Annotated in this window: 39 protein-coding genes, 1 other RNA gene and 2 pseudogenes; 21 read left to right on the top strand and 21 right to left on the bottom strand. The window is 63.0% G+C overall.

Going from position 1 to position 41271, the window contains the following annotated elements:
- The 3 genes and pseudogenes from B7Y43_RS18765 to B7Y43_RS18755 form a co-directional block, all read left to right on the top strand.
- A pseudogene (locus B7Y43_RS18765) lies at window positions 1-226 on the top strand (1-deoxy-D-xylulose-5-phosphate synthase); the annotation flags it as partial.
- Window positions 223-693 (top strand): DUF2141 domain-containing protein, encoded by a 471-nt coding sequence (locus B7Y43_RS18760; RefSeq protein ID WP_374133203.1) that lies wholly within the window; start codon window positions 223-225, stop codon window positions 691-693. The pseudogene B7Y43_RS18765 and the gene B7Y43_RS18760, both read left to right, overlap by 4 nt.
- Before the next feature lie 5 nt (window positions 694-698).
- Entirely contained in the window at window positions 699-3368 is a 2670-nt protein-coding gene (locus B7Y43_RS18755) for an MMPL family transporter (RefSeq protein ID WP_374133202.1), read from the top strand.
- Here the strand turns inward: B7Y43_RS18755 and B7Y43_RS18750 are convergent.
- On the bottom strand, window positions 3310-4293 hold the full coding sequence (locus B7Y43_RS18750; RefSeq protein WP_374133201.1) for a VacJ family lipoprotein: 984 nt from the start codon (window positions 4291-4293) through the stop codon (window positions 3310-3312). The genes B7Y43_RS18755 and B7Y43_RS18750 overlap by 59 nt on opposite strands.
- Before the next feature lie 47 nt (window positions 4294-4340).
- A complete protein-coding gene (locus tag B7Y43_RS18745) occupies window positions 4341-4946 on the bottom strand; it encodes an ABC transporter substrate-binding protein (RefSeq protein WP_374133200.1) in 606 nt (201 codons plus the stop codon).
- A 332-nt stretch (window positions 4947-5278) separates the two neighbouring features.
- Between B7Y43_RS18745 and ispH the strand changes: the two genes are divergently transcribed.
- The 3 genes and pseudogenes from ispH (at window position 5279) to B7Y43_RS18730 (ending at window position 7802) form a co-directional block, all read left to right on the top strand.
- Window positions 5279-6247 carry a 4-hydroxy-3-methylbut-2-enyl diphosphate reductase gene (ispH, locus tag B7Y43_RS18740; protein WP_374133199.1) on the top strand — a complete coding sequence of 323 codons (969 nt, stop codon included), beginning with the start codon at window positions 5279-5281 and terminating at the stop codon, window positions 6245-6247.
- Window positions 6248-6258: 11 nt separating this feature from the next.
- Window positions 6259-7366, top strand: a pseudogene (hpnH, locus tag B7Y43_RS18735) (adenosyl-hopene transferase HpnH).
- A 28-nt stretch (window positions 7367-7394) separates the two neighbouring features.
- On the top strand, window positions 7395-7802 hold the full coding sequence (locus B7Y43_RS18730; protein WP_374133198.1) for a DUF6640 family protein: 408 nt from the start codon (window positions 7395-7397) through the stop codon (window positions 7800-7802).
- A gap of 39 nt (window positions 7803-7841) precedes the next feature.
- Here the strand turns inward: B7Y43_RS18730 and B7Y43_RS18725 are convergent, their stop codons facing one another.
- From B7Y43_RS18725 to hpnA, 7 genes are all read right to left on the bottom strand, one after another.
- Entirely contained in the window at window positions 7842-8609 is a 768-nt protein-coding gene (locus B7Y43_RS18725) for a phosphorylase (protein WP_374133197.1), read from the bottom strand.
- 142 nt (window positions 8610-8751) lie between these two features.
- Complete coding sequence (gene shc / locus B7Y43_RS18720; RefSeq protein WP_374133196.1) at window positions 8752-10707, bottom strand: squalene--hopene cyclase; 1956 nt, start codon at window positions 10705-10707, stop codon at window positions 8752-8754.
- 67 nt (window positions 10708-10774) lie between these two features.
- Entirely contained in the window at window positions 10775-12010 is a 1236-nt protein-coding gene (gene hpnE, locus B7Y43_RS18715) for a hydroxysqualene dehydroxylase HpnE (protein WP_374133195.1), read from the bottom strand.
- Window positions 12011-12023: 13 nt separating this feature from the next.
- A complete protein-coding gene (gene hpnD / locus B7Y43_RS18710) occupies window positions 12024-12863 on the bottom strand; it encodes a presqualene diphosphate synthase HpnD (protein ID WP_374133194.1) in 840 nt (279 codons plus the stop codon).
- A complete protein-coding gene (hpnC, locus tag B7Y43_RS18705; RefSeq protein WP_374133193.1) occupies window positions 12860-13696 on the bottom strand; it encodes a squalene synthase HpnC in 837 nt (278 codons plus the stop codon). The genes hpnD and hpnC overlap by 4 nt, the downstream gene beginning before the upstream one ends.
- Entirely contained in the window at window positions 13693-14988 is a 1296-nt protein-coding gene (locus B7Y43_RS18700) for a glycosyltransferase (RefSeq protein WP_374133192.1), read from the bottom strand. The genes hpnC and B7Y43_RS18700 overlap by 4 nt, the downstream gene beginning before the upstream one ends.
- Entirely contained in the window at window positions 14985-15986 is a 1002-nt protein-coding gene (gene hpnA / locus B7Y43_RS18695; RefSeq protein ID WP_374133191.1) for a hopanoid-associated sugar epimerase, read from the bottom strand. Before hpnA ends, B7Y43_RS18700 begins: the two co-directional genes overlap by 4 nt.
- Window positions 15987-16068: 82 nt before the next feature.
- Here hpnA and hpnI point away from each other — a divergent pair, with 82 nt between their 5' ends.
- Genes hpnI through B7Y43_RS18680 form a run of 3 tightly spaced genes read left to right on the top strand, consistent with a single transcriptional unit; the run spans window position 16069 to window position 19681 of the window.
- The gene (hpnI, locus tag B7Y43_RS18690) at window positions 16069-17196 is read left to right on the top strand and encodes a bacteriohopanetetrol glucosamine biosynthesis glycosyltransferase HpnI (protein WP_374133190.1); all 1128 of its coding nucleotides are present in this window, start codon (window positions 16069-16071) and stop codon (window positions 17194-17196) included.
- Window positions 17197-17213: 17 nt separating this feature from the next.
- Window positions 17214-18641, top strand: coding sequence for a hopanoid biosynthesis associated radical SAM protein HpnJ (hpnJ, locus tag B7Y43_RS18685; protein WP_374133189.1), 1428 nt, complete (start codon window positions 17214-17216; stop codon window positions 18639-18641).
- A gap of 41 nt (window positions 18642-18682) precedes the next feature.
- Window positions 18683-19681 (top strand): lysylphosphatidylglycerol synthase domain-containing protein, encoded by a 999-nt coding sequence (locus B7Y43_RS18680; protein ID WP_374133188.1) that lies wholly within the window; start codon window positions 18683-18685, stop codon window positions 19679-19681.
- 6 nt (window positions 19682-19687) lie between these two features.
- Here B7Y43_RS18680 and B7Y43_RS18675 read toward each other — a convergent pair whose 3' ends face one another.
- Together B7Y43_RS18675 and B7Y43_RS18670 are read right to left on the bottom strand one after the other, a co-directional pair.
- On the bottom strand, window positions 19688-20068 hold the full coding sequence (locus B7Y43_RS18675; protein ID WP_374133187.1) for a GFA family protein: 381 nt from the start codon (window positions 20066-20068) through the stop codon (window positions 19688-19690).
- Entirely contained in the window at window positions 20061-20342 is a 282-nt protein-coding gene (locus B7Y43_RS18670) for a chorismate mutase (protein ID WP_374133186.1), read from the bottom strand. The genes B7Y43_RS18675 and B7Y43_RS18670 overlap by 8 nt, the downstream gene beginning before the upstream one ends.
- A 110-nt stretch (window positions 20343-20452) precedes the next feature.
- Between B7Y43_RS18670 and B7Y43_RS18665 the strand changes: the two genes are divergently transcribed.
- Genes B7Y43_RS18665 through B7Y43_RS18645 form a run of 5 tightly spaced genes read left to right on the top strand, consistent with a single transcriptional unit; the run spans window position 20453 to window position 25791 of the window.
- A complete protein-coding gene (locus tag B7Y43_RS18665) occupies window positions 20453-21466 on the top strand; it encodes a polyprenyl synthetase family protein (protein WP_374133185.1) in 1014 nt (337 codons plus the stop codon).
- Window positions 21467-21485: 19 nt separating this feature from the next.
- The gene (locus B7Y43_RS18660; RefSeq protein ID WP_374133184.1) at window positions 21486-22685 is read left to right on the top strand and encodes an NAD(P)/FAD-dependent oxidoreductase; all 1200 of its coding nucleotides are present in this window, start codon (window positions 21486-21488) and stop codon (window positions 22683-22685) included.
- Window positions 22682-25147 carry an ATP-dependent helicase HrpB gene (hrpB, locus tag B7Y43_RS18655; RefSeq protein WP_374133183.1) on the top strand — a complete coding sequence of 822 codons (2466 nt, stop codon included), beginning with the start codon at window positions 22682-22684 and terminating at the stop codon, window positions 25145-25147. Before B7Y43_RS18660 ends, hrpB begins: the two co-directional genes overlap by 4 nt.
- Before the next feature lie 9 nt (window positions 25148-25156).
- On the top strand, window positions 25157-25438 hold the full coding sequence (locus B7Y43_RS18650) for an ETC complex I subunit (RefSeq protein ID WP_374133182.1): 282 nt from the start codon (window positions 25157-25159) through the stop codon (window positions 25436-25438).
- Entirely contained in the window at window positions 25435-25791 is a 357-nt protein-coding gene (locus B7Y43_RS18645; RefSeq protein WP_374133181.1) for a nuclear transport factor 2 family protein, read from the top strand. The genes B7Y43_RS18650 and B7Y43_RS18645 overlap by 4 nt, the downstream gene beginning before the upstream one ends.
- On the opposite strand, the gene B7Y43_RS18640 is transcribed toward B7Y43_RS18645, so the two are convergent.
- The 4 genes from B7Y43_RS18640 to B7Y43_RS18625 form a co-directional block, all read right to left on the bottom strand.
- Window positions 25773-26282, bottom strand: a complete 510-nt coding sequence (locus B7Y43_RS18640) for an NUDIX hydrolase (protein ID WP_374133180.1) — start codon at window positions 26280-26282, stop codon at window positions 25773-25775. The two genes, B7Y43_RS18645 and B7Y43_RS18640, sit on opposite strands and share 19 nt — an antisense overlap.
- Window positions 26279-26950, bottom strand: a complete 672-nt coding sequence (locus tag B7Y43_RS18635; RefSeq protein ID WP_374133179.1) for a TPM domain-containing protein — start codon at window positions 26948-26950, stop codon at window positions 26279-26281. The genes B7Y43_RS18640 and B7Y43_RS18635 overlap by 4 nt, the downstream gene beginning before the upstream one ends.
- Window positions 26950-27699 (bottom strand): YgcG family protein, encoded by a 750-nt coding sequence (locus tag B7Y43_RS18630; protein ID WP_374133205.1) that lies wholly within the window; start codon window positions 27697-27699, stop codon window positions 26950-26952. The genes B7Y43_RS18635 and B7Y43_RS18630 overlap by 1 nt, the downstream gene beginning before the upstream one ends.
- 71 nt (window positions 27700-27770) lie before the next feature.
- Window positions 27771-28346 (bottom strand): LemA family protein, encoded by a 576-nt coding sequence (locus B7Y43_RS18625; RefSeq protein WP_374133178.1) that lies wholly within the window; start codon window positions 28344-28346, stop codon window positions 27771-27773.
- A gap of 119 nt (window positions 28347-28465) precedes the next feature.
- On the opposite strand from B7Y43_RS18625, the gene mscL reads away from it, so the two are divergent.
- Complete coding sequence (gene mscL / locus B7Y43_RS18620) at window positions 28466-28909, top strand: large-conductance mechanosensitive channel protein MscL (protein WP_374133177.1); 444 nt, start codon at window positions 28466-28468, stop codon at window positions 28907-28909.
- A 22-nt stretch (window positions 28910-28931) separates the two neighbouring features.
- Here the strand turns inward: mscL and B7Y43_RS18615 are convergent, their stop codons facing one another.
- A complete protein-coding gene (locus B7Y43_RS18615; protein WP_374133176.1) occupies window positions 28932-29363 on the bottom strand; it encodes an Rrf2 family transcriptional regulator in 432 nt (143 codons plus the stop codon).
- Between the two features lie 42 nt (window positions 29364-29405).
- Here B7Y43_RS18615 and ssrA point away from each other — a divergent pair.
- Window positions 29406-29651: a transfer-messenger RNA gene (gene ssrA, locus B7Y43_RS18610) on the top strand.
- A gap of 7 nt (window positions 29652-29658) precedes the next feature.
- Here ssrA and B7Y43_RS18605 read toward each other — a convergent pair.
- Window positions 29659-30819 carry a serine hydrolase domain-containing protein gene (locus tag B7Y43_RS18605; RefSeq protein WP_374133175.1) on the bottom strand — a complete coding sequence of 387 codons (1161 nt, stop codon included), beginning with the start codon at window positions 30817-30819 and terminating at the stop codon, window positions 29659-29661.
- A 189-nt stretch (window positions 30820-31008) separates the two neighbouring features.
- On the opposite strand from B7Y43_RS18605, the gene B7Y43_RS18600 reads away from it, so the two are divergent.
- From B7Y43_RS18600 to B7Y43_RS18590, 3 genes are all read left to right on the top strand, one after another.
- Complete coding sequence (locus tag B7Y43_RS18600) at window positions 31009-32730, top strand: DUF1800 family protein (RefSeq protein ID WP_374133174.1); 1722 nt, start codon at window positions 31009-31011, stop codon at window positions 32728-32730.
- 10 nt (window positions 32731-32740) lie between these two features.
- Window positions 32741-34120: a DUF1501 domain-containing protein gene (locus B7Y43_RS18595; protein ID WP_374133173.1), complete on the top strand. Its 1380-nt coding sequence runs from the start codon at window positions 32741-32743 to the stop codon at window positions 34118-34120.
- A 107-nt stretch (window positions 34121-34227) separates the two neighbouring features.
- Window positions 34228-35586, top strand: a complete 1359-nt coding sequence (locus B7Y43_RS18590) for an ABC1 kinase family protein (RefSeq protein WP_374133172.1) — start codon at window positions 34228-34230, stop codon at window positions 35584-35586.
- Between the two features lie 96 nt (window positions 35587-35682).
- On the opposite strand, the gene B7Y43_RS18585 is transcribed toward B7Y43_RS18590, so the two are convergent.
- From B7Y43_RS18585 to B7Y43_RS18575, 3 genes are read right to left on the bottom strand one after another with little or no spacing between them, the layout of a single operon-like run.
- Window positions 35683-36375: an ATP12 family chaperone protein gene (locus tag B7Y43_RS18585; RefSeq protein ID WP_374133204.1), complete on the bottom strand. Its 693-nt coding sequence runs from the start codon at window positions 36373-36375 to the stop codon at window positions 35683-35685.
- Window positions 36372-36593 (bottom strand): hypothetical protein, encoded by a 222-nt coding sequence (locus tag B7Y43_RS18580; RefSeq protein ID WP_374133171.1) that lies wholly within the window; start codon window positions 36591-36593, stop codon window positions 36372-36374. Before B7Y43_RS18580 ends, B7Y43_RS18585 begins: the two co-directional genes overlap by 4 nt.
- Window positions 36590-37249: an HAD-IA family hydrolase gene (locus B7Y43_RS18575; RefSeq protein ID WP_374133170.1), complete on the bottom strand. Its 660-nt coding sequence runs from the start codon at window positions 37247-37249 to the stop codon at window positions 36590-36592. Before B7Y43_RS18575 ends, B7Y43_RS18580 begins: the two co-directional genes overlap by 4 nt.
- Before the next feature lie 180 nt (window positions 37250-37429).
- Between B7Y43_RS18575 and B7Y43_RS18570 the strand changes: the two genes are divergently transcribed.
- Entirely contained in the window at window positions 37430-38320 is an 891-nt protein-coding gene (locus tag B7Y43_RS18570) for a FecR domain-containing protein (RefSeq protein WP_374133169.1), read from the top strand.
- Between the two features lie 120 nt (window positions 38321-38440).
- Window positions 38441-40057 (top strand): hypothetical protein, encoded by a 1617-nt coding sequence (locus B7Y43_RS18565; protein WP_374133168.1) that lies wholly within the window; start codon window positions 38441-38443, stop codon window positions 40055-40057.
- A 478-nt stretch (window positions 40058-40535) separates the two neighbouring features.
- Here the strand turns inward: B7Y43_RS18565 and B7Y43_RS18560 are convergent.
- Window positions 40536-41271 (bottom strand): TCP-1/cpn60 chaperonin family protein (locus tag B7Y43_RS18560; RefSeq protein ID WP_374133167.1); only part of this gene is annotated, 736 nt, incomplete at its 5' end.

The raw sequence follows: 41271 nt of genomic DNA, 5'->3' as shown, positions 1-41271 counted from the left end.
CGCGGTCGGGGGCCTCGGCGCCCACGTCCTGACTTATGCCAGCGACAGCGGGCTGATCGACGCCGGGCTGAAACTGCGCACCTTGCGCCTGCCCGACATCTTCCAGGACCACGACAAACCCGAACTCCAATACGCCGAGGCAAAACTCGACGCTGACGCCATCATCGACGCCGTGCTGAAAGCACTCCGCTGGAACGAAGAAGCCGTCGGAGAAGTGCGGGCGTGAAAATCACCGCTAATGTGTTGATCGGTGTTGCCATGGTCAGCCTCTCCCTCTGCCCCACGGCAGCGCGGAGTGGCGCGCGCGTTTTCGGCAGTGCGACTTTGCAGATCGAGGTTGCCGGCGTGCGCAATAGCAAGGGCGTGGTGCATGTCGACCTTTGCCGCGAAGCCGAATTTCTGAAGGATTGCCCGGTGCAGGCGAGCGCCCCTGCGCTGGCCGGTAAAACAATTGTAACGATCAGCAATGTCCAGCCCGGCACTTATGCAGTGCAGGCTTTTCATGATGAAAACCACAATGGCAAGGTTGATCGCGCCCTTTTCGGCATTCCCAAGGAAGGCGTTGGCTTTTCGAATGATGCCCCGATCCGGCTCGGGCCGCCCAAATGGAAAGATGCCCAGTTCCAACTGGGTGACGACAAGGGGATTACGTTCAAGCTGCGCTATTTCATCGGCGGTGGGGCGAAGAACTGATCGCCATGAAAAGCACTGGCAAGACAACGGGGCTGATCTTTCGCGCCGTGGCGTTCAGTGCGCGCCGGCCCTGGTTGTTGCTGGCCCTTTGTGCGGCGCTCACGCTGCTGGCGATCGGCTATGCGGCCACCCATTTTGCGATGACGACCAATACCGGTGCGTTGATTTCAGCCGATGTCGATTGGCGCAAGAATGAAACCGCGCTCAACACCACCTTTGCGCAGCTTACCGATACAACATTGGTGGTCATTGACGGGCAGACCCCAGAACTGGCCGAAGCGGGTGCGGCAGCACTTGCCGAGCGGCTGACCGCCGACACCGCGCATTTCAAGAATGTGCGCCGGCCCGATGGCGGCGATTATCTTGCCCGGCAGGGGGTGATGTTCGGCTCGCTTGAAGAGGTTCGCGCGACAACCCAGTCGTTGATCACTGCCCAGCCGTTGCTTGGGCCGTTGGCAAGAGATCCCAGCCTGCGCGGTGTTGCCGGCGCGTTGGGGACGATGCTGACCGGCGTAGAGCGCCGATCCGCCAAGCTCAGCGACATTGATCGCCCGATCCGCGCGCTCGATGATGCATTGGGCAAAGTGGTGCAGGGCCGCCCTGCCTATTTTTCTTGGCAAAACCTGTTTGCCGATGGTGGTGGGCCACAGCCGCCGCTGCGCCGCTTGCTCCTGACGCAGCCAAAGCTTGATTTCGGCGCGCTGAAGCCTGGCGAGAAAGCGGTCGACGCGATTGGCGCTGCGGCGGCCGATCTCAGGCTTGATGCCGCGCACGGCGTCCGCGTCCAGGTAACGGGCGAAGTGCCGCTGGCCGATGAGGAATTTTCAACGCTTGAGGAAAATATCGGCTTTGTCGGGTTGGTGATGGCGCTGGCGATGCTGGTGACATTGTGGTTCGCGACCCGTTCAGCCAAAATCGTGGCCGCGATTGTCGTGACGATTATCGCCGGGCTGGTGGTGACCACGGCGGTGGGGCTCGCGGCGGTCGGCACGCTCAATCTGATTTCTGTGGCGTTCATCCCGCTCTTTGTCGGGCTGGGGGTCGATTTCGGAATCCAGATCAGCGTGCGCTTCAATGCCGAGCGGCTGGAAGGGGCGGCCATTCCGCAAGCATTGGAGCGTGCCGCCGTGGCGCTGGGCGCGCCATTGGCGCTGGCGGCGGGCGCGATTTTTCTGGGGTTTGGCGCGTTTCTGCCGACGGACTATGTCGGTATTTCTGAGCTGGGGATTATCGCCGGGCTGGGGATGGTGATCGCGCTTGTTCTTTCGGTCACCCTGTTGCCCGCGCTGCTGGTGCTGCTCAAGCCCGGCAAGCCAACGGCAGAAGTGGGCTTCGCGGAAGCAGCGCCGGTTGACCGCTGGCTGCATGCGCACCGGCGTTTTGTGCTTTGGGCATTCGGCCTGTCTATGCTGGGCAGCATCGCGCTGTTGCCGCTTGTGCAGTTTGATTTCAATCCGCTCCACCTGCGTGATCCGCAAGGGGCGGCCTATCGATCGCTGACTGATCTGATGCGCGATCCGTTGCGCACGCCCAACACCATTTCGGTGCTGACCGCCGATCCGGATTCGGCGCAAGCGCTCGCTGATCGTGTCGCCACATTGCCCGAAGTGGCGCAGGCCATCGCGATCGACAGTTTCATTCCCGGCGATCAACCCGCCAAACTGGCCTTGCTTGGCGATGCTTCACTGCTGCTTGATTTGACCCTGAACCCTTTTGACACTGCGGCGCCGCCAAGCGATGCTGCGATCGTTACGGCGCTGCGCGCAACCCAGGCGCAGCTTGAGCGGGTCGCGGCTGGCGAACCGAGTGATGCCGCCGATCATGCCCGCGCCCTGGCCACGACGCTGGGGCAGATCGCAGCGGGGCCGCCGACGATGCGCGCGGCGGCAAGCGATGTGCTGGTACCGCCGCTGAACGTGATGCTCAATCAAGCGCGGGCGCTGCTACAGGCCGAAGCCGTGTCGCGCGATACGCTCCCCCCCGAAATCGCTGCGGACTGGGTTGCCAGCGACGGCCGTGCCCGGGTGCAGATCTTCCCCAAAGGCGACAGCAACGACAATGCCGTGCTCGCGCGCTTTACCAAAGCCGTGCGGGCGGTGGCGCCGGAGGCCACCGGCTTGCCGGTCGCCACCCAAGAAGCGGCCAAGACGGTCGCCTGGGCCTTTGTGCAGGCGGGTGTGCTGGCGTTGATCTTGGTCAGCCTGTTGTTGTTTGCGGTGCTACGCGATGTGCGCGAAGTGGCTTTTACCTTGGCACCCGTCGTGCTGTCCGGGTTTCTGACGCTCGCCAGTTGCGTGCTGATCGGCCAACCGATTAATTTCGCCAACATCATCGCCTTTCCGCTGCTGTTTGGCGTTGGTGTGGCCTTCCACATTTATTTCGTCATGGCGTGGCGATCGGGCGAAACCGATTTGCTGCAATCGAGCCTGGCGCGCGCGGTATTGTTCAGCGCGCTGGCGACGGGTAGCGCCTTTGGGGCGCTTTGGCTTTCCGCTCATCCTGGCACCGCGAGCATGGGCAAAATCTTGATGATTTCGCTCGCCTGGACGTTGGTTTGCGCGCTGATTTTTGAACCCGCGCTGCTCGGGCCGCCGCGCCCGGCGAAAAAGCCGTCGGCTAAAGGAAAGAAACCAGCTGCGGCTCCCCAGAAGTCGCGTCGACCAAAGCGGCGCTAGCGGGCGCTTCGGATTCGGGTTCTGGGTCAGGCGCTGGGCTTGGCGTGCCTTCGGTCGATGGGGGCTGATCGACCGTGGATGTTGCCGGATCGGCTTCAGGATCGACAAGCGGATCGTCGAGCCCGCTGGGATCGATCGTCTGGCCATTCATCTCGGCAATTTCTGCCGCGCGATTTTGCTGATAGACCGACCGCAGCGTTGCATAGGGATCGGCCGCGCCGTCGAGCAATGCCTTGAAATTGGCGTCTGATTCGTTGCGCAGATCAAGTCCGCTAATCAGGGCCTTTGAAATTTGATAATCATAGCGATTGAACGGGCGGCCAATGGCAACTGGATAGATCAACCCATCGACCTGAGCACCGAACAGATCGCGCAACCCGGTTGGCCCAACAAAGGGTAGGAACAGATAGGGACCTGGGCCGACACCGTAGCGGGCCAGCGTGTTGCCGAGGCCATTGTCACGGTGCGGCAGCTTGGCGGTTTTGGCGACATCAAGCAGCCCGCCGATGCCGGCCGTCGTGTTCACCAGAAAACGTGCCAGCGTCCGCACGGCGCGCTTTGGCTTTAACTGCAACAAATCGTTGAGAAAAACGATCGGTTCGCCAATATGGGACAGCAGATGGCGCAGCCCGGTGCGCAAGGGCTTGGGGACGATGGTGCCATAGCCGCGCGCCAATGGCCGAAAGACGGCGCGATCAATGTCCTGTTGGTGACGAAACATGGATCGGTTGAAACCCTCCCACGGATCGCCCTTTGCGTGTCGGCCTGGAACCGCCCCGGCGGCGGCTGTCGCTGGCATTGCCGATTGATCGGTTGCCATCGGCGGCGAAGCGGCGGCAGGCGCTGCCTCGGCTGACGGCGATGGTACAGCAGCCACATCCTGGCTTTGCGCCTGAACCTGGGGTGCCCCGGCAACCAGCAACACGGCCAGTGCCAGCGCTGTCGCCGTCCCGCGCGAAGCGATATCCTGTTTCAGCGGCTGACTTTCTCGGCGAGGGTGTTGACATGGCCGACCAGCGCCTTGACGCCGCCCTTTGTCAAAATGGCTTCGAAATCGGCGCGCCGCGTCGCCAGCTGGCTGATCGAATTCTGGTAATAGACATCGATGATCCGCCAATCGCCGCCGCTCTGGCGCAGCCGATAGCTGATATTGACGGGCGATTCCTTTGGCTGGGTCAGCATCGTCTTGACGACCCTGTCGGTTCCGCGCGCATCAATTTGTGGTTCGATCGCGAATGCCTGACCGGACCAGTTGTTGAAATTGCTGGCATATTGATTGATCGTCAGCTTGCGCATCGCGGCGACCAGGGCGCTCCGGTCATCGGCGGCAGCGGTCGTCCAGGCGGGGCCAACTGCCAGCCGGGTGAGCAGGGGGAGATCGAAGCTCTTGTCGACAATCGGCGCAATCTGCCCGGCGCGCGCGGCAAAGCCAGCCTTTTTGCCAGCCTTCATGATGGTGATCAGGCCATCGCTGAGTTGCTGAACAGGCGCACGCGCGGATTCTTGCGCGGTGGCGGCGGTGGGCAAGGCGACAAGGACCGCAGCAGCCAACAAGGGGGTTCGGGGGAAAGCCAACATCACTGAATACTCCCAGATGATTGCTGCGCCCGGATAAAGCGCGATACTATCCTCGTCCACCCCCAACACCGGCATGATGGCAGCGGTAAGGCAAGACGGGCCAGTTTAATTTGTGGCGGCTGGGCCACAGCGGGACAAGATAGACGCATTGCAACGCAGCGGAGCGCTTTAGGCACCGGATTTCCCACTTTTCTTATCGGGCGGCACGGGTAATATGTCAGATGATGTCCCCAGGCTGGAGAGGCGGGGCTTCAAGGAAGGTCGCAGACGCCGAAGAATCGGTATGCGTTTGATTCTGAAGGCTTTGTTTGAGGGACAGAAAGGACTATTCCTTGCAGGTAGTTTTGGCCAAGCCGCGCGGTTTCTGCGCGGGTGTTGTGCGCGCGATCGAGATCGTCGAACGGGCGATCGATCATTATGGCGCACCCGTTTATGTGCGTCATGAAATCGTCCATAATCGGCATGTCGTCAACAAGTTACGCAAAAAAGGCGCAATTTTCGTTGAGGAATTGTCAGAGATTCCCGATGGGGCGCGCACCGTGTTCAGCGCGCATGGCGTATCGCGCGACGTGGAAACCGAAGCAGCGGCGCGTGGCTTGCCGGTGCTTGATGCAACCTGCCCGCTCGTCACCAAGGTGCATATCCAGGGGCGTCGCTATGCGTCCCAGGGGCGCGCGATCGTCCTGATCGGGCATGAAGGCCATGCTGAAGTCGAAGGAACGATCGGCCAGGTCGATGCGCCGGTCTATCTCGTCTCGACAGAGGCTGATGTTGCCGCGCTTGATCTGCCCGATGATGCGCCGCTGGCCTATATCACCCAGACAACGCTCAGCGTTGATGATACGCGCGGAATCATCGCGGCGCTCGGCGCGCGGTTCAGCGATATTGTCGGGCCCGATGTGTCGGATATCTGCTATGCAACCCAAAACCGGCAGACCGCCGTTCGCGATCTTTGCCGCGTCGTCGACATGCTGCTGGTGGTGGGGGCGGAATATAGCTCCAATTCCAGCCGTCTGCGCGAAATTGGCGTTGATGCCGGGCTGCCCAGCTATCTTGTCGCGGACGGCGACGCCGTCGATCCGGCCTGGCTGGCTGGCGTGGAAACGATTGGGCTGACTGCCGGCGCCTCGGCGCCCGACGAATTGGTCGACAGTGTGATTGCCGCGCTGCGTAAGATTGGCCCCGTTACCGTCTCGCAACTTGACGGTATTGAGGAAACACTGGAATTTAGCCTGCCTTCCGAGCTAAGGAATGTGATCACGCCCGCCGCACAGGCATCTGTGCAGATTCCGGCCGAATAGGAACGACACGCATGACCCTTCCGATCAACCTGCTGGCGCGCATCGGCGGCTACACCGTCAAGAAGCATATCAGCGGCAAGAAATATCCGCTGGTGCTGATGCTTGAGCCGCTGCTGCGCTGCAATCTGGCGTGCCCAGGCTGCGGGAAGATCGATTATCCGGATGCGATTCTCAACCAGCGGTTGAGCTATGATCAGTGCATGGACGCGATCGACGAATGCGGCGCGCCCGCCGTTTCGATCGCGGGCGGCGAGCCGTTGCTCCACCGTGACATGCCCAAAATCGTCGAGGGCTATATCGCGAAGAAGAAGTTCGTGATTCTCTGCACCAACGCGCTGCTGCTGAAAAAGAAGATCGACGATTACAAGCCGTCGACCTTCTTCACCTGGTCGATTCATCTCGATGGCGATAAGGGCATGCACGACCACGCGGTCGATCAGGACGGCACCTATGAGGTCGCGATTGAAGCGATCGAGATGGCCAAGGCCAAGGGCTTCCGCGTCCAGGTGAACTGCACTGTGTTTGACGGCGCGGACCCGGAACGCCTCGCCAGTTTCTTCGACGAGATGGAAAAGCGCAATGTCGAGATCACGATCTCGCCCGGCTATTCGTACGAGCGCGCTGCGGATCAGGAGCATTTCCTGACGCGCGAACGCACCAAGAATTTCTTCCGCGACGTGTTCCGCCGCGGTGATGGCGGCCGCAAGTGGAAGTTCACCAACTCGCCACTGTTCCTTGATTTCCTGGCCGGCAACCAGACCTATGAATGCACGCCCTGGTCGATGCCGTTGCGCACGGTGTTCGGCTGGCAGAAGCCCTGCTATCTGGGAAGGCACCGACTGGGATCAGTACGGCGTCGGCAAGTATGAGAAATGCTCGAACTGCATGGTCCATTGCGGCTTCGAAGGCACCGCCGCCACCGACGCGATCCGCAATCCGCTGAAAATGTTCACCGTCGGCCGCAAGGGTGTGCGCACCGAGGGGCCGATGGCGCCCGACATCGACATCAGCAACGCGCGCAAGGCCGAGGACGTCCATTCGACGCATGTCGAGCGCGAGCTGGAGCGGATCAAGATGGCAGATCCGGAAGGCTATAAGCGGGTACAGCGCGCGGCCTGAGGCCGAGCCAACCTTTAGGGGCGTCGATATGTCGTTGGGCTATGTGCTGATGACGGTCGCGATCCTGCAATTCACGGTGATCCCGCTCTTTGCCGATCTCAATGCTAGCCATGCCGGTAATCCTGCGTGGCCCGGCCATGCACGGTTCCATGTCGTCACGCAGGTGCTGACCACGTCCGCGCTTGGCGGGCTGGCGCTCTTCTTCCTGTGGAGCGGTCGGGTCGAGCCCTCGCTCGGCATCTGCCTTGCCATGATGCTCGCCCTGGCAGCGCTCGGCGGCTTTTTCGTCAGTGCAATCGCGACGCCGCTTTATGGCGGCAGCGTCGCGGCACCATCCGGCATCGCCGCCACGCGGATCGGCAGGCTCGATGGCAATGTCGCCAATTTTGGGGTCGCGCTTGGCCTGCTGCTGATTGGGCGTGCTGTTCTTCTATAAGGGCGCGCTTAGGCGTTTCGCTCGCTGCTACAGGCTTCCCTAGGCGAGCAGCGCTGGCCATAAAGGCGCAAGTGTCCGGTGCACCTCCGCCAGCGATTTGAACGCCGCCTCCGCGCTTTTCCCGGTCCGAATTAGCGCAGGCAGCTGGCCCGGGCGCCGTGCGAGCGACACCAGCACCCTGCCCAGCGCCATCGATCCATCGGGGTTCATGCCGACCAGCGCGGCAGGGGGCAGCGTTTCGTGCGCCGTGTCGGAAATCGTCCGGATCGCCATGAACGGCAGTCCGTGACGCGCCGCAACCCGCGCGGCGATGTGCGTCTCCATGTCGACCGCCAGTGCGCCGGTGGCAGCGAGCGTGGCCTTTTCGGCGATGGTGACGGCGATGTGATCCTGGCCGATGATGAGGCCGAAATGGGCGTGGGGCAGGGCTGCTATTAGCCCCTCCCCTTCAGGGGAGGGGTTGGGGTGGGGGCCCTCAGTCTCATCGAGACCGACGCGCTTGGGGACAGCCCCCACCTCAACCCAGTTCTGCCGCCTTTCGTCCTGTCCGGGGGACAGGACTGCGGCGGAACTCCTGAACGGGAGGGGCTTCATATCAATCACGACATCACCGGCCACCAGCGCCGGATCAAGCGCCCCCGCAATCCCGCTCGAAATGATAAGGCCCACCGGTGGGAAAAGCTCGATATGGTTTTCGAGATTTTGCTCCAGCCCGGCGCTGTCACCACCACCGATCACGGGAATGATCCCGGCACCCTCAACAATCTTTGCTTCCCGCTGCAACCCGCAGGCGATGAGGATCACCACGCGGCGCATCCCAAACCAAGACCGTCACCCCGGACTTGTTCCGGGGCCCACGGTGCCAAAAACGATAGCCTGGCAAAGGACGAGGTGGACCCCGGAACAAGTCCGGGGTGACGGTAAGAGGATTGCGAGGGGCGTGCCGCCCTCACATCCCGAACGCCACAGTCTTCTCATTCGACCGCTTCAAATTCCGGTACCGCGCCACTGCCCAGAGCGGGAAGTACTTCGGATAGCCATGATAGCGCAGGTAAAACACGCGCGGAAAACCGCCGCCGGTGTACATTTCCTGCCCCCACAGCCCGTCCGCGTCCTGGTGCGCGACAAGCCATTCCACGCCGCGCGCGACCGCTGGATGCTCGACCACGCCCGCCGCCATCAGCGCGAGCAGCGCCCAGGCGGTCTGTGATGCCGTCGAGGGGGCAGGGGTGTAGCCGGCATAATCAAGCGCATAGCTGTCGCAATCCTCGCCCCAGCCGCCGTCTTCATTCTGGATCGACACCAGCCAGTCGACCGCGCGCTCCATCGTTGGTGCTTTCGGCGACACGCCAGCGGCATTCAGCGCACACATCACCGACCACGTGCCGTAAATGTAATTCACCCCCCAGCGCCCGAACCAAGACCCGTCGGGCATCTGCTCCTCGGCGAGATAGGCGAGCGCTGCCTTCATCCGATCGCTGTCGGTCTCGCCCAATTGCGCCATCATCGACACGCAGCGCGCGGTCACGTCGCTGGTCGGCGGATCGAGTAGCGCGCCGTGATCGGCAAAGGGGATGTTGTTCAGATAATGATACGTGTTGTCGGCATCGAACGCGCCAAAGCCGCCATTCTTTGATTGCAGCCCGACGGTCCACTCATTGCCCCGCGCAATCGCTTCATCATAACCGCCCGCAAGCGCGAGCCGGTCCTTCGCCCGGTCCATCGCCATCACAACAACGGCGGTATCGTCGAGATCGGGGTAATGCGCGTTGTTATACTGGAACGCCCAGCCGCCGGGGCGGACATCGGGCTTCACCTCGGCCCAGTCGCCCTTGACGTCCAGCACCTGCAATGGCTTGAGCCACTCAAGCGCCGCCTTTGCGCGTGCTTCATTGGCCTCACCACCAGCCTCCAGCATCGCGTGCGCGGCAAGCGCGGTATCCCAGACGGGCGAGACGCAGGGCTGGCAATAAGCCTCGTCGTCCTTGATCACGAGCAGCTTTTCGACCGATTGGCGCGCAATTGCCCGGTGCGGATGATCCTCCGGATAGCCCAGGCAATCGAACATCATCACCGAGTTCGCCATCGCCGGATAGATCGCGCCCAGCCCATCCTCACCATTTAGCCGTTCGGTGACAAAATCGACACAGGCTTGCACCGCTTTCGCGCGCAGTCCCTTGGGCCAGAGCGGCTCGACGCGCTTGAGCACCACGTCCAGCCCGCCGAAAAACAGCTGCCACGATCGCTTGGCGCCCTCGGCCTGGCTCTTCAGCGGCGCTGCCTTCAGCGTGTAGAGTTCATCCACCTTCACGCCCGACGGGTTCTTCGCCACCGGCTGCTTGGCCGCCAGCACCAGCAGCGGCACAATCACCGTGCGCGCCCAATAGGACATTTTCGACAGATGCACCGGAAACCAGCGCGGCAGCAGGATCAGCTCAACCGGCATTGTCGGCACCACGCTCCATGACCCAGCGCCGAACAACGCGAGCTGGATCCGCGTAAACACATTCACCGCCGCAGCGCCGCCCGCCGCATGGATCGCCGCTCGCGCCCGGACCATGTGCGGCGCATCGATATCGTCGCCGATCATCTTCAGCGCATAATAGGCCTTTACGCTTGCTGACGTATCGAACGCGCCGCCATGGAACAGCGGCCAGCCATGATGGTCGCGCGATTGGATACGGCGCAGATAAACGCCGATCTTGGCCTCAAGCGCCGCATCGCGCGGTTCGCCCAGATAATGTTTCAGCAGCACGAATTCTGCCGGAATGGTTGCGTCCGCCTCCAGCTCGAACACCCAATGGCCGTCATCCTGTTGCGCACGCGACAAGGCATCGGCGGCGCGGGTCGCGCACGCGTCGATCGCTGCAAGCGGGTCGGTCAGGGCTTCAGCAACACTGGCCATGCGTCATCAATTCCTTTTCAATTCCACATCATCGCCTGAAACGCCGGCGCACTTACTTACATTGATGTTAGCTGATCGCCAAGCGTGCCGCAGTCGCCCCTGACCGCAACGCGCCTTCAATCGTCGCGGGCAGCCCGGTCTGGGTCCAATCGCCCGCTAGAAACAGATTACGCCAGCGCGTCTTGGTGCTGGGGCGCCTGGCATCTTGTTCGGGCGTTGCAGCAAAAGTTGCGCGCTTTTCCTTCACTACCTGCCAGTGTGGCATTTCGGCGGTCAGGCCCAGCGTCGCACAGATATCGCCCCAGATCCGCTGCGCCAGATCCTCTCGGTCCTGGTCGATCACATCGTCGGCGCCGCTGATCGTCACCGAAATCCGGTCGCCATGACACACCACCCATTGCGATGTCGCACCGATCAGCGCGGTGATCGGCGGCGCGCCCGGCGGTGGGGGATAAGCGAAATGTGCGCTCAGGATCGAACAAAAGGCGTCAGGCACGGTCAGCCCCGGCACCAGATCAGCCGCGACCCAGGGCGGCACTGCCAAAATCACCGCTGCCTCGCCCACTGGCTCTACCCCGGCGCCATAATCCAGCCCCGTCACCCGGTCAGCCTCGGTCACCAGCCCGCGCAACCGCGCACTGAAGCGCGGCTCGGTGCCGCGTTCGCGCACATAGGCCAGCGCGGGATCGACAAACACCGCATCCAATGTCGGTATCGCCACCATTGTCCGGCACGCCTGCCCGCCGCGCGCAAAGGATTCCATCAGGAACCGGCCTGCCAGCCAGGCCGATCCCTGCGCTGGCGGGCAGTTGAGCACCGCCAGCATCATCGGATCGACCACGCGTTCCCAGAACAGCCCCCGGTCGCTGATGACATCGCCGATCGTCGTCGGCCCGCGCCGCGCCAGCACCAGCTTGGCCAGCGCCAGATGGTCTATTACCCCGGTTCCCGGCGTCCGCCTTTTCGGATCGAACACCCAGGCCGGAAAGCGTCCATCGTTCACCGCCAGCGTCCAGCGGCTGTCATCGCGAATATCATGAAAGGCGAAGTCGGCATGCGCGGGTCCCTCCAGCGCATCGGCCGTGCCGATCGTTTCCAGAAAGCGGCCGACCGCCTGATTGCCCGAAAAGACAAAGTGGTTGCCATTGTCGATCACCAGATCGAGCGCCTTGTCGTGATAGCTCCGGCATCGCCCCCCCGCGCGCGGTGCGCTGTCGCTCAGCGCGACATCCCACCCGGCACGCGTCAGCTCCACCGCTGCCGAAAGCCCCGCCATCCCTGCGCCAATGATATGCGCCTTCAACGGACCAAGCCCTTCACCGGAACAGCCACAATTTCCCAACCGTGAAGATCAGCGCCGCCTTGTTGACCTTGATCCGCTCGCGCGGCGGGGCCCAGCCAACGGCCTGCATGCGACCCAGAATCTTGTGATACACCGCCGCCATCAGCTTGGGCGCGATCAGATGGCCCTTGGGCTTGCGCTTCAGGATTGCCTCAGCGGCGAGATAATGTTGCTCGGCCAGCTTGGCGAGATCGCGGCATGCTGCGTCGATATGGGGGGAGCGTGCCACGCTTTCCGGGCTGCTCATATCGACGCCTGCCGCCGCCAGATGCTCACGCGCCAGATACACGCGGCCAATCGCCGCATCCTCATCGATATCGCGCAAAATATTGGTGAATTGCAGCGCGCGGCCAAGGTGATGCGCCAGCGTCACCCCTTCGGCATCGTCCATCCCGAAAATCTTGACGGACAATCGCCCGACCGCTGACGCCACTCGGTCGCAGTACAGGTCCAACTCCTCAAAGCTGGGGTAGCGGACGAAATCGGCGGTATCGGTCGCCATCCCGTCGATCACCGCGTGAAAATCGGCCTTGTCGAGGCCGAAGCGTCGCACCGCCTCTGCAACCAGCGCCGCGCCCCCCGGATCGCCGCCCGCATAGAGCGAATCAATATCGGCGCGCCATTTGTCGAGCGCTTTCGCGCGGTCGGCGCGGTCGCCCTCCTCGTCATCGGCGATATCGTCGACGATCCGGCAAAAGCCGTACACCGCATACATCGCCTCGCGTTCCGCCTTGGGCAGGACACGCATGCCAGCGTAGAAGCTGCTGCCAGAGACCTGCGATTGCAGGGCGGCGGGGGTGTTATCAGGGTTCATGCCGCCAGCCTTTTTACCGCAGCCCAAGCGGCGAGCCCGGCCATCTCGATCTTACCGTGATGGACGCGCTCGCTCAACGGATCATGCGTAATCAACCGGCGGGTCAGGCTTTCGGCCAGCCGCTGGATGATCGCGACTTCGACCGCGAGGCGTTTGTCCTTGATCTGGCCAGAAAACACCGATGACTCGGCGAGCAGCCCCAACGTCTTTTCCGCCATCGCGACGATCACCGATCGCAGCGCAGGGGAAGCGCGATCTGCGCCCAAATCCTCGATCGTCGCCCCGGCCGCCGCCAGCATCTCGGTCGGGATGTAGACCCGGTCAATCGTGCGATAATCCTTGCCGCAATCCTGCAGATGGTTGATCACCTGCAGCGCAGCGCACAGCGCGTCCGATGCCACCCAGGTGCTGCGGTCCTCATGATGGACATCAAGCACATAGCGCCCAACCGGCATCGCCGAGACGCGGCAATAATCGATCAGCGAATCCCAGGTCGCGTGGCGGTTGACGGTGCAATCCTGCTCAAACGCGGTCAGCAGATCGAGCCCATGTTGCGGTGACAGCTTATAGTCGGCCAATACCCCGCGCAGCGCCAGCGCCTCGGCATTTTCGTCGCTGGTCCCCGCCAAGGTCGATCGCATCGCACCCAGCAGTGCGAGCCTTTCCCCGGCAGAGGCGGACTCGTTATCGGCTACGTCATCGGCAGCGCGGGCAAAGTGATAAAAGGCCATTACCGGCGCCCGGTGCTCGCGCTTCAGCATGAAGCTCGCGACCGGGAAATTCTCGTCCTTATGCCCTTTGCCTGAGGCGAGTGTCGCAGCGGAGGCGGTCATGCGCCCAAAGCCGCTTGCGCGCGGCCCTTCCACATCCCTCCGCGCCCGCGCCAATACGCCCAGGCCGACGCAAAGGTACAACCGGCATAAAACAGCGCAATGCCGGGCAGCGCCACGCCCCATAAGGGCGATCGATGATAAAAACGCAGCATCGGTTGAAACGCGATGGCCATTAGTGCCCAGGCTCCCAGTCCCAGCCACCGCGCATAGCCCTCGCCGAACAGGGTGAGCAAGACCGGGCCGAGGTAAATCAGCGCAAGGCCCAAAATCGTACCAAACAAGGCCAATACCGAATAGCCAAGCTGCGCATAAGCGGAACGCGAGATCATCGCTGCGACCGACCCCCAGCTGTCGTAATCGCGGATACTGACGGAGCGATCGGTCAGGCCTAGCCACACCCGCCCTTGTCGCTTCATGATCGCCCCGAACGCGCAATCGTCGATCAACGCGTTGCGGATCGCCGCGATGCCGCCCGCACGCTCCATCGCGGCGCGTTCGGCGAGCATACAGCCCCCCGCCGCAGCGCCGACGCCCTTGGCTGCGTTAACCGCGCCGAAGGGATAGAGCATTTGGAAAAACCAGACAAAGGCCGGGATCAATGATCGCTCGGCCAGGCTTTCACACCGCAGCCGTGCCATCAGCGTCACCAGCACGCGGCGGTCGCCAACCGCGCGGGTCACCAGCGTCCGCAGCGTATCCGGCGCATGCGCGATATCGGCATCGGTCAGCCACAGATAATCGGGGGTTTCGCCAGCAGCGGCAATGCCCTGCGAGACCGCCCAGAGCTTGCCGGTCCATCCAGGGGCAAGGGGTTGGCCGGAGAGGATGGTGAGGCGATTCAATTGCTTAAGCCCCTCCCCTTCAGGGGAGGGGTTGGGGTGGGGGCTATCCCCAAGCGCTGACTCGGTGAGACTGACAGCCCCCACCCCCGTCCCAGTTCTGTTGCCTTCGGTCCCGTCCGGGGGACGGGACTGCGGCAGAACTCCTGAAGGGGAGGGGCTAGAAAAGGCGATGTTTTGAGCAATTTCAGCCGTGCCATCGCTAGAATTGTCGTCGACCAGGATGATCCGAAAATCGCCCGGATATTCCTGGGCCACTAGGCTGCCGATTGATCTTGCGATTACCTCCGCCTCGTCACGTGCGGGCACCACAGCCGTGACAGTCGGCCATTGCGCGGGCTCGCTCGGCAAGCCCCGCGTATCGCGTTCGGCGGTCAGCCAGAAGCCGTGGCGGCCAAACACCAGCACCAGCCATACCGCCAGCGCGATGCCGCCCGCTACAAGTCCAATCACGCGATCTTCCCCATCGCCCGAAACCAATCGATCGCATCCGCCAGTGCCTCGCGATAGGGACGCGCGCGATAGCCAAGCTCGGCCTCTGCTTTGGCAGAGGAATAATACATGTTGTGCGCCGCCATTTTCAGCGAATCGACCGTCAGGAACGGATCGGTCTTGCCCGTTGCCCGGCACCACGCCTCATTGGCATAGGCAAGCGGGAACAGTACGCCGCGCGGTATCCGAACCGTGGGCGCCTTCCGCCCCATGATCGTAGCGATATCGGCCAGCATCACGCCCAAGCTGACATCCTGCCCACCCAGCACGTATCGCTGGCCGGTGCGCCCCTTTTCGATCGCCAGCAAATGCCCCTTGGCGACATCGTCGACATGCACCAGGTTGAGTCCGCTTTCGACAAAGGCGGGCATTTTGCCATTGGCGGCTTCCACCACGATCCGCCCGGTCGGCGTTGGCTTCACGTCGCGCGGGCCGATTGGGGTGGAAGGGTTGACGATCACCACCGGCAGGCCGTCCGCCGCCATGTCCTCGACCAGCCGCTCCGCCACCACCTTGCTGCGTTTGTAGGCGCCGATCGCTTGCTCAGGCGTGGCTGGGCGCGTTTCATCCGCCGCACCGTGATCATCGGGCAACAGGGTGGCGACGCTGGAGGTATAGACGATTCGTTCGACGCCTGCCGCCTTTAGCGCCTTCATCACCGCCAGCGTGCCTGCACGGTTGTTGCGGATGATTTCCTCCGGGTCGGGTGCCCAGATCCGGTAATCGGCGGCAACGTGAAAGGCGTATCGACATCCTTGTGCCGCGCGGAGCACTGATGCTTCGTCGCGCAGATCACCTTCAGCCAACACAGCGTCGAGTCCGGTGACATTGGTCCTGTCGCTGCCCGCCCGGACCAGCAATGTCAGCTGTGCCCCTTTCGCGGCCAGCGCGCGCGCAACTGCCGAGCCGACAAAGCCCGTAGCGCCCGTAACCAGCACTCGATCGCCCGCAAAATCCATTATCGCTCCCTTTAGAGTGAATTTCTCCCTAGACGTGAGGCACCGGCAATGGGAAGCGGGGGTAATGAGAAGGCAGACGTAAATGGTGCTGATGATCGTATCGATCATCATTTTGGCGATGGCCGTGACAGGCGCGATCTTCAACATCGCTGCCGGTGCCATCACGCGCCCTGCCGGTGCGGTTCGCCCTCTTGCCCAATGGCCGGCTATCACTGTGCTGAAACCCGTCCACGGCACCGAACCGACCCTTGCCGCCAATCTCGAATCGCTGTTCGCGCAGGATTATCCGGGCGTGGTGCAGGTGATTTTCGGCACCCGCAATGCCAACGATCCGGCGCTCGCGGTCATCGCGCAGGCACGCGCCGCTCATCCGGATGCGGATATCGATATCGTTATTAGCGACCGGCGGCATGGGTCGAACAACAAATTGTCAAACCTTGCCAACATGGACGCGCTTGGACGCCATCCGATCGTCGTCATCGCCGATAGCGACGTTGCTTGGGCACCCGACGCGTTGCGGCAGCTTGCTGTCGCTCTTGCCGAGCCGGGCGTGGGGCTTGCCAGCTGCCTGCATGTCGGGCGCGGCGATGCGGGTTTCTGGTCGCAATTGGCGGCGATGGATATTTCATATCGCTTCATGCCCAGCGTGCTGACGGGCGTTGCGCTCGGCATGGCCAAACCGACGCTGGGGCCGACCATGGCCTTCACTCGAAAAACGCTGGAGGCGATCGGCGGATTTCCTGCATTCGGCGATGTGTTGGCGGATGATTATGAGATTGGCGCGGCCGTGCGCGGGCTGGGGCTCCGAACCGTTCTGCCCCGCTTCTACATCACGCATGGGTGTTCTGAATCGAGCCTCATCGCGCTGATCACGCATGAGATGCGCTGGACTGTGACCATCTTTCATATCAATCCGGCGGGCTTCGTGGGCAGCATCGTTTTCCACACGCTGCCGCTGGCACTGATCGGTGCGCTAATGGCCGGTTTCTCGACGGTATCGCTCGTTGTGCTCGGGCTGGCCGCGTTTGCGCGCGTACTGGTCAGAGCGCGCATCGACATCGCCTCCGGCACCGTTTCCGGCCCGCTCTTCCTGGTGCCGATTCGCGATCTGCTGTCCTTCGCCCTATTTTGTACCACTTTCTTCGTGCACAAAGTCGATTGGCGAGGCTCGCGATTCCGGGTAACGCGCGATGGACGATTGCAATCGTGAAAAAGGTTTGACGGACTATGATGCGCACCCTGTTCCTCCAGGCGCCCTCTTTCGATGGCTATGACGGTGGCGCCGGGTCGCGCTATCAGGCCAAGCGGGAGATCAAGTCCTTCTGGTACCCGACCTGGCTGGCCCAGCCCGCCGCGCTGGTCCCGGATTCGAAGCTGATCGACGCGCCCGCGCATGATCTGAGCTTCGACGACATCAAGCATGAGGCGCTGGAGCGCGATCTCGTCATCATCCACACCTCGACGCCGGGCTTCAAGCAGGACGTCCGGGTTGCCGGGATGCTCAAGGAACTGAACCCCAAGCTGAAGGTCGGCTTTATCGGCGCGACCGTTGCCGTTGATGCCGCCTGGGCGATGGAAAATGCGCCGACCGTCGATTTCGTGGCGCGCAACGAATTTGATTTCACCATCCTAGACGTCGCCAAGGAAATCCCCTTCGCTGACATCAAGGGCATCAGCTATCGCAGCGACGATGGCGTTATCGTCCATAATGCCGATCGCGAAGTCCTGATGGATATGGATTCGCTCCCCTTCGTCTCGCCGATCTACAAGCGGGACCTGGTGATGGAGAATTACTTCATCGGCTATTTGAAGCACCCCTATGTCAGCTTCTATACCGGCCGTGGCTGCAAAAGCCGCTGCACCTTCTGCCTCTGGCCGCAGACCGTTGGCGGTCACAATTATCGGGTGCGATCGATTCCCCACGTGATCGAGGAAGTGAAATATGTCCTCAAGGAATTCCCGCAAATGCAGGAATTGTTCTTCGACGACGACACGCTGACCGACAATCTGCCGCGCGTTGAGGAACTCGCGCGCGAACTCGGCAAGCTGGGCGTTACCTGGTCGTGCAATGCCAAGGCGAATGTTCCGTATGACACGCTGAAGGTGATGCGCGAAAACGGCTTGCGCCTGCTGCTCGTCGGCTATGAAAGCGGCAACCAGCAAATCCTGCACAACATCAAAAAGGGTCTGCGGATCGAGGTTGCCAAGCAATTCGCCAAGGATTGCCGCAAACTGGGGATCAAGATCCACGGCACCTTCATCATGGGCCTGCCGGGGGAGACCAAGGAGACGATCCAGGAAACGATCGCCTATGCCAAGGAGGTCAACCCACACACCATCCAGGTGTCGCTGGCAGCGCCTTATCCCGGCACCTTCCTGTACAAGCAGGCGATCGAGAATAATTGGTTCGATGGCACCGACCATCTGGTTGCAGACGGCGGCGGGCAGATTGCCCAGCTGACCTATCCGCATCTGGCGTCAGACGAGATTTTTGAAGCGGTCGCGGAATTTTACAAGAAATTCTATTTCCGTCCGTCAAAAGTCGGCTCGATCGTCGCGGAAATGGCGACCAGCCCGACGATGCTCAAGCGGCGCTTGCGCGAAGGCGTTGAGTTTTTTGATTTCCTCAAAAACCGCAATACCGAGGCCGCGTAAACGCTTCTCCGCCAAGCGCGTGGAAGTGGTGTAGTGCTGGGGTGAACCGCGCGACTATGGTGAAATATCTCGCGCTCATCCTCACCGCGATCGGCCTTGCCGCGGCGATATGGCTGGTCGGGCAGACTGGTTTTGCGCAGGTCGCCGCTGGCATTTCGCGAATCGGCATGATCGGCTTTCTGGTCTTCATGGCCTGGTCGGGCTTGTGCCTGACGGTGCTGGGCGCGGCCTGGCTGGCGGTCGCGCCGGGAATATCGCGCGCGCAGCTCGGCACCTTTGCCTGGGCGCGAACCGCGCGTGAGGGGGCAACCGACGTCTTGCCCTTTTCGCAATTTGGCGGTCTCGTCATCGGCGCGCGAACGGCGATTGCCGGCGGTATCCGATCGAGCCTGGTCTATGCCTCGCTGATCGCTGACCAGACCACTGAACTCGCCGCACAATTGGCGTTCACGCTGTTCGGCGTTGCAATGCTCGCGACAGCGCTGTCGAGCAATGGGCAGGGGCCTGACGTGTTGCCCATGGTGCTGGGCGGCACGGGTGTGCTCGCGGCGATTATGGCCGCCTTCGCCTTCGCTCAGCGCCCGATGTTGACAATGGCGCAAGGACTGGCCGGGCGGTTGCTGCCTGGATCAGTGGCGACGATGGCGGCGCTGACCGTTGAACTGGATGCGATTTACCGGTTGCGGGGCAGGGTGATCCTGGCGTTCCTACTCCATCTTGTCGCCTGGGTCTTCGCCGCCTTTGGCGCCTGGGTCGCGCTTTGGCTGATGGGGTTCCAGCTGCGGGTGAGCGCATTATTGGCGCTGGAGGCGCTGATCTTCACGCTGCGCACCGTCGCCTTTGCGATTCCGGGCGGGATTGGCGTGCAAGAGGCGGCTTATGTCCTGCTCGGCCCGATCTTTGGTTTGTCGCCTAGCGCGGGTCTGGCCCTGTCGCTGGTCAAGCGCGCCCGCGACATCTCGATCGGCATACCAGCGATGCTGGTCTGGCAGGCGCAGGAAGTGCGCAGATTAAGGCAGGCACCACCGGCTGAGAGCTGACACCGTTTATTGCGCGTTTTGCGGCAACCCGTCGGCAATGTCGTAATAATCGCCTTTTTCCGCGACGAAGATATGGCGATCGAGCCGTGTGGCTGTTGGCCCCTCGATCGCGCCCATCGCCACATCGATGCGATCGGAATCGATCGGCTCCCAGAATAGGAACGACCCGCAGGTCGCGCAAAAGCCCCGCCGCGCTTTCTCGGAGGATTGGTACCAGCGCAACGTCGCGTCATTGATCATCGAAAGCGACTCGCGCGCGATCTCGGCTGCGGCCCAATAATGGCCGCTCTGCTTGCGGCATTGGCCGCAATGGCAGGCGGCGATATTTGTGAGCGGCTCAGTCACCGTGAACCGCACCGCGCCGCACAGGCAAGACCCCTCAGGCATCGCGCATTTTCTCATGATGGCGGATCACTTCATCGATGATGAAACGCAGGAATTTTTCGGAAAATTCCGGGTCCAGCTGGGCATCCCTGGCCAAAGCACGCAACCGCGCAATCTGCGCCGTTTCGCGCCCCGGATCGGCTGGCGGCAAACCATGGGTGGCCTTGTGCCGCCCCACTGCCTGAGTCACCTTGAAGCGTTCGGCGAGCAGGAAAACCAGCGCGGCATCGATATTGTCGATGCTCTGGCGATAGCTGCGCAGCGTTTCGTCTGGCACGGTGATTTTTCCCTTTTTTGCGGTCTGGTGCCCTTTTTGGGCGGGGAGGGACCTGCGCGCAAGCTGCATCCCCTTGCGTTTGACCCATCAAGTCGTCACATCGCCAACCTATGACCGCGACCATCCACCGCATCGACCCCCGGTCGCAGCCGTCGCTCGATCCGATGGTGACGTTGGTGGCGATGGATATGAACCTCGTCAATGCGGTGATCCTCGATCGGATGCAGTCAAAAATCCCGCTCATTCCAGAACTGGCGGGTCATTTGATTGCGAGCGGCGGCAAGCGGATGCGGCCAATGCTCACGCTCGCGAGCGCGGCGCTGCTTGGCTATACCGGCACCCGCCATCACCGGCTCGCCGCCGCTGTCGAATTCATCCATACTGCGACGCTGCTGCATGACGATGTCGTCGACGGATCGGATCTGCGGCGCGGACGGCGGACCGCCAATAATATCTGGGGAAACCCGGCGACCGTGCTGGTCGGCGATTTCCTGTTCAGCCGCGCCTTTGAATTGATGGTCGAGGATGGCAGCCAGAAAGTGCTCAAGATTTTGAGCCAGGCCAGCGCGGTGATCGCCGAGGGCGAGGTCAATCAGCTCACCGCGACGCGCCGGGTCGATCTGGGTGAGGAACGCTATCTCGACATCATCGGCGCAAAGACGGCAGCGCTGTTCGCTGCGGCATGCCGTGTGTCGGCGGTGGTGGCGGAGCGCCCCGATTCGGAAGAAGCCGCGCTTGATACCTATGGCCGCAACCTTGGCATTGCCTTCCAGCTGGTCGACGATGCGATTGATTATGTTTCCGATGCCGGCACGATGGGCAAGGATGCCGGCGATGATTTCCGCGAAGGCAAGGTGACGCTGCCGGTGATCCTGGCGTATGCGCGCGGCGACGCTGAAGAGCGCCAATTCTGGAAGGACGCGATCGAGGGCAGGCGCGCGACCGATGAGGATCTGGCGCACGCTGTCGCGCTGATCCAGTCATCACGCGGCGTCGACGATACGCTCGCGCGCGCGCGCCATTATGGCCAGCGCGCCATCGATTCGCTAGGCTGTTTCGCCAATGGCAAGGCCAAGGCGGCGATGGTCGAGGCTGTCGAATTCGCCATCGCCCGGGCTTATTGAGCCGCTGGTTCGGCCGCCGATGAGGCCGATCGACATTGCCGTCGCGGGATGTGGTCCATGCGGCCTCGCCGCCGCGCTCCTGCTGGCCCGTGACGGCCATCATGTCACAATCTTCGAACGCTTTGATGTTGCCCAGCCGGTTGGTTCGGGGCTGATGCTTCAACCGACTGGGCTCGCGGTGCTCGATCGGCTGGGCCTTGGCGCTGCCGCGCGGGCCAGCGGGGCAGTGATTGAGCGCTTGGTAGGGCGGGCTGGCGCTGATGGGCCGGTGGTTCTGGACGTGCGCTATGCGGCGATGCGGCGCGCGGTCACGGGTATCGGCATCCACCGCGCCCGGTTGTTTGACCTGCTTTACCGGGCCGCGCGCAATGATGGCATTGTGATAGAGACGGGGCGCCATGTCGTAGGTACCACGCTTGCCGCTGGCGGCAGGCGACGCGTTGATTTCGCGGATGGATTCAGCGCGGGGCCATTTGACCTAGTGGTTGATACGCTAGGTGCGCGTTCGGTGTTGGCGCCGCCCACGGGTCGTGAGTTAGCCTATGGCGCCTTATGGGCGAGCCTTGATTGGGTCGATGGCGCAGGCTTTGATGGCGCGGCGCTTGAACAACGCTATCGGGCAGCCCGGCAGATGACCGGGGTGATGCCGATCGGCACAGCGCCCGACAGTGCCGCCCCACAAGCCGCGTTTTTCTGGTCGCTGCGCGCCGACTTGTTTGATCGTTGGCAACGCGAAGGCTTGGCCGCCTGGGCGGCGGATGTCCGGGCATTGTGGCCGATTTGCGATGCGCTCCTCGATCAGATCGTCGATCCCGGCCAGCTGACTTTTGCCCGGTACATGCATCGGACCTTGTCGAACCCGGCAGCGCCAGGGTTGATCCATCTTGGCGATGCCTGGCACTCGACCAGTCCCCAGCTTGGTCAGGGGGCGAACATGGCGCTGCTCGATGCCTGGGCACTGGCGCAAGGGGTGCGGTCAAGCGGGTCGGTCGGCGAAGCGCTGGCCTGGACCGTGCACCTGCGCCAGAGCCATATCCGCCTTTATCAGCAGCTCAGCTATTGGCTGACACCGGTCTATCAATCGGATGGTGATCTGCTGCCGATGCTGCGCGATCGGCTGGTCGCGCCCGTTTCGAAAATCGCGCCGATGCCTTTCCTGCTGGCGCATTTGGTCAGCGGCCTGGTCGGCGCACCACTCGGGCGGCTGGAATTGGGATGAGTCTGCCCATCCACGCCGTCCTGCCCGAATTGCTCACTGCGCTGCGGTCTAGCGCCAACGCTGTGCTGGTCGCGCCGCCAGGGGCGGGCAAGACGACGGCGGTTGCGCCTGCGCTGCTCGGTGAAGACTGGTGCTGCGGCGAGATCCTGCTGCTCTCCCCCCGCCGTCTCGCCGCACGCGCGGCGGCAGAGCGGATGGCGGCGCAGGCGGGGGAGGGTGTTGGCCAGACCTTTGGCTATGCCACGCGAATGGACAGCAAGCGCTCTGCAAAGACGCGGGTGACGGTGATGACCGAGGGGATTTTAGTCAATCGCATCCAGGCTGATCCTGAACTGAGCGGTGTGTCGGCGGTGCTGTTCGACGAAGTCCATGAACGCAGCCTCGATAGCGATTTCGGGCTGGCGCTGGCGCTTGATGCCCAGGCCGGGTTTCGGCCTGATCTGCGGCTGCTGGCGATGTCGGCGACCCTTGATGGCGCGCGCTTTGCCAGCCTGATGGGGGACGCGCCGGTGATCGAAAGCGCTGGCCGCAGCTATCCGCTGGCGCTGCATCATATCGGGCGCGCTGGCGAGGCGAGGATTGAGGACCAGATGGCCGCCGCTATCCGCCAGGCGCTGCGTGAGGGAGAGGGCGGCGTGCTGGCGTTTCTGCCGGGCGTTGCCGAAATTGAGCGCGTGGCTGAACGGCTCACCGGCCTGCCCGACGATATCATTTTGCACCGCCTGCACGGCAGCCTTGATCCCGCCGCCCAACGCGCAGCGATTGCACCTGACGGTGGGGGGCGTCGCAAGCTCGTGCTCGCCACGTCGATTGCCGAGACCAGCCTGACGCTCGACGGCATCCGCATCGTCGTCGATTCGGGGCTGGCGCGGCGCCCACGTTATGATCGTGCAGCGGGGATGACTCGCCTCGTCACCGAACGCGCAAGCCAGGCCTCGGCGACGCAGCGCGCCGGTCGTGCCGCCCGCCAGGGGCCAGGGGTGGCATATCGTTTGTGGGAGGAAGCGGCGACCGCTGGCCTGCCGCGCTTCGATCCGCCTGAAATTCTGGAAGCTGATCTGTCCGCGCTCACGCTTGATTGCGCGCGCTGGGGGGTGGCCGATCCGCGCCGCCTCGCCTGGATTGATCCGCCACCTGAGGCCGCCGTTACGGAGGCCCGCGCTCGGCTGGTCGCGCTCGGCGCGATCGATCAGGATGGCCGCCCGACCGCGCATGGCGACGCCATCGCCGCGCTGCCGCTGTCGCCCCGGTTGGGCCATATGCTGATCGAGGCGGGCAAGTTGGGGATCGCATCCGTCGCTGCGCAAATCGCCGTCCTGCTGGGCGAGCGTGGACTGGGCGGGCAGGACGCTGATCTTGAGAGTCGTTTGCGGCGTTGGCGCACCGACCGCGGGCCGCGTGCCGACACTGCCCGGCGGCTGGCGGCGCGCTGGGCAGGATTGGTTACATCAGCAGTGCCTGGGCCGAGCGGGGCGGCGGATGTCGCCACCTGCATCGCGCTCGCCTTTCCGGATCGTATCGCGCGGCGACGCGATGCCTCGGGCGAAAGCTGGGCCTCGGTCGGCGGGCGTGGCTTCCGCCTCGATCCGACGACATCGCTGGCGCGCAATGAATGGCTGGCGGTCGCCGAAACGCAGGGCATGGCCGCGGGTGCGCGCATCCTCTCGGCCGCCGCGATCGACCTCGACGCTGTCGAGGCATTGTTCGGGGACCGGATCGAAACGCGGCGGACGGTCACTTTCGATCCCGCCACAGGCGGCGTGAAGACCGAGCGCGAGCGGCGGATCGGCGCGATTCGCCTCAGCGGCGGTCCTGATTCGGGTGCCGACCCCGTTGCCGTTAGCGCCGCCCTGCTGGCGGGTCTCAAGATGCATGGCCTGGCGTTGCTGCCCTGGTCCGACACCGCGCTCGCCCTGCGCCAGCGAGCTGCTTTTGCGGCCGCGCACGGCGCACCCGAGGTCGCGCTTGACGATGCGGCGCTGCTGGCCCGCGCCGACGCATGGCTGGAGCCTCTGCTGGCGGGCAAGCGTCGGCTCGACCAGATCGATTCGGGCGCGCTCACCGACGCGCTGCGCACGCTGATCGGCTGGGACGCGATGCAGGCGATTGACCGGATTGCCCCGCCGCGTTTCGAATCGCCCGCCGGCAGCAGCCACGACATTGATTATAGCGCCGAGGCCGGGCCGACCGTCGAGCTTCGCCCACAGGCGCTGTTCGGGCTCGCGCGCCACCCGATGATTGCGGGCGGCCGCGTACCGCTCGTGCTCAGTCTGACCTCGCCTGCCGGGCGGCCGATCCAGACGACGCGTGACCTGCCGGGCTTCTGGGCGGGGAGTTGGGCGGATGTGGCGCGCGAAATGCGGGGCCGGTATCCGCGCCACCCCTGGCCCGATGATCCCGCCAGCGCCAATGCGACGCTGCGCACCAAAAATGCTGATGCACGCCAGCGCCAACCGCGATAAGGAAGCGCGATGACCACAGCTCGCCTTTATCAGCGCCCCAAAAACGCCATGCAATCGGGCCGCGCCCGCACCACGATATGGGTGCTTGAATATGAGCCGACCGAGGCCAAGCAGCCCGATCCGCTGACCGGCTGGGCGGGCTCTGGCGATACCCGCCAACAGCTGCGGATGACCTTCCCGACGCTGGAGGCGGCGCAGGATTATGCGACGCGGGAGGGCATCAGCTTTCATGTCGTTCCCGCACCCGAACGGACGCTGAAGCTGCAGGCCTATGCCGATAATTTCCGGTGACGCCGCGCGCTGTCGTCAAAGCCTGGGTTGCTGCCTTTAACGCGGCTGATCTCGATCGGCTGGCAACGCTGTATCACGAAGAAGCGATCAACCATCAGGTGGTGACAGAGCCGGTAATTGGCCGATCCGCCATCATCGCCATGTTCGCGCGCGAATTCGCGACGGCGACGATGCACTGCGTGCCCGAAAACCTGTTCGAGGACGGCGAATGGGCGATCCTTGAATGGCATGATCCCAGCGGCCTGCGCGGCTGTGGCTTTTTCCATGTGATTGACGGGGTGATCGAGTTCCAGCGTGGCTATTGGGACCGGCTGAGCTTCGAACAGGGCCAGGCTCAGGCCAACAAGGTCTGACCCAGCAGCAGCAAGAGCTTCACGTCCATCGCCAGCCCCTCGGCGCGCTTGGCCGCGATAAAATCGGGCAAAGCATCCAGCGCGACCCGGTGGACGATAATGTCTTCATCGTCGCTGCCGCCACCCGGGCCGACTTTGGTCAGGCCATGCGCGCGGACCAATGTGAAGCCTTCGGAGACCATGCCGGGGGATGAATGGAAAAAGCCAATCGGTTCGATCCGCTCGGCGCGATAGCCAGTCTCTTCTTCCAGCTCGCGACCAGCCGCCCGCTCGACCGATTCGCCGACGGTCTCATCGCCAACCAGCCCGGCCGGAAGTTCAAGGCAGCGCCGTCCCAGCGGTACGCGATATTGATCGACCAGAATGACATGGCCGTCATCGATCGCCAAAATCACCGCCGCCTGAATGCCACGCGCGCGCGACACATATTCCCAGGTGCCGTCCAGCTTGACCGCCAGGAATTTGCCCTGCCACGCGGTGGTTGCCGTCACAGTTCGATCAGCCGATCGGGGAGTTCGTTCACATCGTCAGCGGCGCGCGGCAGATGCGTGGCAAGCAGCGTGCCGACACGGCCGACGGCAGCAATCATCCCATCCGCGATCCGCCCCTCGCGCACCTCGGCGACCATCGCGGCCATCGCCTCACCCCATTCGCTGTCAGCGACTTTGGTGTGGATCGCTTCATCCGCGATGATCTCGGCCATATGCTCGCCAAGCGACAGATAGATGAGGATGCCGGTTCGCCCGGCAGTGCGCGCTTCGGTGCCAACCTTGAACAATTCGATCGCGCGGCGTCTCACCCGGCGACGACGCGTTCCCTTGGGAGTCAGGCGCAGCCGTAGTGGCATATAGTTCAGGCCGTAGCGGACAGCCAGGAACACCAGCGTCATCGTGACAAAGGCGATCAACATTACGTCCCGAATTTCGGCACCTGCCCAACCGCCCGACACGCGCTCGATCAGGCCAAGCAGCAGTCCCGGCCAGCCCGCGAACAGCAGCGGCACCAGCAAGGCCGCCAGCACTGCATAATGCAGGCCGACATCATGATAGCTGTCAGAGCGATCAGCGATGATCGTGACGATCTCGCCCGATGTGCCTGCCTCTGCGGCATGCACCGCGTCGCCGACCTTGCGGCGCTCATCAAAACTGGGTTTGCGCATCACCAACTCCCCGACGATCCGCCGCCGCCGAACGATCCGCCACCGCCGCCGCCCCAGTCAGAGCCGCCACCGCCGCCCCAATCGGAACCACCGCCACTGCCCCAACCGGAGGATCGGCCACCGCTGTTCGACAGGCTGTTGAGCGCTGACCAGAGGATCACCTCGCCGACCGCACCCGCGACATTGTTACTGCGATACCGCCGCCCGCGCGACCGGCCGAATGCCATGGGCAGCACGACCGCGAAGATCACCACCATGATGATGATCGCGATCACCCAATCGCCCGATGAACTTTTCGATCGTGGCTTTTTCTTCACTTGCGCCGCCGCACGCGCCTCCCCGGCTTCCAGCGGCAGCTTCATCTGCTCGGCAATCTCGGCGGCACCGGCAATGATTCCGCCGGGCAGGTCGCCTGACTTGAACTTTGGCAAGATGGTGTTGCGGACGATCTGGCTCGACAGCGCATCGGTCATGATCGGTTCAAGGCCATAGCCGACCTCGATCCTTACCTTGCGGTCATTGGGGGCGACGATCAGGATGATGCCGTTATTGGCGTCCTGCTGCCCGATCTTCCACGCCCGGCCCAATCGATAGCCATAATCCTCGATTGTGTAGCCTTGCAGGTCGGGGATTGTCGCGACGATGAATTGCCGCGTCGTCGCCTTTTCAATCTCCGCCGATTGCGCGGTCAGCGCGGCGATCTGGGCGGGGTTCAGGACATGCGCCGCATCGACGACCTGCCCGGTTATGGGCGGGAAGGTCTGCGCGGTCGCCGCGCCACCCCAGAGGAGTAGCGCGGCGATAAAGGTGAGGACGCGGATCAGTTGAAGTTGACCTTTGGCGCGGTGTCTGCGCCCGGTGTGGTGGCAGCGAAGGGCACCAGCGGCTTGGCACCGTAGATCAGCGAGGCGCCGATCGCGTCGGGGAAGGTGCGGATGCGGGTGTTATACGCCTGCACCGCGCCATTATAATCGCGCCGGGCAATCGTGATGCGGTTCTCGGTGCCCTCAAGCTGTGACTGGAGCGTCTTATACCCTTCCTGCGATTGCAGTTCGGGATAGGCCTCTTGCAGCCGCTGAAGCGACAGGCCGAGCGCAGCCTGCGTGCGTTCAAACTGCTGCACCTTGTTTGGATCGTTCAGATCGCCTGCCGCAACCGTCACCTTGTTGGCAGCGGCACGGGCCTGGGTCACTTCAACCAGGATGCTTTTTTCCTGCGCGCCGGCGGCTTTCACCGTGGCGACCAGATTGGGGACCAGATCGGCGCGGCGTTGATATTCATTCTGGACATCGGCCCAGCGCGCCTTGGCCGCTTCCTCCGCGGTGGGGACGCTGTTCAATCCGCAGGCGGAAAGCAGCGCGGCGCTGGCCAGCGCGATGACAAGGCGAAACTTCATGGTGGTGCTTCCTCCAAACCCGTTGCACTTGACCTTTTAGCCGAGCCGCCCTCACTTGCCCAATGCAAATCGGCGGCTAGCGTTCTAGTCTAGCAATACACATCGTATCGGAGGGGTGGATGTTCAAGGCGTTTCGGGAATTTATCGCACGCGGCAATGTGCTCGATCTGGCGGTTGGCGTGATCATTGGCGGCGCCTTCGCCACGATCACCAAATCGCTGACCGAAGATGTCATTCTGCCGGTCGTCGGCGCGATCTTTGGCGGTTTCGATTTCACCAGCTATTTCATCCGGCTAGGCCCTGTGCCGGCGGGCTATGCCGGATCGCTGACCGATTATGCGGCGCTGAAAGCGGCAGGCGTGCCGCTGCTTGGCTATGGCGCGTTCGTCACGGTGCTGATCAATTTCCTGATCCTGGCCTTCATCATCTTCCTGATCGTGCGCGCCGCCAATCGGATCGTGCCCACGCCCGAAGCCGCGCCCGCCGAACCAGCAGCCGAACCTGCCGACATCACGTTGCTGCGCGAAATTCGCGACGAATTGAAGAAGAGCGGGGCGGCGTAGGGCGGCGACGCAACCCAGTCCTTCACGCCGCTGCCAGATCCTCGGTATTGGCATCGGCCAGGCTGGTGCCGTCCAGGATGCGCGCGGTTTCATCACGCACGCGCATCATCGCGTGGCGGATTGCGCAATCGGCTTCGCTCTTGCAATCGGCGCAGGCGCGGTAAGCGGTGCGGCTGACACAGGGGACCAAAGCCAGCGGTCCTTCAATCACGCGGATGATTTCGCCCAGTGAGATCAGGTGCGTTGGCCGCGACAGGCAATAGCCGCCCATCTTGCCGCGGTGGCTGTGCAGGAAACCCGCCTCACGCAGATCAGCGAGGATCAGCTCCAGGAATTTGCGTGGGACATTTGCCGCCGTGGCAATGCGGTTCATCGGAATGGGCGGAGAGCCCATCGGGGCCTCGGCCAGATAAAGCATCGCGCGGAGCGCGTAGCGAGAACGCTGCGTCAACATAATTTGACACTTATGAACCGAGTTTGTGGCGAGCGAAAGGCGGACCTTTTCATTTATTTCACAGCGCCTATATCGGGGATGCCGGGTTCGCCCGGCTATGGCGATAAATGCCAGCGTAAAATAGACGCAGCGGACCCGGGGGCAGTACCCGGCGGCTCCACCACAACCGGCCCTGACCGATATCGGTCAAGGCGGGGGTTAGTACGACGAAAGCGCGGTTCGGGCCGAACCGGGCAACAGAATCGGACACCAGCGGCCCGGGGGGGCCGGGCAACAGAACCCCCCACCTTTCCGCCTATTTGGCAGGCAGCCCATATTCCCAGCCCCACGGCATGCCCGTTTCGCCCAGCGCGGCGCGGACCAGGGTAGGAAATTCGCGCTCGGCGCGGACGTCGTTTGACAGGATGATCACACAGCGCGCGCTGCGTTTCAGGCACACCCACATATTGGCGGTCGAATCATTATGCCCGCCCTTGAAAAACCCCGTTCCCTGCGGCCCATTAAAGGTGATGACGCTCAGCCCAGCCGCTAGCCCCACCACGCGCTCGGTCGTTGGCGCCTCAGGCTGGAGCGACGGGAATTGCGATCGGGTCGTAATCGGCAAGTGCGGGCCAATCATCTCCGCCCGGCGAGCGGCGCTGACCCCGTCACCGCGCATGAAGCCCGCCGCGAACTTCGCGATATCGTCAATCGTCGTGTCCATCGATCCGGCGGCGCGCACGCGGCTGCGCTCGTCGTGCGGCTCGACGCTGCCGTCGATCTTCCAGCCATCGGCCAGGTTGCGCGCGAAATCGGCGCGCCAGATCAGACTGGTGTTGGTCATGCCGAACCGGTCGAACACGCGGCGCTGCATTTCGGCACCCAGATCGAGCCCCAGCCCCTGTTCGATCACGAACTGGAGCATCATCATCCCCTCCCCCGAATAGCCATAGCGGGTGCCAGGATCGAAATGGAACTTCAGCTTGCCATCGGGTTCAAGGAACGAAAAATTGGCAAAACCCGTGCTGTGGGTCAGCACCATCCGCGCGGTGATCCGCTGCCAGCGATCATCGCCGGCTAGATCGCCCCAATTGCCGTAGGCGTCCAGATTGCCATAATCGGGCAGCGGCTTGGCGAGATAGGTTGCCAATGGGCGGTCGAGATCGATCTTCCCCTCATCAACCAGCTGCATCACGGTATAGGCGAACACCGCCTTGGTGATCGATGCGCCGTACATGATGGTATCACGGTCAAGCGGCGCGCCGGCCGCGTTACGCGCACCATAGCTGCGGATGAACACGGGCCTGCCCCGTTCGACAACCGCGATCGCCAGCCCGCGCGCGCCGGTTTTGGCCATCGCTGCGCGCACCGTCGCTTCGAGCGGCGCGAATTGCGGGTCTGCGGCGGCATTACCAAGGGTCATCACCAATAGGGTGGCGGCGAGCATGCGCCCCGCCAGCATTTTCCCTGAACGCATTTGCCCTTTGCGCATTGGTGATGCTCCCCCATGCATGCCGGCTCAATCTGTCCTGTTGCAGGCATAGACCGTCCCATGCGTCATGACGAACGCTTTGTTAGCGTTAGCGGCAAAGGGTTTCCTCATGTACCTGCGTATAAGCCTTGCGACGACCGGTCGAGCAGAAGAGGCGATGGAAATGGGGGTGCTATGACGGACTCGGTGCAGTTCATCCCGGACGAACACTCCGACCCCAACATCGATACGAACAACGCGCCGCCGAATGGAGCCGTGGGCGTACCGCTCATCCCCGCCTTCGCATCCACGCTCGCCCTTGCTGCGTGCAGCGGCGGTGGCGGCTCCAGTTCCCCGCCGATCGCCATTGTCACCCCCACGCCAACCCCAACATCAGCGCCGGTCACTGCCGCGCAGGCCAGCCGGTTCCTGGCGCAGGCGAGCTTTGGCGCGACCAGGGCCGATATCGCGCTGGTTCAGTCAATGGGCTTTTCGGGTTGGATCACCGAACAGATCAGCCGTCCGCGCACACAGCATTGGGACTGGCTGGTTGCGAATGGCTATACGGCCAGCACCTTCATCAACAGCCAGGCAGGTTTCGACAACACCGTCTGGCGGCAGATCATCAGTGAACCGGGCCAGCTGCGGCAGCGCGTCGGCATGGCGCTTGCTGAAATTCTGGTCGTCGGCATTGACGGGGTGAACCAGCAATGGCGGCAATTTTCGGTCGCGGCTTATCTTGATGTGCTGCTCGACAATGCGTTTGGCAATTACCGCACACTGCTGGAACGGATCACGACCAACGCGGCGATGGGGGCGTATCTGACCTTCATCAACAATCGCCGCGCCAACGCCGCGTCGGGCGCGATGCCCGATGAAAATTATGCGCGCGAACTAATGCAGCTCTTCACGCTGGGGCTCAACCGGCTGAACATGGACGGCAGTGTCCAGATGGCGAATGGCAGTCCGGTCGATACCTATACGCAGGACGATGTGAGCCAGCTCGCGCGGGTGTTTACCGGGCTGGTGCTCGATTCGACCGATAGCTCGACGCCGGATCGGTTGCGGCGTCCGCTGGTGATCAACACTGGCTTGCATGAAAATGGCGCCTCCAGCTTTCTCGGCACGACCGTCCCGGCGGGCACCGAAGGGATTGCAGCGGTGCGGCTGGCGCTTGATGCTATTTTTGCGCACCCGAATGTGCCGCCGTTCGTTTCGAAACAGCTGATCCAGCGGCTGGTGACGAGCAATCCGTCGGCGGCCTATGTGGGCCGGGTGGCGGCTGTGTTTGCCAATAACGGATCGGGCGAGCGCGGCGATCTGACCGCGGTGGTGCGCGCGATCCTGCTCGACACCGAAGCGCGCAGCGATGCCCTGTTGACCAGTGCCAGCACCGGCAAGTTACGCGAACCGGTGATCCGCTTCACCAATTGGGCGCGGGCTTTTGGGGCAACCTCGACGGCCGGTCTCTGGCCAATCGGCGATACCAGCAGTTCGAGCACAAGACTGGCGCAGTCGTTCGGGCGCAGCCAATCGGTCTTCAACTTCTTCCGCCCCGGCTATACCCCGCCCAACACGGCAATTGCGACGGCGGGGCTGATTGCCCCGGAATTTCAGATCACCAATGAACTAAGCGTGGTCGCCTTCATCAATTACATGCAGCCCGCGATCCAGAACGGCGTCGGCGATGTGCGCGCCGATTATACCGCGATCAGCGCGCTGGCGAACGACAGTCAGGCGCTTGTGGATGAAGTAAACCTGGTGCTCGCCGCCGGGCAATTGAGCAGCGCCACAATCGCCGCCATCCGCGCGGCGGTGGACAGTATCGCGACCACTGCGACCAATGCTGCCCTTAACCGGGCCTATATCGCGATCCTGCTGACGCTCGCGTCGCCTGAATATATCACGCTGAAATAGGGGCACGGCCATGACCAATGATCAATCCCGCCGCGCCTTTTTGAAACGCACCGCTGCGCTGTCTGCCGCTGGGGCGGCGGCCCCCTTTGTCACTAGCCTGGCCGCGATCGGCGAGGCGGCGGCGGCAACCGCGGCCGATTACAAGGCGCTGGTGTGCGTTTTCATGTTCGGCGGCAATGATTACGCCAACACGCTGCCACCCTTTGATCAGGCGAGCTATACCCTTTACGCGGCGGCCCGGCAGGGGCTGGCGCATGGCCGCGATGCGCTGATGCCGACACTGCTCACGCCGTCCACCGCGCTGGCGGGCGGGCGGCAATATGCGCTAGCGCCGACCATGGCGCCGCTGCTGCCGATTTTCAATGCCGGGCGGATGGCGGTTGTCCTGAATGTCGGTACCCTTGTTCAGCCGACTACCAAGGCGCAGTACACCGCCAATTCAGTGCGCCTGCCACCCAAATTGTTCAGCCATAATGATCAGCAAAGCTATTGGCAGGCGAGCACGCCCGAGGGGGCGACATCGGGCTGGGGCGGTCGAATTGGTGATTTGCTGCAAAGCGGCAACGGCACATCGACGCTGACCTGCATCAATGCGTCGGGCAATGCTGTTTTTCTTACCGGGCGCACTGCGATCCAATATTCGGTCAGCACCAATGGCCCGATCGCGCTGCTTAACAATGGATCGACGCTGTTCGGATCGACCACGGCAGCAAGCACATTGCGCAGCCTGATGACGGGCAACAACGCCAATCTGCTGTCGAACGAACATGCGCGGGTCAGCCGGCGTGCGCTGGACACGTTCACGCAGGTCAACACGGCGCTCGGCGGGGCGCCAGTGGGCAATTTCCCGTTGTTCCCCAGCGGCAACAGCCTGGCCTCTCAGCTGCAGATCGTCGCTCGGCTGATCTCGGTCTCGCAGGAATTGGGCGCGCGGAGGCAGGTGTTTTTCGTGTCACTTGGCGGTTTTGACATGCATGACTCGTTGGCGGCGCAGCACCCGACGCAGATCGGCCTTGTCGCCAACGCGATCCGTGCCTTTTACGATACCACCGTTGCGCTGGGCGTGGCGGACCGGGTGACGACTTTTACCGCCTCCGATTTCGGGCGCACGCTGCAGGCCAATTCGGATGGCTCCGATCATGGCTGGGGTAGTATGCATTTCGTTACTGGCGGCGCGGTCAACGGTCGGCGCTTTTACGGGACCCCGCCAGCGATCGGCAACAACACCCCCGATGATGTCGGCCAGGGGCGTTTGCTGCCGACGATCGCGGTCGATCAATATGCCTCCACCCTCGCCAATTGGTTCGGCGTCAGCGCCAGTGATATGGCAACGGTCTTGCCCAATATCGGCAACTACAATCCGTCGAGTTGGAACCAGGGTTTCGTCTGATGACCTGTCAAGATCGGCTTACTGCCTGATTGCAGCGGGGGTGCGCGCTCCCTAGCTACAGGATGCGCCGCTTTGCCCGGCGCGCCACGGCCCGATTGGAGACGCGCGTGCCCGATAACGGATTTACGGCCAAGGGCCGCGGCGTCCCGAGCGGTCGGCTGTCGCGCCTCGGCGTGTTCGGCAAGATGGCTGGCGGGGTGGCTGGTGGGGTGGTCGCCGAAGGCGCCCGGCGGCTGGCGATCGGCGAGCGGCCGCAGCTGAGCGACCTGTTGCTCACCCCGGCGAATATCACCCGCGTGACCGATCAGCTCTCGCATCTGCGTGGTGCGGCAATGAAGCTGGGGCAGATGATCTCGATGGACGCGGGCGACATGCTGCCGCCCGAACTCGCTGCAATTCTTGGCCGGTTGCGCGATCGGGCGCACCACATGCCGCCGCCACAATTGCAGCAGGTGCTGGCAAAGCATTGGGGCAAGGATTGGCGCCGCCGCTTTGCCCGATTTGGCGCAACCCCGATTGCCGCCGCGTCGATTGGTCAGGTGCATAAGGCCGTGACCCATGACGGGCGGACGCTGGCCATCAAGGTGCAATATCCCGGCGTGCGCGAAAGCATCGATTCCGACGTCGATAATGTCGCGACGCTGCTGCGGATGACGGGCATGATGCCCAAGGAAATCGATATCGCGCCGTTGCTGGTCGAAGCGAAGCGCCAGTTGCACGAAGAAGCCGATTACGTCCGCGAAGGCACGCAGATGGCGCGGTTCAGGTCCTTGCTCGCAGACGATCCGGGCTTTGTGGTGCCGCTGCTCGATGAAGAATTCACCAGTGGCCAGGTGCTGGCGATGAGCTTTATCGAAGGAACCGCGATCGAAAATCTCGTCGATGCCCCGCAGGAAGAACGCGATCGGGTGATGACCGCGCTGATCCGGCTGGTCTTGCGCGAACTTTTTGAATTCGGCCTGATGCAGACCGATCCTAATTTTGCCAATTTCCGCTATCAGCGCGACACCGGCAAATTGGTGCTGCTTGATTTCGGCGCAACGCGCGATGTGACCCCCAAAACGGCAGCGGGCTATCGCGGGCTGCTGAGCGCTGGGCTGGATGGGGATCGTGATGCGGTGGCCGCCGCCGCCGTTGTGGCCGGCTTTCTGGGCGATCAGACGCTCGAACGCCACCCCATATTGATCCGCCAGATGATCGACATCATCATCGCTGAAATGAACCGGCCCGGGCATTTCGACTTTGGCGACCGCGCCTTTGTCGGCGCGCTGAAGGATCAGGGCATGGCGATCGGTCAGGATCGGGGGGCGTGGCATATGCCGCCGATCGAGATGCTGTTTGCGCAGCGCAAGATCAGCGGCACCGCGTTGCTCGCAGCCAGGCTCAAGGCAAGGGTCGCCGTGCGCGAGATGGTCGAGCGCTATCATGACTTTGGATTGGACCAACCCAAACCCCGTTCGCCCTGAGCGAAGTCGAAGGGCATGCGAAGCGCGTGGGCTTCGACTTCGCTCAGCCCGAACGGGTCTGAGCTTGAAGCGACCTAACGTCATCAAGCTCTAGGCTTAATCGAGCAGCGACAACAGCCGCACGCCTGCATCAAAATCGGCGCGGTGCGCGGTGCGGGTGGCGATGGCGAAATCGTCGTCGCCCCATTTTTCGACCTGCCACGCTTCATCAATCTGCGCGGCGTGCCAGATCTGATCGGCATCGGCAGCGCCTTCGATCAGCGCGAGGCCAGCGATCAGCGATCCCGTAATGGTGACGATTGGGGAGAGCCCGGCCAATTCGAAAGCGCTCCGGGCTGCGACCGCGTCGCTCAACCGGGCGAGTGTCAGTGGCGGCTGAGCGCGGTGGATGATGCCGCTGACTGTATCGATATGAATATCATAGCGCCGCCGCGCCCAATCGAGCAGCGGATCCCAGGCAGCGGCTTGCCGCGCAACGAGCGCTTCCGGAGCCTCGGCCCGGTAGCACAGCAGATCGCTTTCGGCATAAGCGGCGAGATTGGCGATGAAGGGGGCGGGGTCAGTCGCAATGCGCTCAATCGCCACATTGGCAAGGCCCGTCAGCGGCATTGCGCGGGGATCAATTTCTTCGCCCACCGCGCGCCATTCATCGGCAATGGCTAGGGCGAGGGCTGGATGCGGCAGGGCCAGCGGCAATCGGCCGGGGGTGCGAACCGGCCGCCCGTCGAGTGTGATCGCGTGGCCATCCGGCCCAGCCGCGACGCTTACATCCTTCCAGAATCGCTTCACGGCTGGGGCGGCGTCCGCCACCGGGCCGCCAGCGCGCGCGGCACCAGCGCCATCATCGCCATCGATGACAAAACGATCGCCACAGCCAGAATTTGCGGGCCAAGGCTATGCGCGCGCCCCAGCAGCACGACGCCAAATGCCGCGCCGCCGGCACCGGCAAGTCGCGCTGCCGTCATCATGAAATACCGTTGCCGCGAAACGCTGTCAGGATCAGTCATGGTGCCTCCACAGCATGGGCGAGCCCCGCCACATCGGCGACGATCACATCGGCACCCGCCGCAATCAGTTCATCCGCCGGGTGATAGCCCCAGGCAACACCAATCGCGCGGGTGCCAGCGGCACGCGCCATCGCCATGTCGAAACTGGTGTCGCCGATCATGACCGTATCCGCGGCGAGTGCGCCAGCATCTGCCATTGCAGTCTCGATCATCGACGGGTGCGGCTTGGACGGGTGACGATCAGCGGTCTGCAGCGTCATGAACCAGTCGATGATGCCATGATGGGTCAGGACATGCGCCAGCCCGCGATCGGATTTGCCCGTCGCGACGCCCAATGCCCAGCCGTTCGCGCGCAATGTTTCAAGCGTGTCGATCATGCCGTCATAGAGCGGTTCTTCCGCCATCGCGCCGGTGCTGCGCAGCCGGAAAAAGGCGGCCTTATAGTCATCGGCGAGCGCCTGGTGCTGGGCATTATCGGCACCGGGGAGCAGAATCCGCATTGCCTCGACCAGGCTCAGCCCGACAATATTGCGGATTGCCGGGCGCGGCGGCGGGACCAGCCGGGCACCATCAAACGCTTCTTCGACCGCGCGACAGATATTATGCTGGCTGTCGACCAGCGTGCCGTCGCAATCGAAGATCGCAAGCCGGATCACGCACAATCTCGCGTTTGGGCGCGAGAAAAATGGGATTCTAGGGCCGCAGCATCGATCATTGCTGTCGGATAGCCTACCCTTATCGAAATGCAAAAAGCGTTTGGCAATTGCCCATCACTTTAGTTCAGGTGTTGACCCGGCATCGTCCCCACCGTTTACTCTCGGCATGAGAGAAATCCGATGCGCCTGAAACTGGTCGCGCTCGCATTTGGAGGGCTGTTGCTGGGCGCGGATGTTCCGAAGGCGCATGTCGGCACGGCAATATCGGTGCGCAATATGGCGACGATCACCACGCCACCAGCTGCGCCCAGCCAATTGCGCGTCAACGGCCAGGTGCTTCGCCATGATGTGATCGCGACCGGGGCGAAATCGGCGGTCGGCGTGAAGCTCGCTGACAGCACCTTGTTCAGCATCGGGGCCAATGCCCGGGTCAGCGTTGATGATTTCGTTTATGATGCCGATCGCAGCGCCAGCACGATGACAATCAGTTTCCTGAAAGGGGCGTTCCGTTTTGTCTCGGGCAAACCGACTCACGCCAATCCCGGCCAGACCGCGATCAAGACGCCAGCGGGGACGATCGGCATTCGCGGCACTGTCGTCACCGGCGTCATCGGACCAGAGGCGCTCGATTATTATCGCCAGGCCGATCCATCATTCGGCCAGCAAGATCAGGCCGACGACACGGCCACGCTGATCATCCTGTCGGATACCGGCGGGGAGGGCGGGGGCATTGATGTAACGACGGATGGCGAAGTGACCGCGCTGCGCAGCGCCGGACAGGCCATCTATTTCCCCCGCCGCGGCAGCCCAGCGCGCCCACCTTTTCTGGTTAGCCCAGCCTTGCGTGGGCGGATTGAGCGCGGGGCCGAGCCGCGCAATTTCAGCCGCAGCCAGGGGGCGGTGCAGCCGCCATCCGGTCGGCAGCCTGCCGGACCGAACAGCCGCAACGCGCCAGGGAATGACGGCCCTGGCGGTCGACTGGGCGAGCCGGGTCGGTTCGGTGGGCCTGGGGGACCGGATAGGCCTGGCGGACCTGGCGGACCTACCGGGTCTGCGCCGCCCCCACGGTGATTTTCGGCCATCGAGCGGACCAGGGCAACAAAGGGCCTTTTTGCGGGCTAACCAGCCGCGCTCGTTCAAGAAAATTTCCGATTTATTTACCACGAAAGACCTAAGCCCGAGCAGCATCGAATGGCTTTGCAATCGATGGTGATCTGGGGAGTAGCGCGCGTGATGAAAGGGCTGCCAACCGCTGCCGCACCGCCAATCCCCCGCCATCGCTTTATCCCTGCTTTGGCGGCACGCCCGGCATTGGCCGTCACGCTCTTCATCCTTGTTCTGACGGTGATCCTGCTGGCGGTGATGCAGGGGCCGCTGAGCCCCGATATCTCAGGCCAGCTGTGGATTGCCGATCGGCTGCGGCATGGTGCGCGGCTCTATTTTGATATCAGCGAAATTAATCCGCCGCTGTGGTTTTGGCTGGCGATACCGGTCGATGGCCTGGCGGCGGCGCTGGGCGTTCGTGCCGAGGCGGTTCTGATTGTCGCGATTGGCTTTGCGGCGCTGTTGAGCCTGTTGGCGACAAACCAGTTGCTCAAAACATATCCGCCCGAGTTGCGCAGCGCCTTGCTGATTTTTGCCGCGTGCATCTTGCTGATCATGCCGCTGCGCGATTTGGGCCAGCGCGAACAAATCGCCTTGATGGGGGCGCTTCCTTACGTCGCGCTCATCGTCGCTCGGCGCGAGGGGCGACGGGTGCCGCTTTGGCTGGCGCTGGTAGTGGCAAGCGGCGCTGCCGTCGGTTTTGCACTCAAGCATTACTTTGTTGGTGTGCCACTGCTGCTGGAACTCTGGCTGCTCTTTTGCCTGCGCCGCCGTTGGCGACCAGTTCGGTCAGAGACGGTCATGCTCCTGATGGGGGCCATCAGCTACGTCCTCGCGATTGTGACGGTGACGCCGGGCTATCTCCAGGTTTCGGTTCCAGAGTTGCTGCTTGCTTATGGCGCGTCGGGCGCGCCGAGCCTGAACTACATGATCCGCCCCGCGCAACCGATCTGGGTGCTTATCCTGTGCGCCATTGCCTTGCAGCGGTCGGTTGCCGCGCAGCCGCTTGCGCCGATGACGGCGGCGTTTCTCATCGCCGCGCTGGGCTTTTTTCTGGCCTGGCTGATCCAGCATAAGGGGTGGCCGTATCAAAGCATCGCCACAACGGGCTTTCTTGCGCTGGCCATGGCGCTGTCGCTGGTCGATGCCTCTCGGACCGCCTTCACGCGCCCTCGCATGATTGCAATCGCGGCGCTGATATTGCCGATGTTGTTGTGTGCTGTGCCCACCCAATGGGTCCCGACGCCAGAGACCGATATTGCCCCCGCGCTCGATGGGCTGGAGCCCGGCGACACGGTGGCGATAATTTCCATAGAAGGCCGGACGGCCTGGCCTGCCACCGTTGGTCGCGGCTTGCGCTTTTCGGGGCGGCGAGGGGCCTTTTGGATATTCGCTGCGGTCGACGCCAATGCGCTTGGGCGCCATGATCCCCGGATCGAAACGCTTGGGCGCAAGATCGTGCGCGAAGCGGTGCAGGATTATCGCTGCCTCCCCCCAAAGCATCTCATCTTCACACCGGGGCGGGCATCACCTTCGGTAACAAGCGCATCTGATAATCCGCTCGGCTATTTTCGGCGCGACCCGCAATTTGTTGAGCTGCTGTCGCATTATCGACGTCTCGATCGGCGGGGCGATTTCGATGCTTTTCAGCTGGTACGGCCGTTCGATCCGATGCCCGTGGATATGTGTTTGCGCGCAAGCTGAACTGGGCCGCTGCCTGGCCCGGTGGAATACCTGGGGCCATTCGCCGATGTCAGAACAGCCCGGTTGCTCTGGCCAGGATGAAGAAGATCAACAGATACGTTATTGAATCGGCAATGAGCGTCTTCATGTTTCTGCCCTTTGGTTCACGCCAGCCTGCGCCCGGACCGGAGCATAGGATGCGCGGGTAAAGAAACGACGAAGGGCTGTGGCGGGTGGTTGGGCAGCCGTTTTGTTCGCGTGTCGGGCAAGCGGCAGGGCAGGGCCTCGGGCTGCATTGGATCGCTCAGCTCTGCTCTAATAAACAAAGGGGCCGGCGGAATGCTCCGTCGGCCCCTTGCTTTGGTGGTATGTCGTCTGGATAGCTGGATTGGCGACGGCAAAGCCGCCGCCGGTCGTCGGACAGGATCGGCGGTGCCGACCTGCCGTCCGATCCGGCCTGAGTCCTGGAGCAGCATCGCTGCCCCAGGCCAGGCTCGGATCAGAAGTCCATGCCGCCCATGCCGCCCATGCCGCCGCCGCCGCCCATCGACATGGCGGGCTTGTCTTCTGGCAGCTCGCTCACCGCCGCTTCGGTGGTGATGAGCAGGCCCGAGACCGAGGCTGCGTCCTGCAGCGCGGTACGAACGACCTTGGTCGGATCGATCACGCCGCTCTCGACAAGGTTCTCATACTGGTCGGTCTGTGCGTTGAAACCACGGGTTTCGTCGTTTTCACGCAGCAGGTTGCCAGCGACAACCGCGCCATCGACACCAGCATTCTGGGCGATCTGGCGCAGCGGAGCTTCGAGCGCCTTGCGGACGATATCGATGCCACGCGTCTGGTCGTCATTCGCGCCCTTCAGGCCAGCCAATGCCTTGGTGGCATAAAGGAGAGCGGTGCCGCCGCCGGGGACGATGCCTTCTTCAACGGCTGCGCGGGTTGCGTGCAGCGCGTCGTCAACGCGGTCCTTGCGCTCCTTGACTTCAACCTCGGTCGACCCACCGACCTTGATCACTGCAACACCACCGGCCAGCTTGGCGAGGCGTTCCTGCAGCTTTTCCTTGTCGTAATCCGACGTGGTGTTCTCGATCTGCTGACGGATCGCATCGGTGCGAGCCTTGATCGATTCATGGTCGCCAGCACCATCGACGATGGTGGTGTTGTCCTTGTCGATCGTGACGCGCTTGGCGGTGCCGAGCATGCCGATCGTGACGCTCTCGAGCTTGATGCCGAGG

The sequence above is a fragment of the Sphingomonas sp. 28-62-20 genome (assembly GCF_002281505.1).
Note: the sequence above shows the minus strand (reverse complement) of the source record. Positions and strands in the feature narration are given on the sequence as shown.

Coding starts and splice junctions, on each gene's coding strand:
- B7Y43_RS18755 (WP_374133202.1), top strand. CDS start 699: ATGAAAAGCACTGGCAAGACAACGGGGCTGATCTTTCGCGCCGTGGCG.
- B7Y43_RS18745 (WP_374133200.1), bottom strand. CDS start 4,946: ATGTTGGCTTTCCCCCGAACCCCCTTGTTGGCTGCTGCGGTCCTTGTC.
- B7Y43_RS18730 (WP_374133198.1), top strand. CDS start 7,395: ATGTCGTTGGGCTATGTGCTGATGACGGTCGCGATCCTGCAATTCACG.
- shc (WP_374133196.1), bottom strand. CDS start 10,707: ATGGCCAGTGTTGCTGAAGCCCTGACCGACCCGCTTGCAGCGATCGAC.
- hpnD (WP_374133194.1), bottom strand. CDS start 12,863: ATGAACCCTGATAACACCCCCGCCGCCCTGCAATCGCAGGTCTCTGGC.
- hpnC (WP_374133193.1), bottom strand. CDS start 13,696: ATGACCGCCTCCGCTGCGACACTCGCCTCAGGCAAAGGGCATAAGGAC.
- hpnA (WP_374133191.1), bottom strand. CDS start 15,986: ATGGATTTTGCGGGCGATCGAGTGCTGGTTACGGGCGCTACGGGCTTT.
- hpnI (WP_374133190.1), top strand. CDS start 16,069: ATGGTGCTGATGATCGTATCGATCATCATTTTGGCGATGGCCGTGACA.
- hpnJ (WP_374133189.1), top strand. CDS start 17,214: ATGATGCGCACCCTGTTCCTCCAGGCGCCCTCTTTCGATGGCTATGAC.
- B7Y43_RS18675 (WP_374133187.1), bottom strand. CDS start 20,068: ATGCCTGAGGGGTCTTGCCTGTGCGGCGCGGTGCGGTTCACGGTGACT.
- B7Y43_RS18665 (WP_374133185.1), top strand. CDS start 20,453: ATGACCGCGACCATCCACCGCATCGACCCCCGGTCGCAGCCGTCGCTC.
- B7Y43_RS18660 (WP_374133184.1), top strand. CDS start 21,486: ATGAGGCCGATCGACATTGCCGTCGCGGGATGTGGTCCATGCGGCCTC.
- hrpB (WP_374133183.1), top strand. CDS start 22,682: ATGAGTCTGCCCATCCACGCCGTCCTGCCCGAATTGCTCACTGCGCTG.
- B7Y43_RS18650 (WP_374133182.1), top strand. CDS start 25,157: ATGACCACAGCTCGCCTTTATCAGCGCCCCAAAAACGCCATGCAATCG.
- B7Y43_RS18635 (WP_374133179.1), bottom strand. CDS start 26,950: ATGCGCAAACCCAGTTTTGATGAGCGCCGCAAGGTCGGCGACGCGGTG.
- B7Y43_RS18625 (WP_374133178.1), bottom strand. CDS start 28,346: ATGAAGTTTCGCCTTGTCATCGCGCTGGCCAGCGCCGCGCTGCTTTCC.
- mscL (WP_374133177.1), top strand. CDS start 28,466: ATGTTCAAGGCGTTTCGGGAATTTATCGCACGCGGCAATGTGCTCGAT.
- B7Y43_RS18615 (WP_374133176.1), bottom strand. CDS start 29,363: ATGTTGACGCAGCGTTCTCGCTACGCGCTCCGCGCGATGCTTTATCTG.
- B7Y43_RS18605 (WP_374133175.1), bottom strand. CDS start 30,819: ATGCGTTCAGGGAAAATGCTGGCGGGGCGCATGCTCGCCGCCACCCTA.
- B7Y43_RS18600 (WP_374133174.1), top strand. CDS start 31,009: ATGACGGACTCGGTGCAGTTCATCCCGGACGAACACTCCGACCCCAAC.
- B7Y43_RS18595 (WP_374133173.1), top strand. CDS start 32,741: ATGACCAATGATCAATCCCGCCGCGCCTTTTTGAAACGCACCGCTGCG.
- B7Y43_RS18580 (WP_374133171.1), bottom strand. CDS start 36,593: ATGACTGATCCTGACAGCGTTTCGCGGCAACGGTATTTCATGATGACG.
- B7Y43_RS18570 (WP_374133169.1), top strand. CDS start 37,430: ATGCGCCTGAAACTGGTCGCGCTCGCATTTGGAGGGCTGTTGCTGGGC.
- B7Y43_RS18565 (WP_374133168.1), top strand. CDS start 38,441: ATGGCTTTGCAATCGATGGTGATCTGGGGAGTAGCGCGCGTGATGAAA.